A 56,364-nucleotide genomic window follows, 5' to 3' on the forward strand; every position below is an offset into this window, starting at 1 on the left:
ATGCCGATGGCGGCAAGCGCGAACCCTGAATGCGCCTGGCACCGGCGGGACGGTGCCGCACGAACCTACCCACACGGAGCACCACCATGCGTGACCTCGACCCGCGCACCGTCAACCTGCGCACCCTGCCGCTTCAAACCGGCAGGCGAGGCTTCGTCCTGAATGCGCTGTTCGTCCAGAACAACTTCCGCCACGCGATCAAGGACAAGGGTGTCTCCCACGACACCATGGAAGACCGACGGCAGTACATCTACCGCGCCTTCCACTACCTGGAGCACAACGACATCAAGAGCTTCAAGCCCGACCCGCGCTCGCTTGGCGACCGGCATGTGCGATTCCTGTTCGCAGACATCGAACGGCGCGCCAAGGCCGGCCAGCTCGGACCTTCCGCCATCCAGAAGGCGCACAGCTACCTGCGCACCTTCGCAGGCTGGATCGGCAAGCCCGGTCTGGTGCTGCCGATCAGCGCCTACATCAGCGATGAGACCCTGTACCGCCGCAGCTATGTGACGAAGCACAGCAAGGCCTGGGACAACAACGGCGTAGCGCCGGAGGACGTGATCGCGGCCGTTGCCGAGTTCGACGAGCGCGTGGCCGTGCAGATCAAGCTGATGAAAGAGTTCGGCCTGCGTTGCAAGGAAGCGGTGATGCTCCGCCCCCACCAGGACATCGTGACCGCGGCCCAGGCCGGCAAGGCGGCTGCCGGCTTGGCGGAATACCTGCAGCTGCGGCGCGGCACCAAGGGCGGCCGGCTGCGCTACGTGCCCGTGGTCACGCCGACACAGCTTGCCGCGATCGAGCACGCCCGCCGCGTGGCGCCCGGCGAGAACGACAGCCTCAGCGACCCACGCTACCAGCTCGTCCGGGCCATCCGGCACCAGCGCTACGTGATGGAGTTGTTCGGCCTGACCAAGGCCATGCTTGGCGTGACGGCGCATGGCCTGCGGCATGGCTATGCGGCCGAGCGCTACGAGGCCGAGACGGGCGTGGCGCCGCCGGTGGCGACTGGCGAGCGCGCGGATGCTGCCGTCGACTTGGCGGCGCGGCGCCAAGTCTCGGAGGCCCTCGGGCATTCCAGAACCCAGATCACATCGGTCTACCTGGGTTCGAGCCGCGCTCGTCGCTGAGTTACGCTTGACCGCCCATGTCGACGCCTGCTGCCACCGACTGCCCGTTCTGCACCTTGCCACTCGCCAGGATCGTGCATGCCAACCAATTCGTTGTGGTCATCCGGGATGCCTACCCTGTGTCGCGCGGCCATACGCTGGTGCTGCCGCGCCGGCACGTAGGGAGCTTCTTCGAGCTTGAGCCACCCGAGCGCGACGCCGTCTTCGAGTTGCTCGACGTGGCACGACGCGACCTGGACCAGTCGCTGCACCCCGATGGCTACAACATTGGCATCAACGATGGCCCGGCTGCCGGGCAGACCGTGCCACACCTGCATGTGCACCTGATCCCGCGCTACAACGGCGACCAGGTCGATCCGCGCGGTGGTGTGCGGTGGATCTTTCCGGAGCGTGCCGACTACTGGTCTGCTCGTGGCGGTGAGCCAGTTTGAGATGAAGACGGCCGCGCAGGTCCTGGAGACCTTCGACAACATCCGGCGCGCCCAGCGGGCCGGTGTGTATGCCCCGCACAAGCCGCTGCTGATCCTGCTGGCGCTGGCCCGCGTGCAGCACGATGAGCCGCGGCTCGTGGAGTTCGCCGCCATCGACGGTTCGCTGCAAGCGCTGCTGGCCGAGTTCGGCCCCAGCGGTGCCGCAAAGTCGCGCCACTACCCGTTCTGGCACCTCGCCACGGATGGCCAGGGTGCGCTGTGGGATCTGAACGGGCCCCGTGAGATGCTGTCCCGTCCGGCCGGTGCCACGCCCAACCTGGGTGAACTGCGGACGCATCACGTGCAGGGCGGCTTTCCGCCGCAGGTGGACGAGGCCCTTCGCAAGGTTCCCGGCCTGCTGGAAGCCGTGGCGGCACGCGTCCTGGAAGCCTACTTCCCCGCAACGCTTCATGCCGACATCGCCGCCGCTGTCGGGCTGGACCTGGACCGCCCGGTGGCGCACTTGGCCAGCGAACCGGACGTGCCGGCCTATGGCACAGCTGAACGCCGCAGGCGCGACCCCGGCTTCCGCGAACGGGTGCTGCGCGCCTACGAGTACCGCTGCTGCGTCTGCGGCTTCGACCTGCGCATCGGCCATGTGAGCGCGGGCCTAGAAGCCGCCCACATTCAGTGGCACCACGTCGGCGGTCCCGACATCGAACCCAACGGCCTGGCCTTGTGCGCGCTGCACCACAAGCTGTTCGACCTGGGCGCGTTCACGGTCGAGCCCGCTGAGCACCGGGTCATCTTCAGCCAACACGCGATGGCCGGAGACCGCAGCCAGCAAGGTGAGTTGCGGCACCACGGGCAGCGCCTGCTGGCGCCGCAGCAGGTTGACATGCGGCCGGCGCCGCCTTTCTTGGAGTGGAACCAGAAGAACGTGTTCAAAGCACCGGCACGGAAGGTCGCCGATGCCGGTCGTCACTCGCATTCGACCTGATCGAATTTTCGGCAGTAGGCGGAGCGCTTCGGCCCGTTCACCTGCCGAAGGACACCCCGACACTGAGGCGGTTGAGGATGTCCAGCCACAACCCCGGGGTCGAACTGATTGATGGCTTAACTGGACAAGGTATCTGTCTTTGACTACTATTCTGGACAAATGAACGGACCTGACAGTACCGTGCTCCTCGAGCGTCAGTTGCTGCTGCAGCTCGGCGATCGGCTCAAGCGCCTGCGCAAGGCCCAGGGCCTGGGCACGGTAGAGATGGCCAAGCGTGCCGGCATCTCCCGCACCACGCTGAGCTCGGTCGAATCGGGCGATCCGGGCCCGGCCATCGGAACCTACCTGCGCGTCATGTCGGTACTCGGCATCAGCGGTGAACTGGCCTTGTTGGCCGGCGACGCATTGCAGCCTGGGCCGCCGGGGACGGCAGCGGCCAGGTCCAAGCGCGCCCGCCCGGTTGTGCAGGTGACCGTCTCCACCGACGACACCCGCCATCAAGTCCAGGATCTTCAAAGCCTGGCGCTGCACGAGGAAGCCATTCGACTGGCCCGCTCGGAGCCCGAGTTCCTGCACCAGGCCCAGGGCACGCTGGATCGCTGGCTGGCATCCGGCAACTCACGTTCGATGGGCTTGTGGCAGGAGTGGCGAGAGATTCTTCGCGGCGCGAAGTGGCGCAAGGTGCTGGGGCGAACGCGGCGGGCGCAGGAGCTTCGCCAGGCATCGCCACTGACGGCCGTGCTCCCGGCACAGGTGCGTCAGGGCGTGCTGGACCAGGTCGGCAAGCTGCGAAAGGGCGTCGTGCTGGGTGATTCCGAACCAAACGCATAGGCATGACCCGCGACGAACTCGAACACATCATCCGCGCCAGCGCGGACGTGACGGATCAGTACGAGTTCATCATCGTCGGCAGCCAATCGATACTGGGTCCGGTCCCGAATCCGCCCGAGGTCTTCACGATGTCGGCCGAAGCGGACATCTATCCGCTGCAGGCCCCCGAACTCGCCGACAGGATCGATGGCGCCATCGGTGAAGGCTCGCAGTTTCACCAGACCTACGGCTACTACGCGCAAGGCGTTGGTCCCGAAACCGCCATATTGCCGCGAGGCTGGATTGACCGCGTCCACAGGGTGCAGAGCGCCGCGACCAACCAGCGCGTGGGCTACTGCCTCGATTTGACCGACCTGTTTATTTCGAAGGCCGCAGCAGGGCGCGACAAGGACCGCGAGTTCTGCATGGCGATGCTTTCGCATCGCTACGTCAGGCCTGAAGTGGTGCTGGATCTCGTGTCGGCGATGCCGCTGGACGATGCTGCGCAGCGCCGTCTGAAGGCGGCCATCCGTCGGTGGGCAAAGGCCGTGGAGACGCTCGGCGACGACGTACCTCGAGCGTGAAATCGAGGTGGCTTGGAGACCGTCCGAGAGGGCTCCGATCCGCCACGAATCGCTGTGACGGATTTGTGCCGCAACTTCGAAAAAACAGCCTCAAATCGGCCGGTTTGCGGCACAAAGCGTGCGGCGCCAGGGCCTCAATTTTCTCAACGGTGACAATGACTTGAGTCGACATTGCCGGGGTGGCAGGTTGGACTCTTAATCCGTTGGTCGTAGGTTCGAATCCTACAGGGCCCACCAACACACGAGGGCCGGCATGCGAAGGCGTGCCGGCCCTCGCCCTTTTGCGCGCCGCAGGCCGCGTGGCCGACAATGCGCCGCCATGCCCGCCGCTGCAGCCCCATCGAAGTTCGTGCTGGTGGTCGGCACCGGCTGGACCGGCTCGACCAAGCGCCAGATCGCGCAGCAGATCGGCAGCACGCTGGTCGAATGCGGCTATGGCCTCGTGTGCGGCAACTCCACCGGCGTGGACCGCTGGGTGGCCGACAGCTTCTGCGCCGCGCTCGCCGCCCGCGGCCTGCCGGCCGAGGGCCGCTTCGTGCAGGTCACGCTGGGCGGCTGGCGCTTCTTCCGCCGCGGCGGCGCGCCGCTGCCGGGCTATGCCGCGCCACCGGCGTGCCGCGTGCCGGTGCCCGACGTCGAGGCCTGGAAGCGCGAGGCCGTCGATCGCTGTGACGCCGCGGTGATGGTGGGCGGCGGCCGGCATGCACGCGACATCGCGATGCGCACCATCGCGCATGGCAAGCCGGTCTTCCCGCTGCCCTTCATGGGCGGACTGACCGGCAACGCCGACGACCTGTTCCGCGAGGTGCTGCGCACCTGGGAGGGGTATCCCGTGCCTGGGGTCAGCCGTACGCAGTTCCTGCGCCTGGCCGAACCCTGGGTGGTGGGCACCGGGCCGCTGGCCAACCTGCTGCGCGGCACGCTGGCGCAGACGCCCGACGTGTTCGTCTCCTACCGCCGCAGCGATGCACCGGCGGCGGCCGGCCGCGTGGCGCGTGACCTGGCCGAACACTTCGGCTCGCGCCGCGTGTTCCTCGACGTGGCCGGCATCGCGCCCAGCCATGCCTGGGACCAGACCATCCGCGATGCCCTGTCGGCCGTCCGGGCCGGCATCGTCGTGATCGGGCGAGACTGGCTCCGGCCCGGGGCCGACGGCAGGACGCCGCGCCTGCACCAGGCCGAGGACGTGGTGCGCGCCGAGATTGCCGCGCTGCTGAAGGGCGGCCAGGCGGTGTTTCCGCTGCTGGTGGAAGGGGCCCGGCTGCCCGACCCCGACGAGCTGCCCGAGGACCTGGCGCCGCTGCTGCGCCGCCAGGCGATCGCGATCGGCAACGCCGACTGGGAGGCGACGCTGGCGCTGCTGGTGCGCGAGATCGAGGCGGTGCTGCAACGGGCCGCTCAGGCCGGGCAACGGAAGGCCTGAATGCACGACCACGAGCCCGACTTCTGGCGCAACCTGAAGGACGAACTGTCCGGCGGTGCGCGCTGGATCGACCGCGCCGTGGTGCTGCTTTTCGCCGCGCTGACCGGCGCGGTGGTGGTTGGCTTCACGCTGCTGGCCGACGCCGCGAGCCGTGCCTTCGACTGGGTGGCTGGCGCGACGCCGCTGGGCTCCTGGATCGCGCTTGCCTGGACACCGGCGCTGGCGGTCGCGGTGCTGTGGTTCACGCGCCGCTTCGCACCCGGCGCACTGGGCTCGGGCGTGCCGCAGGTGGTGCTGGCGCTGGACGACGACACGCCCGAGTCGGCGCGTGGCGCGCTGGTCTCGCTGCGCCTGTCGATGCACAAGATCGGCCTGGTCTGCGCCGGGCTGATGGCTGGCCTGTCGATCGGCCGCGAGGGCCCGACGGTCCAGGTCGGCGCCGGCGTGATGCTGCATGCGAAGCGCTGGCTGTCCGAGCGCGCCGGCGTCGACGGGCACGACCTGATCGTGGCCGGCGCGGCCGCTGGCATCGCCGCCGCGTTCAATACGCCGCTGGGCGGCATCGTGTTCGCGATCGAGCAGCTGTCGCGCCGGCGCAGCATGACGCACAGCGGGCTGGTGATCGCCTGCATCGTGCTGTCGGGCCTGGTGGCGGTGTCGGTGTTCGGCAACCTGAGCTACTTCGGCGAACTGCGTGTGCAGCAGCTCGACTGGCAGCTGCTGCTGCCCGGGCTCGGCGTGGCGCTGGCCTCCGGGCTGGCCGGCGGGCTGTTCGCGCGCCTGCTGGTGGCCTCTGCGCGCGGCCTGCCCGACCGCGTCAGCCGCTGGCGCCGCGCCGCGCCGCTGCGCTTCGCGGCGGCCTGCGCGTTCGGCGTGGCGCTGATCGGCCTGGCCTCGGACGGCAGCACCGCCGGCGCCGGCTACGCCGCCACCCGCGCTTTGCTCGAGGGTACGGCCGAGGTGCCGCCGCTCTACACGCTGATGAAGTTCTGCGCCACCTGGCTGTCGGCCTGGTCGGGCGTGCCGGCTGGCGTGTTCGCGCCGTCGCTGGCCATCGGCGCCGGGCTCGGCCACGACGTGGCGGCGCTGGCCGGCCTCGCCGGCGAGGCGGCGATCCCGCTGATCGCGCTCGGCATGGTCGGCTTCCTGGCCGCGACCACGCAGGGCCCGATCACCGCGTTCATCATCGTGATGGAGATGGTCTCGGGCCACGCGATGGTGCTCAGCCTGATGGCCACTGCGCTGCTGGCCAGCGGCGTGGCGCGGCTGCTGACGCGGCCGATGTACGTGGAGCTGGCCGGCGTCGTGGCCGAGACGCTGGCCAAGCCCGCGCCGCGCTGATCAGCCGGCGCGCCAGGCCAGCCAGGCGGCACTGGCGGCCAGGCTCGCCAGCGTCACCGGGATGCCGATGCGCGCATGGGTGCGCCAGTCGATCGTGATGCCGCGCCGCGCGGCGGCGTCGACCACGATGATGTTGGCGATGCTGCCGACGATGAACAGATTGCCCGCCAGCGTGCTCACCAGCGCCAGCGTCGGCCCGGCCAGCGGGTGCGTCGCGCTGGGCAGCAGCAGCATCACTGCCGGCACGTTGGAGACCAGGTTCGAGAGCACGAAGCTCACACCGGCCAGCGGCGCCAGCTCGGTGAGCGGCACGCCGGCGGCCGCCAGGTCGGCCACCACGGTGGCTGGCAGGCCGGTCTTCTGCAGCGCGTGGTTGACGATGAACAGGCCCATGAACAGCACCAGCAGCTCCCAGTCGATCAGGCCGAGCATGTCGCGCGAGTGCAGCTTGCGGCTCATCAGCAGCAGCCCGGCGCCGGTCAGCGCCACCACCTCGCGCGGCCACGGCGTGAAGACGAAGCAGCCGACGATGCCGAAGGCGACCGCCAGGCCCTTGGTGGTCTGCCAGAGGTCGCTCGGCACGTCGCCGCGCGTCGCCTCGGGAGCGGGCGCATCCGGCGCGCCGGCGAAGTGGCCGCGGCTGGCGAAGGCGATCAGCGCCCAGGTCAGCGCGAGGCCCACCAGCACCGGCACGATCGCCTCCAGGAAGTAGCCCGCGAACGAGAGCTTCAGCGTCTCGCCGATCAGCATGTTCTGCGGGTTGCCGATCAGCGTCGCGGCCGAGCCGATGTTGGCCGCGCAGGCCAGCGCCAGCAGGTAGGGCAGCGGCGCGATGCGGCGCTGCCGGCAGGCGTCGATCAGCACCGGCGCGACGGCCAGGCAGACGATGTCGTTGCTGAACACCGCCGACAGCGCCGCCACCACCGCGATCAGCGCGCCGAGCAGCGCCGCCGGGCCGAGCGGCAGGGCGGCCAGGCGCCGCGTCACCAGGTCGTAGAAGCCGCCCAGGCGCATCTGCGCCGAGACCACCATGAACGAGAACAGCAGGATCAGCGTCGGCAGGTGGATCGAGCGCGCGGCCTCCTCGAGCGTGAGCGCCTCCATGCCGATCAGCGCGATCGCGCCGAGCAGCGCGATGCCGGTGCGGTCGAGCTGCAGGAAGGGCAGGCCGCCCAGGATCATGCCGAGGTAGACGACGAGGAATACCGCGACGATGGCTTCGGTCATGGGGCGGGGGCCGTTAGGCTCGCGGGATGGGAGCGCCGATTCTCGCCGCCGCCGAGTGCGCCGATGACCGCGTGCAGCGGCTCTACCTGCGCCTGCCGGAGGACCCGCTGGCCGGACCCGAGTCCGACACGCCGGCACACACGATGAGCGGCTTCGCCGTCGCGCCGGCGCTGCGCGACACGCTGGCCCACCTGCTGCTCTACCGCGAGACGCTCGCGCCGGGGCAGTCGCTGGTCGAGCGCGTGCTGCCCGACGGCGCGGTGCGGCTGACCGTGCACCTGGGCGAACGGCCGCATGCCGAGGTGATCGGCCCCTGGCCGGCCCCGGCGCTGGTGACCCTGCAGGGCGCGATGCACGGTCTCACCGCCACGCTGCAGCCCGGCGCCGCCGCCGCGCTGTTGGGGGTGCCGGCGCACCACCTGACCGGCCGCGTGCTGGCACTGGACGATCTGTGGGGCACCGCGGGCCGCGACCTGGCCGAGCGGGTGGCGCTGGCGCGCGGCGACGCGGCCCGCGCCGCGCTGCTGCAGGCGCTGTTGCGGGCACGCCGTGGCGCGCGCGCGGCGCCGCCGGCGGTGGCGGCCGCGGCACGGGCGATCGCGGCCGGCGCCGGCGCTCGGCCGCTGCGGGCGCTCGCCGACGAACTGGGGCTGGGCGAGCGCCGCCTGCAGCAGCTGTTCCGCGAGCATGTCGGCCTGTCGCCGCGAACCGCCGCGCGCTTGGCGCGGCTGCAGGCGCTGCTGCGCGCGCTGCGCCGGCCGCAGCCGCTGCCCTGGGCCGAGCTGGCGCCGGCGCATGGCTACTACGACCAGGCGCACCTGGCCAACGAGTTCCGCGCGCTGTGCGGGCTGTCGCCGGGCGCGTTCGCCGGGCGCTCGGTTTCGCGTTCTTCCAAGACAGCCGGCTGAGCGAGGGCTAGCGTGGCACCCCTGTCGACTCCACGAGCCCCGCGATGAATGCCTCCCCCTCGTCCGAACGTCCCCTGGCCGGCCGCGTGGCCGTCGTCACCGGCGCCAGCCGCGGTGCCGGCCGCGGCATCGCGGTCGAACTCGGCGCCGCCGGCGCCACCGTCTACGTCAGCGCCCGCAGCACCCGGGCCGAGCCGGCGCGCGGCTACGAGCAGCTGCTCGCGCTGCAGCAGGGCGCGCGCCTGCCCGGCTCGATCGAGCAGACCGCCGAGGAGGTGAGCGCGGCCGGCGGGCAGGGCATCGCGGTGCGTTGCGACCATGGCGACGAGGCCCAGGTGGGCACGCTGTTCGAGCGGGTGCAGCGCGAGCAGGGCCGGCTCGACCTGCTGGTCAACAACGCCTGGGGCGGGCACGAGAGCTTCGACGGCGTGTTCGAGCGGCCGTTCTGGGAGCACCCGCTGGCACATTGGGACTCGATGATCGACCGCGGCGTGCGCTACCACCTGCTGGCCGCGCGCGCGGCGGCGGCGCTGTTCGTGGCGCAGCGCCACGGGCTCATCGTCGGCACCACCTTCTGGGACAGTGGCCGCTACCTGCGCGGCAACCTGTACTACGACCTGGCCAAGGCGGCGCTGGTGCGCCTGGCCTACGCCTTCGCCGAGGAACTCAGGCCCTACGGCGTGGCCTCGCTGGCGCTCTCGCCGGGCTGGATGCGCACGGAATTCGTGCTCGCGGCCTACCAGACCGACGAAGCGCACTGGCACGAGGTGCCGGCGCTCGCGCGCACCGAGTCACCGCGCTACCTGGGGCGCGCGGTCGCGGCGCTCGCCGCCGACGCGCAGGTGCTCGGTCGCAGCGGCACCGTGCCGAGCGTCGCCGAGCTGGCCCGGCACTACGGTTTCACCGACATCGACGGCCGCCAGCCGCCGGCCTTCGAGCTCGGCGACGGGGCCTGAACCGAGCCGCTGGCTGCGCTCGGCCTGCGCGGCCACGGCCACCCAGGCCGCCACCAGCGCCAGGCCCACCAGCAGCTCGACCAGCGACTTGCGCATCGTCGTCGCCTCGCCGATCAGGCCACGTTGCCCTGCACCAGGCAGGCGCAGCGCACGCTCTCGGCCACACGCAGCTCGGTGCGCTCGTCGCCGGCCCAGGCCACCGAGGCGGCAAAGCCGATCAGGGCGGTCAGCGCCGCCAGACCCGTCAGGTGGATCGCCTTCATCGCAGGCTCCTTCAACATCTTCTTGTCCATGCGACGAATCTAGTGGCCCAAGCTCGACAGAAAAATGTCCCGCCAGCCAATGCTTCGTTTCATTTGTAGGAACGGTCAGGCCCCGGCCCGGCCCTCACCCCAGCCGCCGCCCAGCGCCCGGATCAGCCCGACGGTGCTCTGGTACTGCGCCGCGCGCACCGCCAGCGCCTGGCGGCGGTTGCGCAGCTCGCTGCGGCGCGCGTCGAGCAGCTCGAGCTGGCTGACCAGGCCGTTGCGCCAGCGCGTCTCCGAGAGCCCCGTCGCGCGCAGCGCCGACTCGACGGCACGCGCCTGCGCCCGGCCCTGCTCGTCGAGCAGGCGCAGCGCGGCGAGTTCGTCCTCGACGTCGCGGAAGGCCACCAGCACCTGCTCGCGGTAGCCGGCCAGCGCGGCGTCCAGCTCGGCGCGGGCGCTGGCGACACCGGCCTCGCGCCGGCCGCCGTCCAGGATCGGCAGCGACAGCAGCGCGCCGACGCTCCAGGCGCGCGCCGACCAGCGGAACAGGTCCGACAACTCCGGCGAGGCGAAGCCCCCCGCCGCGGTGAGCGACAGGTTCGGGAACCAGGCCGCCTGCGCGACGCCCACCCGTGCCTGCGCCGCCAGCAGGCTGCTCTGCGCCGCCGAGACGTCGGGCCGGCGCGCCAGCACCGTGCTCGGCACGCCGGCCGGCACCTGCGGCAGGGCCGTCTGCCAGGCGGCCGGCGCGAGGCGGAAGCCACTCGCCGGCTCGCCCAGCAGCAGCGCCAGGCCATGCTCGAGCCGGGCGCGCTGGCGGTCCAGCGCCAGCGCCTCCGCCTCGGTGGCGGCGACCTCGCTGCGCACGCGCGCCAGGTCGAGCTCGGCGATGTCGCCGGCGGCCACGCGCCGCTCGGTCAGGCGCAGCGTGTCGCGGTAGGCCTCGACGGTGTCGCGCACCAGGGTGCGTTCGTCGTCCAGCGCACGCAGCGCGAAGTAGGCCTGCGCCACCTCGGCCTGCACCAGCAGCCGCGTGCTCTGCAGCAGCGCCTCGCGTGCCTGGGCGTCGAGTGCCGCGGCGTCGCTCGCCTTGGCGAGGCGGCCGAACAGGTCGAGCTCGTAGGCGAGCGATGCACCGGCCGACAGCACGGTGCCGGGCGGCACCCCCAGGCCCGGCTGGGCGCTGCGGTCAGCGCTCGCGCCCACCCCCAGCTGCAGCGCACGCTGCGCATCGGTGGCGCGCAGCAGGGCGCGGGCCTGGGCGAGGCGCGCCGCGGCTGTCTGCAGGCTGGTGTTGCCGGCCTCGGCGCGGGTGACCAGGTCGTCGAGCGTCGGGTCGCCGAAGGCTTTCCACCAGCTGCCGCGCGGCTGCGCCTCGGCGGGGGCCGTGGTGGTCCAGGCGCCCTGCGCCTCGGCGAAGGCCGCGGGCAGCTCGGGCAGCGTGGGCAGCGGCGCCGGGGTCGTCGCACAGCCGGCCAGCACCAGCAGCGCGAGCAGCGGGGCGAGGGTGAAGCGGGTCGTTCGGTTCTTCATGGCACGGGTCTCATTCATGACGGGCGAGCGGCGCGGCCGGTTGCGGCTGCACCGACGAGCCGGCGAAGCCTTCCAGGTGCGGCACTTCGCCGTGCTGCTTCAGCGGCCGGTTGCCGGCCAGCCGGCGCATCAGCACGTAGAACACGGGGGTCAGGAACAGGCCGAAGGCGGTCACGCCGATCATCCCGGCGAACACCGCGATGCCCATGGCCTGGCGCATCTCGGCGCCGGCGCCGGTGGAGAAGGCGAGCGGAATCACGCCCATCACAAAGGCCAGCGAGGTCATCAGGATCGGCCGCAGCCGCAGCTGCGCCGCCTCGATGGCCGCCTGCACCGGCGATCTGCCGGCGAACTCGAGCTCGCGGGCGAACTCGACGATCAGGATCGCGTTCTTCGCCGACAGGCCCACCAGCACCACCAGCCCGATCTGGGTGAAGATGTTGTTGTCGCCGCCGGCGAGCCACACGCCGGTGAGCGCGGCCAGCAGCCCCATCGGCACGATCAGGATGATCGCCGCGGGCAGCGTCAGGCTCTCGTACAGCGCGGCCAGCACCAGGAACACGAGCAGGATCGCGATCGGGAACACCCACACCGCGGAGTTGCCGGCCAGGATCTCCTGGTACGTGAGCTCGGTCCACTCGAAGCCGATGCCCGGAGGCAGTGTCTCGGCCGCGATGCGCTCGATGGCCTCCTGCGCCTGGCCGGAGCTGAAGCCCGGCGCCGGGCCGCCGTTGATGTCGGCTGAGAGGAAGCCGTTGTAGCGCATCGCGCGCTCGGGCCCGAAGCTCGGCTGCACCTTCAGCAGCGCCGCGAGCGGCACCATCTCGCCCGAGGCCGAGCGCACCTTCAGCGCGCCGACGTCCTCGGCCCGCGCCCGGTACGGCGCGTCGGCCTGCACACGCACGGTGTAGGTCTTGCCGAACTGGTTGAAGTCGTTCACGTACAGGCTGCCGAGGTAGATCTGCAGCGTGTCGAACACGTCCGTCACCGCCACGCCGAGCTGGCGCGCCTTGGTGCGGTCGATGTCGGCATACAGCTGCGGCACGTTGACCTGCCAGCTCGAGAACAGGCCGGCCAGCTCGGGCGTCTGGTAGGCCTTGGCCATGAAGGCCTTGACGGCCGCGTCCATCGCCTCGTAGCCGAGCGAGCCGCGGTCCTGCAGCTGCAGCTTGAAGCCGCCGGTCGTGCCCAGGCCCTGCACCGGCGGGGGCGGGAACATCACGACGAAGGCTTCCTCGATCGCGGCGCCGTACTGCTGGTTCAGCGCCTGGGCGATCGCCCCGGCCGACAGCGACGGATCGCGCCGCTGCTCGAAGGGGTCGAGCGTGGCGAACACGATGCCCGCGTTCGAGCTGTTGGTGAAGCCGTTGATCGACAGCCCCGGGAAGGCCACCGCATGCTGCACGCCCGGCTGCTTGAGCGTGATCTCGCCCATGCGGCGGATCACGTCCTCGGTGCGGTCGAGCGTCGCGCCGTCAGGCAACTGGGCGAAGCCGATCAGGTACTGCTTGTCCTGCCCGGGCACGAAGCCGCCGGGAAGGGTGCGGAACAGCCCCGCCGTCAGCGCCGCCAGGCCGAGGTAGAGCGCGAACATGACGGCCTTTCGGCCGATCGCCCGGCTGACGCCGCCGCGGTACGCCGTGGCACCGCGCACGAAGCCCCGGTTGAAGAGCCGGAAGAAGCCGCCGAACACGCGGTCCATGCCGCGCGTCAGCGCGTCCTTGGGCGCGCCGTGCGCCTTCAGCAGCAGCGCGGCGAGCGCCGGCGAGAGCGTCAGCGAGTTGATCGCCGAGATCACCGTCGAAATCGCGATGGTCAGCGCGAACTGACGGTAGAACTGGCCCGTCAGCCCGGTGATGAAGGCCAGCGGCACGAACACCGCCACCAGCACCAGCGCGATCGCGATGATCGGTCCGGAGACCTCGCGCATCGCGCGGTAGGTCGCCTCGCGCGGCGACAGCCCGGCCTCGATGTTGCGCTCGACGTTCTCGACCACCACGATCGCGTCGTCGACCACGATGCCGATCGCCAGCACCAGCCCGAACAGGCTCAGCGCGTTGATCGAGAAGCCCGCCAGGTGCATCACCGCGAAGGTGCCGACCACCGACACCGGCACCGCCAGCAGCGGGATGATCGAGGCGCGCCAGGTCTGCAGGAACAGGATCACGACCAGCACCACCAGCGCGACGGCCTCCAGCAGCGTCTGCACCACCGAGGCGATCGAGGCGCGCACGAACTGCGTGGTGTCGTAGACGATCTCGTAGTCCACGCCCTCGGGCATGGTCTTCTTCAGCTCCTGCATCGTCGCGCGCACCGCGTCGGCGATCTCGATCGCGTTCGAGCCCGGCGCGGCGAACACGCCGGTGGCCACCGCCGGCTTGTTGTCCAGCAGCGAGCGCAGCGAGTAGTCGCTCGCGCCGAGTTCCAGGCGGGCGACGTCGCGCAGGCGCGTCACCGCACCGTCGGAGCCGGTCTTGACGATGATGTCGCCGAACTCCTCCTCCGACTTCAGCCGGCCCTGGGCGTTGATCGAGAGCTGCAGGTCCACGCCGGGCAGGCCCGGCGAGGCGCCCACCACGCCGGCGGCGGCCTGCACGTTCTGCTCGCGGATCGCACGCACCACGTCGCCGGCCGCCAGGCCGCGCTCGGCCATCTTGTGCGGGTCGAGCCAGGCGCGCATCGCGTAGTCGCCGCCGCCCCACATCTGCACCTGGCCCACGCCCTTCAGGCGCGCCAGGCGGTCCTTCAGGTGCAGCGCGGCGTAGTTGCGCAGGTAGGTGATGTCGTAGCGCTCGTTGGGCGAGACCAGGTGCACGACCATGATGAAGTCGGGCGAGGACTTCACCGTGGTGACGCCCGTGCGGCGCACCTCCTCGGGCAGGCGCGGCTCGGCCTGCGCCACGCGGTTCTGCACCAGCTGCTGCGCCTTGTCGGGATCGGTGCCGAGCGCGAAGGTGACGTTCAGCGTCATCACGCCGTCGGTCGTGGCCTGGCTGGCCATGTACAGCATGCCCTCGACGCCGTTGATCGCTTCCTCCAGCGGCGTGGCCACCGTCTCGGCGATCACCTTCGGGTTGGCGCCCGGGTACACCGCGCGCACCACCACCGTCGGCGGCACCACCTCGGGGTACTCCGAGACCGGCAGGCCGCGCAGCGCGATCAGGCCGGCCAGGAACATCAGCAGCGACAGCACGCCGGCGAAGATCGGCCGGTCGATGAAGAACTTGGACAGGTTCATCGCGACCTCACGACTGCTTGGGCGCGGCACTCTTGGCCGTCACCTCGGGTTTGGCATCCATCGCCACCTCCTTCGGCGCGAGCAGCGCCCCGGGCCGCACGCGCTGCAGCCCGTTGACGACCACCCGCTCGCCGGGCTGCAGGCCCTCGGTGACGACACGCAGGCCGTTGAACGCGCCGCCGAGCTTCACCTCGCGCCACGCGGCCTTGTTGTCGGCGCCCACCACCATCACGAAGCGCTTGTTCTGGTCGGTGCCGACGGCGCGCTCGTTGACCAGCAGCGCCGTGGCGGCCTGCGGCTGGCCCATGCGCAGCTTCGCGAACTGGCCCGGGATCAGCCGGCCGTCCGGGTTGTCGAACACGGCGCGCACGCGGATCGTGCCGCTCCGGGTGTCGACCTGGTTGTCGATCAGCTGCAGCCGTCCCTCGACCTGGCGTGGACCGATCTCCATCTGCACCGGGATGCGCTCGATCGCCGTGCGCGCGCCGGCGCTGCGCAGCTCGCCGAGCGCGCGCAGCACCGACTGCTCGTCGGCGTCGAAGCTGGCATAGATCGGGCTCACCGAGACCAGCGTGGTCAGCACCGGCGCACCCGGGCCGGCCGCGACCAGGTTGCCCACCGTCACCTCGACGCGCCCGATGCGCCCGGCGATCGGCGCGCGCACCTGGGTGTAGCCCAGGTCCAGTCGGGCCGACTGCTCGGCCGCCTGCGCCGAGCGCAGCTGCGCGTCGGCCTCGCGCCAGGCGTTGTGGCGCTCGTCGAACTCGCGCTGCGCGATGGCGCGCTCTTCCCACAGGCGCTTGGCGCGCTCGAGCTCGTTCTTCGTGTGGTCGAGCCGGGCCTGGGCCGCGGCCACTTGCGCCTGCACGCGCTCCAGTGCGGCGGCGTAGGGCGCCGGGTCGATGGTGAACAGCAGCTCGCCCTGGCGCACCAGCGCGCCTTCGCGGAAGTGCACCGCCTGCACCGTGCCGGCGGCGCGCGAGCGCAGCTCGACATGCTCGACGGCTTCGAGCCGGCCGGAGAACTCGTCCCAGGCAGCGACCGGGCTGGCCTGCACGGTGGCCACCGAGACCGGCACGCCGGCCGGCGCCGCGGCCGCCGGGGTGGCCTCGGCCTTGCCACCGGACAGCCCGAGCAGCACGGCCGGCACGGCGGCCACGGTGGTCAGCAAGAGGGCCGCGACCAGCGGGCCGGGCTTGAACAGCGAGAAGTTCTTGGTCGTCGTCATGCGGTGCTCCCTCGTGAGGAATCGGAGTGAAGAAACGAATGCAGTGGTGCGTGCAGTGCCGACGCCCAGGCGGGCGAGGCGTCGCGGTAGCTGCCGGGCCAGCCGGTCGGGCCGGGCAGCAGCTGCGCCTCGGCGGCGATGCCGGCGCCGCGCAGGCGCTGGGCGAAGGCCAGGGTCTCGTCGCGCAGCGGGTCGTCCGCGGCGCTGATCAGCAGGGTGCGCGGCAGGCCGGCCAGGCGCAGCGCGCGCGCCGGCACGGCATAGGGATGCACCGCGTCGTCGGCGCGCGACAGGTAGGCGCGCCAGCCGTCGGCCCAGCGGCAGCCGACCGGGCCGTTGTGGGCATCGCGCTGCGAGGCGGTGGCGACGCACATGTCGAGCATCGGCGAGAGCAGGATCGCGCCGGCCAGCTCGGGCCCGCCGCGGTCGCGCGCCACCATCGCCAGCGCGGCGGCCAGGTTGCCGCCGGCCTCCTCGCCGGCGACGTAGAGCGGCGCCCGCAGGCCGGCCAGGCCCTTGCGCTGGGCGTGCAGCCATTGCAGTGCGGCGTGGCCCGCCTCGAGCGCCTGCGGGAAGGGCTGGGCCGGCGCGACCGGGTAGTCCAGCGAGGCGACCACGCTGCCGGCCGCGGCGAGCGCCTGCGCCACCGTGGCGCCCTCGGCCAGCGTGCCGCCGGTGAAGGCGCCGGCGTGGAAATGCAGCACCAGCGGCGTGCCGGGGGTGCAGCGGCCGAGGCCGTACAGGCGCAGCGTCAGCGGCGCGGTGCCGGGCCGCTCGATGCGGCGGTCGGTCCAGGCGGGTTCGGAATGGGGCAGGGCGGACATGAATTGGCGCGTTGATCGCGATGCGGCGGAAGATAGGTGCCGCCCGCGCGCCGATAAATGGCCGTGGCGCTCATGGCCTGTTTCCGCCATCGCAACAATCGGGCGGCGTTTCTGCGGTTCAATCCGGCTTCGAGACGGAGGAACGACGATGGACCGATTCGCCGCGATGCAGGCCTACGTGCGCGTGGTGGAGGCCGGCACCTTCACCAAGGCGGCCGACCTGCTGAACCTGCCCAAGCCGACCGTGACGCGCCTGATCCAGACGCTCGAGGCGCACCTGCAGACCAAGCTGCTGAACCGCACCACGCGGCGCGTCACCGTCACCGCCGACGGCGCGGCCTACTACGACCGCGCGCTGCGCATCCTGGGCGAGATGGACGAGCTCGAGTCGAGCATGTCGCACGCCAAGGCCAACCCGCGCGGGCGGCTGCGCATCGACGTGGCCGCGTCGGTGGGGCAGCTGCTGCTGATCCCGGCGCTGCCCGACTTCCACGTGCGCTACCCCGACATCCAGATCGACCTGGGCGTCAGCGACCGCCCGGTCGACCTGATCGGCGAGAACGTCGACTGCGTGCTGCGCGGCGGCGAGATCCTCGACCAGTCGCTGGTGGCGCGCCGCATCGGCGAGTTCCACCTCGTGCTCGCCGCGACGCCGGCCTACCTGAAGCGCCACGGCACGCCGCGCCACCCGCGCGAGATCGAGGAGGGCAACCACAAGGTGGTCAACTACTTCTCGCACCGCACCGGGCAGCCGTTCCCGTTCACCTTCACGCGCGGCGAGGAGGTGATCGAGTTCACCGGGCGCCACGTGCTCTCGGTCAACGACTCGGGCGCGAACCTCGCCGCCGGCCTGGCCGGGCTCGGCATCGTGCGCACCACCACCTACCAGGCGCGGCCCTATTTCGATGCCGGGCTGCTGGTGCCGTTGTTGTTGGACTGGTGTGCCGACACCATCCCGATCCACGTGGTGTATGCGCCCAACCGGCACCTCAGCACCAAGCTGCGCGTGTTCGTCGACTGGGTGGCCGACCTGTTCGCCCGCAGCGACCTGATCCAGAGCCGCTGCTGCATGCCCGAGGCCTGCGCGGGCTCAGGCGCCGAACAGCAGGCCGAGGGCCTCGTGCAGCACGATGTGCACGCTGGCAAAGCCCTCGCGTGAGGGCAGCCACATCGCGGCGTTGGCGAACGAGCCGTGGGCCACGCCCACCGGCGCCGGCTCGATGCTCAGCGCGCCGCCGGCCACCTGCTGCATCGCGCGCAGCGCCCGCGGCATGTGCGCCTGGTGCGTGACCAGCACGACCTGCCGGATGCCCTGGTCCTTGAGCATCGGCACGGCGTAGGCCGCGTTCTCGCGCGTGTCGCGCGAGCGGTCCTCGGTCCACTTCAGCGGCCGGCCGAACTCCTGCTCGGCGATGCGGGCGGCCAGCTGCGCCTCGGGCGCGGCCTCGCCGTCGCGCATGCCGTGGCCGACGCCGCCGCTGAAGGCCAGCGGCGCGCCGGTCTGGCGCGCCAGCCAGATGCCGTAGCGCAGCCGCTCCAGCGAGATCGCGCTCAGGTCGCCGACGCCGTACTCGGGCGCCAGGCGCCTGGAGCCGCCGCCCAGCACCAGGATGGCCACCGGCTGCTTCGCACGCACCGCCTCGCGCAGCGCCTCGATGCGCTCGGGCCCCAGCGCCGCGGGCGGATGTAGCAGCCAGGGCGCGAGCAGCCGCGCGCTGCCGGTGCAGCAGGAGAGCCAGAGCAGGCTCACGCCGGTCAGCACCACCAGCCAGCCCAGCCCGCGGCGCGGCAGCACCAGGCGCACACCCAGCAGCACCAGCAGGAGCAGCGGTACCGGCGGCAGCAGCAGCATGCCGAGCACCGGCTTCCAGGAGGTGAGGCCGAGCAGGGCGACGAGGTCGTTCACGGGGATGGGGCGGTGCGGGAGAGCCGCGCATTGTGCGGGAGACCGCCGGCCCGGCATGAGGCAGACTTCACACGTGACCGACACCGCTCCCACCCCCCCTGCAACCCGGTGGCGCCTGCAGGGCTGGCCGCGCCGCGCCGCGTTCGCGCTGGCCGCGCTGCTGCTGCTGTGGGCGCTGCTTTGGCTGGCCGGGCCGCCGCTGCTCAAGTCGCAGGCGCAGAGCCGGCTCTCGGCGCTGCTCGGGCGCAGCGTGACGATCGGCGCGGTCGACCTGCGGCCCTGGAGCCTGGAGCTGACCGTCACCGACCTGGCCATCGGCCCGGCGCCCGGCCCCGCATCCGATACCCGCCAGCCGCTGCTGCAGGTGGCGCGCCTGTACGTCAATGCCGACGCCGCCTCGCTGTGGCGCCGCGCGCCGGTGCTGTCGGCGCTGGAGGTGGATGCGCCGGTGCTGCAGGTGGCGCGCCTGGCCGACGGCCGCTACGACCTCGACGACCTGCTGGCGAAGTTCGCCGCCGACCCGGCCGCGCCGCCCGCACCGGCCGAGCCGCTGCGCCTGGCGCTCTACAACGTGCAGCTGCGCGACGGCCGCCTGAGCTTCGACGACCGGCCGGTCGGGCGGGTGCACCAGGTCGACGGGCTGCAGCTGACGCTGCCCTTCGTCTCGACCATCCCCGCCCACGTGGAAGTGACGGTCGAGCCGCGCCTGGCCTTCAGGCTCAACGGCACGGCCTTCGACAGCGGTGCGCAGGCCACGCCGTTCGCGCAGCAGCGCAGCGGCGAGCTGAAGCTCGCCTTCGCCGACCTGGACCTCGTGCCCTACCTCGGCTACCTGCCGCGGGGGCTGCCGGTGGCGCTGCAGCGCGGCGCGGTCTCGGCCGACCTGACGCTGCGTTTCGAGCTGCCACGCGGCGGCGAGCCGGCCATGCTGCTGCGGGGCTCGGCGCAGGCGGCGGACATCGCGCTCACCGAGCCCGGCGGCGCAGCGCTGCTGGGCTGGCAGAAGCTGCAGCTCGGCCTGCGCGACGTGCAGCCGCTGGCGCGCCGGCTGGTGTTCGGCCAGCTCCGCGTGGACGGCCTGCAGCTCGACCTGCGCCGCGATGAACAGGGCCGGGTGAACCTGGCCACGCTGGCCGCCCCGCCGGCCCAGGCCGGTGCGGCTTCTGCCCCGGCCTCGGCCCCGGCCGCGGCCGCATCGGCGCCGGTGGAGGACGCGGGCAGGCCCTGGCAGGTCGAGCTCGAGCGGTTCGAGCTGGCCGATGCGCGCCTGCGCTGGAACGACGCGCTCACGCGGCCTGTGGCGGCCCTGCAGCTCGAGTCCGTCTCGCTGCAGGCCGGCGAGCTGCGCTGGCCGCTGCAGGGCAGCCTGCCGGTCACGCTGGCGGCCACGCTGCGGCCGCAGGCCGAGGGTGCGGCCGTGGCCGGCACGCTGCGTGTGGAGGGCCGCGTCGGCCCGCGCGAGGCGCAGGCCGAGCTGGTGCTGGAGGGGCTCGCGCTCGACGCCTTCGCGCCCTACGTGGCGCAGGCGCTGGTGCCGGCGCTGTCGGGCCGCTTCGCGCTGCAGGCGCAGGCGCAGTGGAAGGCCGACGAGCCGGTGCTGACCGTCAAGGTGGCCCAGGCCACGCTCGATGGCCTGGCGCTGACCGAAGGCAGCGGCCGCGCCGCGCGCGAGCTGTTCGCGCTGCCGCAGCTGCAGTGGCGCGACGCGCTGATCGACCTGCAGGGCCGCAGCGCTGCGCTCGGCACCCTGGTGCTGAGCCAGCCGCGCGTGGCGGTGCAGCGTGCGTCCGACGGGCGCTGGAACGTGCAGCGCTGGGCCGTCCAGGCGCCGGCCGAGGCGCCTGCCGCCCCGGATGCCGCCGCGAGCGCCGCGCCGCCCTGGCGGGTGCGGCTCGACGAACTGGCGATCGATGGCGGTCGGCTGCGTTTCGACGACGCGCTGGCCAGCGGCCGCCCCGACGGCGATCCGGTGCAGGTCGAGCTGAGCGCGCTGAAGCTGCGCCTGCAGTCGCTGGCCTGGCCGGGCGGTCGCGGCGTCGCCCCGGCCCGGGTGCAGCTGGCCGCACGCCTCGGCGTGCCGGCGCAGCCCCGGGCCGCCGCGCAGCCCTTCGGCAGCCTGGAGTGGAGCGGCCGCGTCGCACCTGACCCGCTGCTGGCCGCCGGCAGCCTGAAGCTCGAGCGCTTCCCGGTGCAGTTGTTCGAGCCCTACTTCGGCGAGGCCGCGCGTGTCAGCCTGCTGCATGCCGACGCCGGAGCCAGGCTCGAGTTCTCGGTGCAGGCCCAACCGGCCGGCCTGGCGCTGAAGGCCGGCGGCGACCTGCGCCTGGCCGACGTGCGCGTGCACACCCGCGCCGAGGCCGGCGCGCGTGCCGGCGATGCCTCCACCAGCGAGCTGCTGAGCTGGCAGATGCTGGCGCTGGACGGCCTGCGCTTCGAGCAGCCGCCGGGCGGCCGGCCGGCGCTCGAGCTGCGCGAGGCGACGCTGTCGGACTTCTTCGCCAAGCTCGTCATCACCGAGCAGGGGCGCTTCAACCTGAGCGGCCTGGCGGCGCCGGCCGGCGCTGCCTCGGCCCCGGCCGCTGTCGCCTCGGCCCCGGCCCCGGCCCCGGCTGCTGCGGCCTCCGCCCCGGCCGCTGCCGACGAGCTGCCGATCGACATCGCGGTCGGCGGCATCAACCTCGTCAACGGACGGGTCGACTTCAGCGACCGCTTCGTGCGTCCGAACTACAGCGCCGACCTGAGCCAGCTCAACGGCCGGCTCGGCGCGTTCCGCTCCGGCACGCGCGAGATGGCCACGCTGGAGCTGCGCGGCCGGGCCGCCGGCACGGCGCTGCTGGACATCCGCGGCGCGCTCAACCCGACCGCGCAGCCGCTTGCGCTCGACATCCAGGCCAAGGCCACCGACCTGGAGCTCGCGCCGCTGTCGCCCTACGCCGGCAAGTACGCCGGCTACGCGATCGAACGCGGCAAGCTCAGCATGGACGTGGCCTACAAGATCACGCCCGAGGGCCGGCTCGAGGCGCGCAACCAGGTGGTGCTGAACCAGCTGACCTTCGGCGAGAAGGTCGACTCGCCCGATGCGACCAAGCTGCCGGTGCTGCTGGCCGTGGCGCTGCTGAAGGACCGCCACGGCGTGATCGACATCAACCTGCCCATCAGCGGCTCGATCAACGACCCGCAGTTCAGCGTGTTCGGCATCGTGCTGAAGGTGATCGGCAACCTGCTGGTCAAGGCGATCACGGCGCCGTTTTCGCTGCTGTTCGGCGGCGGCGGCGAGGAGCTGAACCACGTCGAGTTCCTGCCCGGCACCGCGCGGCCCACCGAGGCCGGGCAGGCCGCCCTGGCCAAGGTGGCCAAGGCGCTGGTCGAACGCGAGGCGCTGAAGATGACCGTCACCGGCGCCGCCGACCCGGTGAGCGAACGCGAGGACTTCCAGCGCGCGGCACTGGAAGCGAGCCTGCTGGCGCAGCGCCGCCGCGAGCTGCTGCGCGCGGGCAGCGCGCCGGCCGAGGCCGATGCCGTGAGCACGCTCGACGCGCCGACCCGCTCGCGCATGCTGCGCGAGGTCTACAAGGCGGCGGACCTGCCGAACAAGCCGCGCAACGCGCTCGGCTTCGCCAAGGACATTCCCGAGCCGGAGATGGAGGCACTGCTGCGCGCACGCACCGTGGTCACGAGCGAGGCGATGCGCGAGCTGGCGCTGCAGCGCGGCCTGGCGGTGCGCGACGCGCTGGTGGCGCAGGGCCTGCCGAGCGAACGCCTGTTCCTCGCCGCGCCGAAGCTGCGCGCCTCGGGCGAGGACGACGCGGCCTGGACGCCGCGCGTGCAGCTCTCGCTCGCGACAAACTGACGCGCGCCAGGTGCCGCGCCCTAGGACTTCCCCGCGTATGTAGCCATTTATCACCCGGGGCCTTGTCGGCGCTGCACACTGCGTTTCCAGACGGCGGGCCACCGCCGCAGTGCAGTCGAAGGAGACAACCCATGCGCGTGATCCCGATCGCGGGCGTCGCCGAGGCTTCGTGCGACGAAGGCACCGGCGAGGTGCCCAAGCTCGACCTGCCGCTGGCGCGGCGCGAATTCCTCAAGGGCTCGGGCGTGCTGATGGGCACGCTGGCCACCGGCAGCGTGCTGGCGGCGTTGGCGCCGTCCACCGTCTGGGCCGTCGAGCTCAAGACCCTCAGCCAGGCCGAGGGCGAGGCGTTGATGAAGATGGGCCGCGTGCTCTACCCGCACAAGAAGCTGCCCGACGCCGTCTACGCGCTGCTCGCGAAGGACCTGGACGGCAAGGCCGCCGACGCCGCCACCGCGAAGCTGCTGCGCGACGGCATCGCCGCGCTGGATGCCGCGGCCGGCGGCAGCTTCGTCAAGGCGAGCGAGAAGAAGCGCAAGGAGGTGGTCAAGGCGATGGAAGGCCAGCCCTTCTTCGCCACGGTGCGCGGCCAGTGCGTCACGTCCCTCTACGACAACGACATGGCCTACAAGGTGTTCGGCTACCCGGGTTCGGCCTGGGAGAAGGGCGGCTACATCACGCGCGGCTTCCAGGACCTGAAGTGGCTCCCGGCGCCCTCGCGCGAAGCCAGCCCGCCCCCCTACCTCTGAAGCCGGAGTCCACCATGGCGAAGTTCGAACAGACCGACGACTCGGTCGTCGTGATCATCGGGTCGGGGGCCGGCGGCGGCACCCTGTCCAACGAGTTGTGCCAGAAGGGCGTCAAGGTCGTCTGCCTGGAGGCGGGCGCGCGCCAGTCGCCCGCCTCGTTCATCAACGACGAATGGAAGAGCTTCGTGCAGCTCGCCTGGCTCGATCCGCGCACCACCTCGGGCAGCTGGCGCGTCGCGAAGGATTTCGCCGGCCTGCCGGCATGGATCTGCAAGACGGTGGGCGGCACCACCACGCACTGGGCCGGCGCCTCGCTGCGCTTCCAGGAGCACGAGTTCAGGATCAAGACGCACTACGGCGACATCGCCGGCGCCAACCTGCAGGACTGGCCGCTGACGCTGCAGGAACTCGAGCCCTGGTACGACAAGGCCGAGGACAAGATGGGCGTCACGCGCACCCACGGCATCCCGGGCCTGCCGGGCAACAACAACTACAAGGTGTTCCACGCCGGGGCGAAGCGCCTGGGCTACAAGGAGGTGCACACCGGCAACATGGCGATCAACAGCCAGCCGCGCCACGACCGCGGCCGCTGCATGCAGCTGGGCTTCTGCTTCCAGGGCTGCAAGAGCGGCGCCAAGTGGAGCACGCTGTACACCGAGATCCCCAAGGCCGAGGCGACCGGCAACTTCGAGCTGCGCACCGAGTGCCACGTCACCCGCATCGAGCACGACGACAAGGGCAAGGTGACCGGCGTCGTCTACTTCGACAAGGACGGCAAGGAGCAGCGCCAGAAGGCCCGCATCGTCTGCGTGGCCGGCAACTCGATCGAGACGCCGCGCCTGCTGCTGCTGTCGGCCTCCAGCCTGTTCAAGGACGGGCTGGCCAACTCCTCCGGCCAGGTCGGGCGCAACTACATGCGCCACATGACGGGCTCGGTCTATGCCGCCTTCAGGAACCCGGTGCACATGTACCGCGGCACGACCATGGCCGGCATCATCCGCGACGAGTCGGGCCACGACCCGAAGCGCGGCTTCGCCGGCGGCTACGAGATGGAGACGCTGGCGCTGGGCATCCCGTTCATGGCGGCCTTCCTGAACCCGGGCGGCTGGGGCGAGGACTTCACCTGGTGGATGGACCGCTACACCCATCTCGCCGGCATGTGGCTGGTGGGCGAGGACATGCCGCGCGAGAGTAACCGCATCACGCTCAACCCGAACGTCAAGGACAAGTACGGCAACCCGGCGCCGAACGTGCACTTCGATGACCACCCGAACGACATCGCGATGCGCGAGCATGCGTTCCGCCAGGGCGAGCGGGTCTACCAGGCCGCGGGCGCGATCAAGACCTTCCGCACGCCGCCCTACCCGAGCACCCACAACCTCGGCACCTGCCGCATGGGCGCCTCGAAGGACAGCAGCGTGTGCGACAAGTTCGGCCGCACGCACGACGTGCCGAACCTGTTCATCTCCGACGGCAGCCAGTTCACCACCGGCGGGGCGGAGAACCCGACGCTGACGATCGTGACGCTGGCGATCCGCCAGGCCGACCACATCGCGAAGCTGATGTCCGAGCGCACGATCTAGGAGGTTCGAACCATGTGCGAGTACTTCGTGAAGGCCGACCCGATCCAGTACGAGCAGCGCTCGCGCACGATCCGCATCCACGGCGTGCTGACGAGCATCCGGCTCGAGAACATGGTATGGGATACCCTCGCCGAGATGGCCGAGGCCGAGGGCTGCACGACCAACCACCTGATCGTGCAGTTCCACGACGAGATCCTCGCCCATCGCGGCGAGGTGCCCAACTTCGCGTCCTTCCTGCGCGTGACCTGCATGCGCTTCCTGCGCCGCAAGCTGACCGAGGCCGAGCGCGGGAGCGCCCCAAAGGAAGACGTCGCGCCCAGGCCGCGCATCGTGGCGCTGGGCGCGCGCTCCTGATCCTGACCGGAGTTCCCATGGCCAAGGTGATCCACACGATGATCCGGGTGCTCGACCTGGACAAGTCGCTCAAGTTCTACGGCGACGTGCTCGGCGTCAGCGAGTCGTACCGGCTCGATTTCCCCGACTTCGCGCTCGTGTACCTGCGCAATGCCGAGAACGACGTCGAGATCGAGCTCACGCTGAACAAGGGCCGCACCGAGCCCTACACACACGGCACCGGGTATGGCCACATCGGCGTCGTGGTCGATGACGCGCCCGCCGCGCACGCGGCGCTGGTGGCCAAGGGCTACGAACCGGCGCCGGTGAAGGAGTTCAAGCGCGGCGACGAGCTGCTCGCGCGCTTCTTCTTCATCCAGGACCCCGACGGCTACAAGATTGAACTACTGGAAAGGCACGGCCATTACCAGTAGATTGCGTCGCAGCGATGCCCAGGAGGCGGGGATCGCGGCATCACCCACAACACGCCCCAGGAGACAACCTTGAAGACGACGTCCGTACCGTTCGCGTTGGCCGCAATGGCCTGCGCCGCCATGCTGGCGCTGCCCGCCGTGGCCCAGCAGAACCTCGAGAAGCTCAAGCAGATGAAGGTCGCCACCACCGACCTGAACATTCCGGTGGTGCCGCAGGAGGGCAAGAACGCCGCGGCGATCCGCGAGAACCTCAAGCGCGTCAAGCTGCCGCCGGGCTTCAAGATCGACCTGTTCGCGATCGTGCCCGACGCGCGCCACATGGCCATCGCGCCCTCCACCAACATGCTGTTCGTCGGCACGCGCAAGACCACCGTCTGGGCCGTGACCGACCGCAACAGCGACGGCGTGGCCGACGAGGTGAAGTCCTTCGCGCCCTCGCTGAAGTTCACCAACCCGAACGGCGTGTGCTGGACCAAGGACGGCTTCCTGATCGTGGCCGAGCACAACCGGGTGCTGAACTTCCCGGCCGCCGAGTTCTTCTACGAGGGCCCGGACGTCGCGGTGATCGAGGTGGTGTCGCAGGGCAAGCTGATCCCGCCCGAGGAGGAGTCGTACAACCACGGCGCGCGCACCTGCCGCGTCAGCGACGACGGCAAGCTCTACATCACGCTGGGCCAGCCGTACAACGTGCAGCCCAGGGAAAAGGTGGCGATGTACGAGCAGATCGGCATCGGCGGCATGGTGCGCCTGAATCCGTTCGACGGCTCGGGCCGCGAGGTGGTCGCCAAGGGCGTGCGCAACTCGGTCGGCATGGACATCAACCCGAAGGACAAGACGGTCTGGTTCACCGACAACCAGACCGACGGCATGGGCGACGACACGCCCCCGGGCGAGCTCAACCGCATCACCAAGCCCGGTGGCGGCGGCGAGCACTTCGGCTACCCGTTCATCCACGGCAACAGCGTGCAGATCGCCGGCACCTCGGCCGCGCCCGACCTGAAGGACATGAAGCCGCCGGCCCAGTGGACCAAGCCGCAGATCGAGTTCCCGGCGCACCAGGCGCAGCTCGGCATGACCTTCTACAACGGCAAGATGTTCCCGGCGCAGTACCAGGGCGGCATCTTCGTGGCGGCGCACGGCTCGTGGAACCGCACCAAGGCGAGCGGCGGGCTGGTCAACTTCGTCTCGATGAAGGCGGACGGCACGGCCGACAAGAGCTCCGTCTTCGCCGAGGGCTGGCTCGACAGCGAGACCGGCACCTATCGCGGCCGCCCGGTCGACGTGGCGGTGATGAAGGACGGGTCGCTGCTGGTGTCGGACGACTACGCCGGCGCGATCTACCGCATCACCTACAGCGCTCCGTGACCGTTCGCTCCCTGCTGTGCCTGCTGGCCGTCGCGCTGCCCGGCGCGGCGGCCGCGGCGGGCGACCCGGCGACGGGTCGCCTGCGCGCCAACACCTGCAACGTCTGCCATGGCGCCAACGGCATGGGTGCGACGCCGGACGCCCCGCACCTGGCGGGGCAGCCGGCGATCTACCTGGCCGCGCAGCTGCGTGCCTTCCGCAGCGGCGCGCGCAAGCACGAGGTGATGAACGTGATGGCCAAGCCGCTGTCGGACGAGGACATCGAGCACCTGGCCGCCTGGTACGCCTCGCTCCAGATCGAGGTCAAGGCGCCCTGAGCTGCCGCGACGGGCCGCGCTTGACGCGCGACAGGGCGGGCTCCAGAAAATCTCTAACGGCAAACCCCGTCGCTGCGCGCGGCGGGTTCGCATAGGCTCGCTGCGCGCCGCCAGGCGCCCATGACAACGAACCCCGAGCCTCATGATCCGCCGTTCCCTGCTGAGCGCCGCCCTCGCTGCGGCCTTCCCCGCCGTCGCCCAGGTCACCCTCGACCCGGTCGTGATCTCCGCCGAGCGCACGCGCCAGACCACCTTCGAGGCGCCGGCCGCCATCAGCGCGGTGACGCGCGAGGTGATCGACGGCGGCATGCAGGTCAACCTCTCCGAGGTGTTGAACCGCGTGCCCGGCATCAGCATCCTGAACCGGCAGAACTACGCGCAGGACCTGCAGCTGTCGATCCGCGGCTTCGGCGCGCGCTCGACCTTCGGCATCCGCGGCGTGCGGCTGATCGTCGACGGCATCCCCGCGACCATGCCCGACGGCCAGGGCCAGGCCTCCAGCATCGCGCTCTCGTCGGCGCAGCGCATCGAGGTGCTGCGCGGCCCGCTGGCGCAGCTCTACGGCAACGCGGCCGGCGGCGTGGTGCAGGTGTTCACCGGGCCGGACGGCGAGGGCGCCTCGGCCACCGGCAGCCTGGCCACCGGCTCGTTCGGCCAGCAGCGCCTGGGCGCGCGCTTCTCCTACGGCGGCAGCGAGAACGACGTGGTGCTCGACGCCTCGCGCTTCACCACCGACGGCTGGCGCCAGCATGCCGCGGCCGAGCGCAACCAGATCAACGCGAAATGGGAGCGCCGCTTCGACGCGCAGTCGCGCTTCTCGCTGGTGGCCAACGTGCTCGACCAGCCGTTCTCGCAGGATCCGATCGGCCTGCGCCGCGAGCAATGGCAGGCCGACCCGCGCCAGGCCGACTCCGCCGCGCTCGACCAGGACGCCGGCAAGGTGGTCGCGCAGCGCCAGATCGGCGCCGTCTACGAGCGTGCGCTGTCGGACGCGACGCTGCTGAGCACGCGGCTGTACTTCGGCTCGCGCGAGCTCGACAACCGGCTCTCCACCCCGCTGGGCCCGCAGTTCTCCAACACCTCCAGCGGCGGCATCGTGCAGTTCGAGCGCGGCTACGCCGGCCTGGGGGTGCAAGTCGAGCACCGCATCCGGCTCGGCGAGCAGCGCCAGCTGCGCCTGACCGGCGGCGTCGAGTTCGACCGCATGAACGAGGACCGCCAGGGCTACATCAACGACGCCGGCACCCAGGGCGCGCTCAAGCGCGACGAGCACAACAGCGTGCGCAACAGCGACCTGTACGGCCAGGCCGCGTTCGACCTGACGAACACGCTGACGCTGAGCGCCGGCGCGCGCGCCAGCCGGGTGCGCTTCCACACCGACGACCTGTTCGTCCGCCCGGCACCCAGCCCCGACCAGCGTGACAACGGCGACGACAGCGGCAGCCTGAAGTTCTCCGCCACCAACCCGGTGGCCGGGCTGAGCTGGCGTCCGGTGCCGAGCCTGAACCTGTACGCCAACGTCGGCCGCGGCTTCGAGACGCCGACCTTCACCGAGCTGTCGTACCGGCCGGCCTGCGGCACGCCGGCCCCCGTGGGCTGCGTCGAGACCGGGCTGAACACCGACCTGAAGGCCTCGCGCAGCCGGCATGCGGAGATCGGCGCGAAGTGGAAGATCGCCGACGGCCAGCGCCTGGATGCCGCGCTGTTCGACATCGCGACACGCGACGAGATCATCGTCGACACCAACAGCGGCGGCCGCACCACCTTCAAGAACGCCGGCCGCACCTCGCGCCGCGGCGCCGAGCTGAGCTACCTGGGGCGCTACGGCCCGGCCTGGCGCGCGACGCTCGCGCTGACCGCCTTGCGCGCACGCTTCGACGAGACCTTCGTCAGCGGCAGCGGCCCGAGCGCGACGACCATCCCCGCCGGCAATCGGTTGCCGGGCACGCCCGAGCGCAGCGCGTTCGCCGAGCTGGCCTGGACGCCGCCCGGCGCCTGGGGCGGCTTCAACGCCGGCGTCGAGCTGGTGCACACCGGCAAGCTGTACGTGAACGACGCCAACAGCGACGCGGCCCCGGCGGCCACGGTGCTGAACCTGCGAGCCGGATTCGCGCAGCAGGTCGAGGGCTGGACGTTCAGCCAGCTGCTGCGCGTGGACAACGCGACCGACCGCAACTACGCCGGCTCGGTGATCGTCAACGAGGGCCAGTCGCGCTTCTTCGAGCCGGCCCTGCCGCGCAACTGGCTGCTCGCCTTCACCGCACGCCACACCTTCAAATAGGTTCTTCCGTAAGCTCGGCCGGTGCCGGCCGACCGAGCCGCAGGAGAACCCGATGAAAGAGCAACTTCAGACCATCACGCTGGGCGGCGGCTGCTTCTGGTGCGTCGAGGCCGTGTACGAACGCGTGCGCGGCGTCGTTGCGGTCGAGTCCGGCTACGCCAACGGCGAGACGCCGAACCCGAGCTACGAGCAGGTCTGCAGCGGCCGCACCGGCCATGTCGAGGTCGTGCGCGTGAGCTTCGACCCGGCGCAGATCGGCCTGCGCGAGATCCTCGAGATCTTCTTCGTGGTGCACGACCCGACCACGCTGAACCGCCAGGGCAACGACGTCGGCACGCAGTACCGCTCCGGCATCTACGTACACGACGCCGAGCAGGAACGCGTGGCGCGCGAGGTGCTGGCCGAGGTGAACGCGCACCACGGCGGACGTGTCGTCACCGAGCTGATGCCCGAGCGCAGCTACACCCGCGCCGAGGACTACCACCAGCACTACTTCGCGAACCACCCGAACCAGGGCTACTGCGCGTTCGTGGTGGCGCCCAAGGTGGCCAAGTTCCAGAAGACCTTCGCGGACCGGGTGAAGCCTTAGGAGTCTGCGCGGCAGAAACCCAGGCCCGCGCCGGGCGGCCAAGGCCGCTGGCGAAGGCGCGGCGCGCGGCGCGGGCTGGCCGCCCGCGCAAGCGGCGCAACGCGCACCAGCGGCCTTGGGTGCCCGGCCCGGAGGGTTGAGCCCGCCAAGGGGCGCATGCGTCGTTGCACCCCTGGCCCGGGCGGCCAGCCCGGGCGGCGGGCTGCGCCTAGCCTGCGCCCCTTGGCGGGCTCAACGCGGGCCTGGGTTTCTGCCGCGCAAACTCCTAAACTCTCGCCCTCCATGGGCCGAGCCGCAACCTTCCTGCGCCGCCAGCTGCACCTGCTGCTGGCGCTGGTGCTGTTCGCGCAGACGCTCGGCCTGGTGCACCGCGTGCTGCATGCGCCGTCGGTGCATCCGACGGCGGCGCAGGCGGAGCACGACTTCGGCCACGACGCTGGCGACATCGACTGCCGGCTGTTCGACCAGCTGGCCCACGCCGACATCGCCTTCGGCACGCCGGCCCCGGCCGTCGCCGAGGCGCGGCCGCTGCCGCCGGCGGCACAGCTTCCGGCCGGCCGCCTGGCCCCGCAGGCGAGCGGTTTCCTCGCCCGCGGTCCGCCGCCTTCCGTTCGCGCCTGAGCCTCGCGCCGCCCTGCCGGGCGGCTGTCGTGCGCGCCTGCCGCCTTCGGGCGGGTGCGCAGCATTTCTGCGAACGGAACCCTTCCCATGTCTTCTCCTGCCTTTGCCGGCCGGCGCCTCGCGCCGGTCGTCGCGGGCCTGCTCGCGGCCGCCGCCCAGGCGCAGACGAGCACGCTCGCGCCGGTGCAGATCACCGGCAACCCCTTGCGCTCCGAGACCACCGCCACGCCGGCCACCGTGCTCGCCGGCGACGAGCTGGTGCTGCGCCGCGGCGCCTCGCTCGGCGAGACCCTGGCCGGCCAGCCCGGCGTCGCCTCCACCTGGTTCGGGCCGAACGCCAACCGGCCGGTGATCCGCGGCCTGGACGGCGACCGCATCCGCATCCTCGAGAACGCCGGCGCCTCGTTCGACGCCTCCAGCCTGAGCTTCGACCATGCCGTGCCGATCGACCCGCTGGTGGTCGAGCGCGTCGAGGTGCTGCGCGGCCCGGCCGCGCTGCTGTACGGCGGCAACGCGGTCGGCGGGGTGGTCAACACGATCGACAACCGCATCCCGCGCCAGCCGGTGCGTTCGCTGGGCGGGGCCGTCGAGGCGCGTGTCGGCGGCGCGGACGCCGAACGTGGCGGCGCGGCGCTGGTGGAGTCGGGCAACGGCGAGCTCGCGGTGCATGTCGACGCCTTCGGCCGCGAGACCTCCGACCTGCACGTGCCGCGCTTCACGCCGGTCGACGCCGGCGTGCCGCTCGACCCGGCGACACGCGTGCGCAACTCGGCCGCACGCGCCAGCGGCGGCGCGCTCGGCTTGTCGCGCACCAGCGCCGACGGCTACATCGGCATCGCCGGCGACCTGCTGGACAGCCGCTACGGCGTGGTCGCCGAGCCGGACGTGACGATCCGCCTGGAGCGCGAGCGCCTCGCGCTGGCCGGCGAGCGACGCGGGCTGGACGGCGCGCTGCGCAGCCTGCGCGCCCAGTTCAGCCGCACCGTCTACCGGCACCAGGAGATCGAGGGCGGCGGCGAGGTCGGCACGACCTTCGACCACCGCGGCAGCGCCGGCCGCATCGAGCTCGAACACGCGCCGCTGGGCGCCTGGCGCGGGGTGGTCGGCCTGCAAGGGGAGGAGGCGGTGTTCTCCGCACTCGGCGAGGAGGCCTTCGTGCCGGGCACGCGCACCCGCTCGCTCGGGTTGTTCGCCCTCGAGGAGGCCGATTGGAGCGGCGGCCGCTTCGGCGCCGGCGTGCGCGTGGAGCGGGTGCGCGTCGCGTCGGACGGCGACGCGGCCGGTGCCGAACCGCGCTTCGGCGCGCCGGCCGAGCGTCGCTTCACGCCCGGCAGCGCGTCGCTGTCGAACCTGTGGACCTTCCGGCCCGGCTGGGGCCTGGCGACGACGCTGAGCCTGACGCAGCGGGCCCCGACCTCGTTCGAACTGTTCGCCAACGGTGTGCACGCCGCCACCGGCGCCTACGAGCGCGGCGACGCCTCGCTGGCCGCCGAGCGCAGCCGCCACGCGGAGCTGGCGCTGCAATGGCAGCGCGGCGAGGACCGGCTGCGCGCCGGGGTCTACGTGGCGCGCTTCGCCAACTACATCGCGCTGGAGGTGACCGGCAACACCGTCGAGGACGTGCCCGAGTACGTCTTCCGCGCGGTGCGGGCGCGGTTTGCCGGGCTCGAGGTCGAGGGCCGGCACCGGCTGCTGGAGGCGCCCTGGACGCTCACGCTGGAAGGCAACGCCAGCCTCACGCGTGCCAGCAACGCCGACACCGGCGCGCCGCTGCCGCGCATCGCGCCTCTGCGCGCGCTGCTCGCGCTCGAGGCGGCGCAGGGGCCCTGGCGGCTGCGGGCGGAGGTCGACCATGCGGCACGCCAGGACCGCTTCGGTGCCGGCGACCAGGCCACGCCGGGCTGGACCCTGCTGAACCTCGCGTTGGCGCGGCGCGTCGCGCTGGCTGGCAGCGAGGCGCTGTGGTTCCTCAAGCTGAACAACGCGGGCGACCGGCTCGCCACCAGCGCCTCGGCCCTCCAGACCGTGCGTGACCTGGCGCCGCTGCCGGGCCGCGCGCTGAAGGCCGGCCTGCGCGTGGTGTTCTGAGGCTCGCCGCGTTCGTCAAGGCGCCAGGCGCTCGCGCACCCAGCCCTCGCCCTCGCGCCGGTAGCGCAGCCGGTCGTGCAGGCGCGAGGGCCGACCCTGCCAGAACTCGAAGCGGTCGGGCACCAGCCGGTAGCCGCCCCAGTGCGGCGGGCGCGGCGGGTGCAGCAGGTACTGCGCGCCGAACTTCGCCGCGTTGGCCACCAGCACGGCGCGCGAGGAGATCACCTGGCTTTGCGGCGAGGCCCAGGCGCCGATGCGCGAGTCGAGCGGACGCGACGCGTAGTAGGCATCGGATTCGGCCGCGTCGACCTTGTCGACGCGGCCCTCGATGCGCACCACGCGCTCGAGCTCGACCCAGTGGAACTGCAGCGCCGCGAACGGGTTGCCCGCCAGCTCGCGGCCCTTGCGGCTCTCGTAGTTGGTGTACCAGACGATGCCGCGGGCGTCGAAGCCCTTGATCAGCACCACGCGCGTCGACGGCCGGCCGTCGGCGCCGACGGTGGCCAGGGTCATCGCATTGGGCTCGGGCAGCTCGGCCTCGATGGCCTGCTGCAGCCATTGTTCGAACTGCTGCAGCGGGTCGGCCGCGCTGGCCGATTCGTCGAGCGCGGCGCGTTCGTAGCTCTTGCGCAGGTCGGCCAGGCGCGCCTTGTCGTGCGTATCCATCGCGCCGCAGTATAGGGAGCGCGGAATACAACCCGCAGAAACCCACCTGAAACTTCTTACTAGGCAAATCTGCGTACGGGGAAGGCCTTAAGTGAAGCTCCCACTACCTCGCGCGGGGTGCGGCTCCCATCCTCGTCCACAGGGAACAACAACAAGGAATTGGAGTGGCGCTGATGAAGGCGCAGCCGGCGGTCATCGTGTTGGCGGCAGGGCGTGGCAGTCGCTTCCTGGGCACCGACCACAAGCTCGCCCAGCGGCTGGGCAGCGCGACCGTGCTGGCCACCACCTTGCGGCATGCGGTGTCGAGCCACCTGCCGGTGGTGGTGGTGACCACCGAGGCCTTCGCCGACGTGGCCCGGCGCAGCGTCGCGGCGCGTGACGTGGTGGTGCTGCCCGAGGTCGGCAGCGCGGGCCATGGCGAGCTCGGCATGGGTCATTCGATCGCCATGGGCGTGGCGGCACGTTCGGACGCCGCCGGCTGGCTGATCCTGCCCGGCGACATGCCGATGGTGCGCAGCGCCACCTTGCGCGAGGTGGCGCGCGAACTGCCCGAGCATGCGGTCGTCTACGCGCAGCACAAGGGCGTGCGCGGCCACCCGGTGGGCTTCTCGTCGGAGCTGTACTCCGAACTGGTGGAACTGCGCGGCGACGAGGGAGCGCGCCGCCTGGTGGCGCGCTATCCGGCCTACGGCATCGAGGTGGACGATCCGGGCATCCTGATCGACGTCGACACCGAGGACGACCTCGACGACCTGCGCCGCCGCCATGCGCAGCGCGGCGGGGATCCGGCCCAGGGCGGGCTCGATCGTTCCTAGAGGTCGCGCGCGAGTTTCTCGAGGCGTTCGATCTCGCGATCGCGGATGCCGCAGCGGCGCAGCGACGCGGCGGTCTCGAGCAGGTACTCCAGCGTGCTGCCGTAGCGGCCCTGCGCGTGGCGCAGGATGTGGCGCAGCTCGTCGTCCGCCAGCGGGGCGAGCAGGCTCGGGCTGCGGCGGCTGAGCGTGAAGCCCAGCGCCCGCACCGGACCATGCGGCGTGCGGCAGGGCAGCCAGCGCGGGTCGTAGGTGGCGGTGGGCATCTCGCGTTCCCACAGCAGCGGCAGCTCGTGCGCGACGCGCTCGCGCGCGATGCGGTAGGCCACGCCGCGGCACGAACCGCCGGAGATCAGCGCGAACACCAGGCCGGGCTGCTGCGGCGTGCCGCGGTTGATGCGCGAGCGCATGCGCAGCGCCCGGTGCCAGCCGTGCACCAGGGCCGGGCGCTGCTCGGCGTACTCGAAGGACGGGCGCCACACCAGCGAGCCGTAGCCGAACACCCAGAGGTCGTGCCGACCGCCCCAGTCGCGCTGCACCGCCGCCAGCAGGGGGGCGGGATCGCGGCTGGCGAGGGCGGCCCATTCGTCCATGCCATCGACTCTAGATTGTTGTGCCGATGTAACCCGGTTACGTGATAATCTGCCCATCAGTTACATGGAGGCGCCGCGATGAAACCAGCCGTCGTCGAAGTCACCCAGCGGATCCGCGAACGCAGCGCCGCGACCCGCAACGCCTACCTGGCGCGCGTGCAGGCCGCGATCGACCGCCCGCGCGGCGCCGATCGCATGGGCTGTGCCAACGTGGCACATGCCTTCGCCGCGCTGCCCAGCAGCGACAAGTTCAAGGTGGTGGCCGAGAAGGCGCCCAACATCGGCGTGGTCACCGCCTACAACGACATGCTGTCGGCGCACCAGCCCTACGAGGGTTTCCCGGCGGTGATCCGCGACGAGGCGCGTCGCCACGGCGCCACCGTGCAGGTGGCCGGCGGCGTGCCGGCGATGTGCGACGGCGTCACGCAGGGCCTGCCCGGCATGGAGCTGAGCCTGTTCTCGCGCGACACCATCGCGATGGGCACCGCCGTGGCGCTGACGCACGACGTGTTCGACGCCGCGCTGCTGCTGGGCGTGTGCGACAAGATCGTGCCGGGCCTGCTGATCGGCGCACTGCACTTCGGTCACCTGCCGTGCGTGTTCGTGCCGGCCGGGCCGATGAGCACCGGGCTGGACAACACCGCCAAGTCCAAGGTGCGCGAGCAGTTCGCGCAGGGCCAGGTCGGGCGCGACAAGCTGCTCGAGGCCGAGTCGGCCGCCTACCACGGCGCCGGCACCTGCACCTTCTACGGCACCGCCAACAGCAACCAGATGCTGCTCGAGGCGATGGGCCTGCACGTGCCGGGCAGCGCCTTCGTGCACCCGCATGCCGAGCTGCGCGAGGCGCTGACACGCGAGGCGGTGCGCATGGTGCTCGCGATCCGCAAGGGCGGGCCGCGTTTCACGCCGATCGGCCAGCTGGTCGACGAGCGCGTGATCGTCAACGCGATGCAGGCGCTGCTGGCCACCGGCGGCTCGACCAACCACCTGATCCACTGGGTCGCGGTGGCGCGCTCGGCCGGCATCCTGATCGACTGGACCGACTTCGCCGATCTCTCCAAGGCCACGCCGCTGCTGGCGCGGGTCTACCCGAACGGCAAGGCCGACGTGAACCAGTTCCAGGCCGCCGGCGGCCCGGGCTTCGTGATCCGCGAGCTGATCGACGCCGGCTACATGCACGCCGACGTGGCGAGCGTGGCTGCGGGCGGCCTGCGCGAGTACGGCAAGCTGCCGGAGAAGCAGGGCGAGGGCCTGCGCTGGAGCGCGTTGCCGGCCGCGAGCGGCGACGACACGATCGTTCGCACCGCCGCCGAGCCGTTCAGCCCCGAAGGCGGCCTGAAGCTGCTGACCGGCAACCTGGGACGCTCGGTGATCAAGGTCTCCGCGGTGCCGGAGGACCGCCACGTGGTGCAGGCCCCGGCGGTCGTGTTCGACGGCCAGGAGGAGCTGCTCGCCGCCTTCAAGGCCGGCACGCTGGAGCGCGACTTCGTCGCCGTGGTGCGCTTCCAGGGCCCGCGCGCGAACGGCATGCCCGAGCTGCACAAGCTCACGCCGCCGCTCGCGGTGCTGCAGGGCAAGGGCTTCAAGGTGGCCCTCGTGACCGACGGCCGCATGAGCGGTGCCTCGGGCAAGGTGCCCGCGGCCATCCACGTCAGCCCCGAGGTGCTGGCCGGCGGACCGCTGGGCAAGGTGCGCGACGGCGACGTGATCCGGCTCGACGCGCGCGCGGGCACGCTCAATGCATTGGTCGACCCGGGCGAATGGGCGCTGCGCGAGGTCGCGCCTCAGACCGCGGCGCATGCGCAGGCCCATGCCTTCGGCCTCGGCCGCGAACTGTTCGGCGGCATGCGCCGCAACGTGCTCAGCGCCGAAGAGGGCGCCTGCACCTGGCTGTGAAGGACAAGACGATGAACACGCTCGAACTCGCGACCCACGGCCCGGTGATCCCGGTCATCGTGATCCAGAAGCTCGAAGACGCGGTGCCGATGGCGCAGGCGCTGGTCGACGGCGGCGTCAAGGTGCTGGAGATCACGCTGCGCACGCCGGTGGCGCTGCAGTGCATGGAGGCGATCGCGGCCAAGGTGCCGGGTGCCATCGTCGGCGCCGGCACGATCCGCAGCGTCGCGGACGCGAAGGCGGCGAAGAACGCCGGCTGCGAGTTCGGTGTCAGCCCGGGCTACACGAGCGAGGTCGGGCTGGCCTGCCAGGACATCGGCCTGCCGCTGCTGCCCGGTGTCTCCACCGCCAGCGAGGTGATGATGGCCAATGCCGACGGCTACCACTTCCTGAAGCTGTTCCCGGCCACCGCGGTGGGCGGCATCAACCTGCTGAAGGCGCTGCACGGCCCGTTCCCGGACGTGGCCTTCTGCCCGACCGGCGGCATCACGGTGGAGACGGCACCGCAGTTCCTCGCGTTGCCCAACGTCAAGGTCTGCGGCGGCTCCTGGCTGACGCCGGCCGATGCGGTGGCCGCCAGAGACTGGGCGCGCATCACGACGCTCGCCAGGCAAGCCGGCGCGCTGCGCTGATCAGCCTTCGCGCTGGATCAGCTCGATCTTGTAGCCGTCCGGATCGGTCACGAAGGCGATCACCGTCGAGCCGCCCTTGACCGGGCCGGCCTCGCGCGTGACCTTGCCGCCCGCGGCCTTGATCGTCTCGCAGGCGGCGTAGGCGTCGGGCACCGCGATGGCGATGTGCCCGTAGGCGCCGCCCATCTCGTAGCTCGACACGCCGTGGTTGTAGGTGAGCTCGATCTCGGCCTCGCCCTCGGCATTGCCGCGCCCGAAGCCGACGAAGGCCAGCGAGTACTTCTGCTCCGGCCGCTCGGTGGTGCGGATCAGGTTCATGCCGAGCACCGTCGTGTAGAAGTCGATCGAGCGCTGCAGGTCGCCGACGCGCAGCATGGTGTGGAGGATCTTCATCGGGGTGGCCGGGCGTCGAAGACCAGGCAAGTCGTGGACGCGTGAGCGTACAGCCTGCCGTCGGGCCCGACCAGGCGGCCCTCGGCCGTGGCGACCTGGTTGCCGGCGTGCACCACGCGGCCCTCGGCGCGCACCAGCGGCACGCGGTCGGTGAGGGCGCGCACGATGTTCGTCTTCAGCTCCAGCGTGGTGTAGGCCTTGCCGGCGGGCAGGGTGGAGTGCACCGCGCAGCCGACCGCGGAGTCCAGCAAGGTGGCGAACCAGCCGCCGTGCACCGTGCCCAGTGGGTTGTAGTGCGCATGGCCCGGCCGGCCCTGGAACACCGCCAGGCCGTGCTCGACGTGCACCGCGAGGAAGTCCAGGGTCTCGCCGATCGGCGGCGCGGGCAGGCGGCCGTCGAACATGGCCTGGAACAGCTCGAGCCCGCTCAGCCCGGCCAGCTCGTGCGGCGGGATCGGGCCGACGCGCTGGCGCCGTGCGCGCACGCGCTGCTCGTCGGCCCGCCAGCGGGCCAGGGTGTCCTCGGCAGAAATGGTTGCCTCGCTCATGAGTGACTAAACTTGTATATACAAAGGTTGTGGCTACAATAGTCGCCATGGCCGAAGCCGTCAAGCCGCAGGGCTGCACCAACCTCAAGCTGCGCCAGCTCAGCCGGGCGGTGACGCGCCACTACGACGCCTACGTCGCGCCGACCGGGCTGAAGAACACGCAGTACTCGCTGCTGTCGCACGTGGTCGCGCTCGGCCCGCTGCGGCCGGGCGAACTGGCCGCGCGCATGAAGCTCGACCCGTCGACGCTGACCCGCAACCTGCACCCGCTGGTCGCGGCCGGCTGGGTCGAGCTCGGTCCCGGCGAGGACGCACGCAGCCGCCTGGTCAGCGCCACCGAGGCCGGGCGTGCCAAGCGCGCCGAGGCGCAGAAGGCCTGGAAGCAGGCCCAGCTGGCACTCAATGCGCGCCTGGGCGAGGCGCGCGTGGTGGCGCTGCACGCCTTGATCGACGACTGCCTGCTGGCGCTCGACCCCCTGGAGACCGAGGATGAATGACCCGATCAGGCGCGCGGCCCCGGCCGTGGCGCTGGTGCTGCTGGCCGCGGCCGGCACCTTTGCGCTGACCATGGGGGCGCGCCAGTCGATGGGCCTGTTCCTCGGCCCGATCAACAGTGCCACCGGACTGGGCATCGCCAGCATCAGCCTGGCCTTCGCCTTCGGCCAGCTCTGGTGGGGCCTGACGCAGCCGTTCGCCGGCATGGTGGCCGACCGCATCGGCGCCGGCCGCGTGCTGCTGGCCGGCGTGCTGCTGGTGGCGCTGGGCACCGCGCTGATCCCGTTCATGACCAGCACCGCCGGCCTGGTGCTCGCCATCGGCGTGCTCGCGGCCGGCGGCGCCGGCATGGCCGGGCCCTCGGTGCTGATGTCGGCGACGATGCGACTGGTGCCGCTCGAGAAGCGCGGCCTGGCCACCGGCATCGTCAACGCCGGCGGTTCGTTCGGCCAGTTCGTGTTCGCGCCGATCGCGCAGGGCATCACCGCGGTGGCCGGCTGGGCCGCCTCGCTGCAGAGCCTGGCGCTGATCACGCTGCTGGCGCTGCCGGCGGCCTGGGTGCTGCGCGGCAGCCACGCCGCTGCGGCCGGGGCGACGGCGAAGCCGCTGTCCACCGGCGAGGCCATCCGCCAGGCCTTCGCCGACCGCAGCTACCGGCTGCTTGCCGCCGGCTTCTTCGTCTGCGGCTTCCACGTCGCCTTCCTCGCGACGCACCTGCCGGGCGTGGTGGCCTCGTGCCAGCTGCCCCCGGCAGTGGGCGCCTGGGCGCTGGCGGTGATCGGCCTGTTCAACATCGTCGGCAGCTTCGCGATGGGCTGGGCCGTCGGGCGCTGGCGCATGAAGTCGCTGCTCTCGCTGGTCTACGCCACGCGCGCGCTGGCGGTGCTGGCCTTCCTGCTCGCGCCCAAGACCGAAGCCGTCGTGCTGCTGTTCGCCGCGGTGATGGGCCTGACCTTCCTGTCCACCGTGCCGCCCACCGCGGGCCTGGTGGCCAAGTTCTTCGGTCCGGCCAACATGGCCACGCTGTTCGGCTTCGTGATGCTGGCGCACCAGGTCGGCGGCTTCCTCGGCGCCTGGCTCGGCGGCAAGGCCTTCGAGGCGAGCGGCAACTACGACTGGATGTGGATCGCCGACATCCTGCTGGCCGCCGGCGCGGCGCTGGTGCACCTGCCGATCCGCGAGAACGCGCTGCCGCCGCGCGCGGCGGTGGCGGCTTGAAGCGCCTGCGTCAGCCGCCGGCGCGCGCGGCCTCGACGCCCGGCACCACGTCGGCGCCGTAGTGGTCCTTCCAGCGCTTGGCCAGCCGTTCGCTGGCATCGAGCCGCTCGCCGGGCAGGCCGTCCTCGGCGTGCCAGCGCGGCACGATCGATTCGATCCCGAAGTGCGAGACGGGCCGCAGCGCGTTGGGGTCGTCCAGGCTGCCCACCGCGAGGTCCATGCGTTCCGAGTCGACGTAGGCGAAAGACAGCGGCGTGCCGCAGTTGCCGCAGAAGCCACGCCGCGCGAAGGTCGACGAGGCGTACTGGCGCGGCTCGCCCTGCCACACGACCTTGCGCTGGAACACGTTGAACCAGGGTACGCGGGTGTTGCCGAAGGCGAGCTGGCACATGCGGCAGTGGCAGTAGTAGCCCTCGTCGGACTCGGTGGTGACGGTGTAGCGCAGCGCGCCGCACAGGCAGCCGCCGGTCAGCGTCAGGGGCGTGGGCACGGGCGTCGGTGCCTGGCTCATCGTGCTCTCCTTCAGACGGTGTAGTTCAGCGCCCGGCGGCCGCCGTCGGCATAGACGATCTCGCCGGTGAGGTAGCTCGACTCCTTGCTCAGCAGGAAGGCCACCACCGCGGCGATCTCGGCCGGCTCGCCGAGCCGGCGCAGCGGCGTGCGGCTCATGATGCGCGCCTTGGCCTCGGCGCTGCCGAGCACCGCGTTTTGCGCCAGCTCGGTGGCGATGGTGCCGGGCGCGACCGCGTTGACGCGGATGCCGCGGTCGGCCAGGGCCAGCGCCATCACGCGCGTGAGCTGGTCGATGCCGCCCTTGCTGGCGTTGTAGCTGGCGATGCTCGGGATCGCCATCACGCCGTTGACCGAGCTCATGTTGACGATCGCGCCGCCGCCGTGCGCCGCCATCGAACGCGCGACCGCCTGGCCGACCAGGAAGGCGCCCTTCAGGTTCACGGCGATCACCGCGTCCCAGTCGGCCTCGGTGATGTCGAGGAAGTCGGCGGCGCGGAAGATGCCGGCGTTGTTGACCAGCGCGTCCACCGGCCCGAGGGCGGCCTCGGTGCCGGCCAGCGCGGCCTCGACGGCGGACTTGTCCGACACGTCGCAGCGGCAGAACAGCGTGCGCGGGCCGAGCTCGGCGGCGAGCGCTTCGCCGCGCGTGGCATCGACGTCCCACAGCGCGACGGCGGCACCGTCGGCGTGCAGCCGACGCACGCAGGCAGCGCCGATGCCCTGCGCCGCGCCGGTGACGACGGCCACGCGGGTCATGACGCGGCCGCGGCGCGCTCGCGGTCGAGCCAGATGCCCATGCCCTGGGCGTTCAGCTCGAGGTCGATCGCCAGCAGTTCGGCGATGCGCCCGGGCGTGAAGTCGCAGCCGTGGCGCGCCACGCGCTCGACGTACTGGGCGAGCAGGCCGTGCTTGAGCGCCTCGTGCCGCCGCGGCGCGTCCTGCAGTGCACGGCCGAGCGCGACCATCGCGTCGATCTGCTCGAGCAGCTCGGCACCGAGCCGCGCCACCTCGCCGACGCGGCCGAAGTGCGTCAGGTACATGCAGGCCGGCTCGAAGGACAGCAGCCGCTGCACCGAGGCCTTCAGCGCCTCGGGCTCGAACTGCACCGGCGTGGTGGTCGGCAGCAGCCAGGGGCCGCGCGCGCTGTCGAACTCGCGGTAGCTCAGGCCGAAGGTGTCGCCGGTGAAGAAGCCGCGTGTGCGCTCGTCCCAGACGCAGTGGTGGTGGCGCGCATGGCCGGGCGTGTCGAGGAACTGCAGGCGCCGGCCGGCGAGTTCGACCGTCATGCCGTCGGCCGTCTCGCGCACGCGCCCGGCCGGCACGCCGACGATGCGGCCGTAGGAGCGTGCCATCTCTTCCTCGCCGTACACCGCGGTGGCCCCGGCAACCAGCGCGCGCGGGTCGATCAGGTGGCGCGCGCCGCGCGGGTGCACCCAGGCGGTGGCGTTGGGCAGGTGCGTCATCAGCAGGCCCACGCCGCCGGCATGATCGAGGTGCACGTGCGTCGGGATCACCAGGTCGACGTCCGCGGGCGCGAGCCCGAGCGCCTCGAGCGCCGCCAGCAGGCGCGGCACGCCGAAGTTGGTGCCGGTGTCGACGAAGGCCACGCGGCCGCATTCGACGATCAGGTAGGCGGCGTCGAAATGCTCGCGGTGGAAGCCGGTGTCGATCGCATGGATGCCTTGGTCCAGGGCCTGGACGAAGGGCGGCAGCAGGGGCATGGGGCGCGGGCGTGGCTCGGGGTCGGTGCATTCTAGGAGCGCGAACTCCGCTGCCGGGCGCGGGTCACAATCGACCTCACCCCGAGGAGTGCGCGATGACGCCCCGCCCGCTGTTCTCCGTCCTGGCCGCGGCGCTGCTGCTGGCCGGGTGCGCCGCCAATCCCGCCAGGCTCGCGCCCGGCACGCCGGCCGCGACGGTGCTCGCCGCGCTCGGCCCGCCGACCGGCGAGTACACGCTGCCCGGCGGCGGCCGGCGCCTCGAGTACGCCACTGGACCGTTCGGCAAGCGCACCTGGATGCTCGATCTCGACGCCGGCGGCGCGCTCGTCTCGGCCACGCAGGTGCTGACCGAGCAGCGCTTCAACCAGGTCCGCGCCGGCATGACGCGCGACGAGTTGCGTCGCGAGCTGGGCCGACCCTCGGCCACCAGCATGGCCGGCTGGCACCAGCTGCAGATCGTCTGGTCGTACCGCTACGAGACGATGTTCTGCCAGTGGTTCCAGGTCGGCATCGATCCGCAGAAGGGCACGGTGATCGACAGCGGCTACTATCCCGACCCGATCTGCGACGACCCGCAGTTCGACAACGCCCTGTTCCGCCACCGCCGATGAGCGCACCCACCCTGTACGGCATCCCGAACTGCGACACGGTCAAGAAGGCGCGTGCCTGGCTGGCCGCACGCGGCGTCGAGCATGCGTTCCACGACTACAAGAAGCAGGGCGTGCCCGCGGCCCTGCTGGACGGCTGGATCGCGCAGCTGGGCTGGGAGGCGCTCGTCAACCGCAAGGGCACGACCTGGCGCAAGCTCGACCCGGCGCGCCAGGCCGCGGTGAACGACGCGGCCAGCGCCCGCGCGCTGATGCTGGAGCAGCCGAGCGTGATCCGCCGGCCGGTGCTGGTGCTCGGCAGCGCGCTGCGCGCCGGCTTCGACGCCGACGACTGGGCCGGCCTCTTCTAGACCTTCAGGTCGAAGAAGGCCTCGGCGCACACGGCGCCGTTGATGCGAACGTCCACCGCATGCCGGCCGGCGTGGTAGCGCCGCGTGGTGATCGGCTTGACGGCATGGCGCTTCGTGAGGGTCAGCGCCTCGCCCGGCGCGAGGCTCAGGTTCCAGCCCTTGAACACCTTGGGCGCGGTGGCGCCGCTGGCCTTGACGTGGTGCACCGCGTAGTCGATCACCAGCGTCTGCGTGCGCCGGGCGCTCGAGCGCAGTTCGAGCGCCAGCGTCAGCGAGCCGCCGAGCACGAGGCGCCGCGGCGTGATCCTCAGCTCCGCCTCGCCGGCGAAGGGCTTGCCCAGGCCCCAGGCCTTCAGCACCCGCGCATCACCGCGCTTGATCAGCGTGCGGCTCGCGTGCCGCAGCAGCGCCCGGCGCGCCGGAGGGGCCCCGGGCAGGTGGCGCTCCAGCCAGTCGGCGACCAGCCCGGGGTGGTCCTTGGCGATGTCGTTCAGGTGGTTCGCGACGCTTCTGCGCACGTACTCGCTCGGGTCGTCCTGCAGCGCCTCGAGCAGCGGCAGCGTCGGCGACGGGTCGGCGATCAGGCCCCGGAGCTGCAGGCCCCAGGGCAGGCGCGGCCGGCTGCCTTCGCTGACCAGGCGCCGGACATGCGCGCTCGGGTCGCGGCTCCAGCGCGCCAGGGTCTCGAAGGCCAGCGCCGGATGGCGTTCGATGAACGGCCGGATCGCCCACTCGGCGCTGAAGCGTTGCGTCAGCGCATGCAGCGCGGCGAGGGCCCGCTCGGGCTCGCCGAGTCCGCGCCGCGCGACGAACTCGGTCAGCGGCCACACCACCCAGCCGGCCAGGCCGTCGTCGCGGGCGTGCAGGTCGGCGAGTTCCTCGTCGCCGCGCACCGGGGCGAGCGCGGCCTCGATCATGTCGCAGGCGGCGGCGAAGTCGGCCGGCAGCGTGGCCTCGAGCGCCGTGGCCAGGTGCTGCGCGCGCGCCTTGAACTCCAGCGCCTCCAGGCCCTGCGACGCGAGGCGGCGGAAGCGCGCGGCGTCGAAGGCCGCGCCGTGGCGCTGCAGGTGCCGCGCCGCGGCGTCGACGGTGCCGACGTGGATCAGGTTCTTGAACGGTTCGGCCATGGTCGGCGCAGCATAGCGGGGAACCCGGCCGCACAACTCGGGTGCGCAAATGCACCATGCGAGAACGAGATCGACGCCGGATGACGCCGAATCGGTGCATCCAGGGCGCACCAATCAAGGCATGTCTCTTGCGATCGTGGTGCGTCCGGCACGCAAACGAGGCGAGGGGGAACACGATGGAGACACTGGCCCAGGGCGCCGACGCCCTGTTCGTCCTGCTGGGCGCGATCATGGTGCTGGCGATGCACGCCGGCTTCGCGTTCCTGGAGCTGGGCACGGTGCGCAAGAAGAACCAGGTCAATGCGCTGGTCAAGATCCTGGTCGATTTCGCGGTCTCGACCATCGCCTACTTCTTCGTCGGCTACCTGGTCGCCTACGGCACCGGCTTCCTGATCGGCGCCGAGACCCTGGCGCAGAAGAACGGCTACGAGCTGGTCAAGTTCTTCTTCCTGCTCACCTTCGCCGCGGCCATCCCGGCCATCGTCTCGGGCGGCATCGCCGAGCGGGCCCGCTTCGGCCCGCAGATGATCGCCACCGCGGTGATCGTCGGCCTGGTCTATCCGCTCTTCGAAGGCGTGGTCTGGGGCGGCCGCTTCGGGCTGCAGGCCATGCTCAAGGATCTGGCCGGCGCCGAGTTCCACGATTTCGCCGGCAGCGTGGTGGTGCACGCCGTGGGCGGCTGGATCGGCCTGGTCGCGGTGCTGCTGCTCGGGGCCCGCAGCAACCGCTACCGCAAGGACGGCGCGATGAGTGCCCACCCGCCCTCGAGCATTCCGTTCCTCGCGCTGGGCGCCTGGATCCTGGCGGTGGGCTGGTTCGGCTTCAACGTGATGAGCGCGCAGAGCGTGGCCAAGATCTCCGGCCTCGTCGCCGTGAACTCGCTGATGGCGATGGTCGGCGGCACGCTGGTGGCCGTTGTGATGGGCCGCAACGACCCGGGCTTCGCCTACAACGGCCCGCTCGCCGGCCTGGTGGCGGTGTGTGCCGGCTCCGACGTGATGCATCCGGCCGGCGCGCTGGTCGTGGGCGGCGTGGCCGGCGCGATCTTCGTGCTGCTGTTCACCTGGACGCAGAACAAGTGGAAGGTCGACGACGTGCTCGGCGTGTGGCCGCTGCACGGCCTGTGCGGCGCCTGGGGCGGTATCGCCTGCGGCGTGTTCGGCCAGCCGGCGCTCGGCGGGCTGGGCGGCGTGTCGTTCACGGCGCAGCTGCTGGGCACCTTGGCCGGTGTGGCTTGGGCGCTGGCGGGCGGCTTTGGCGTCTACGGTGCGATTCGCGCCTTCACGCCGCTGCGCCTGACTCCCGAGGAGGAGTACGAGGGCGCCGACCTCTCCATCCACAGGATCGGCGCCACCCCCGAACGCGAGGCGAGCTGGTAGCTCAGGCGGCGATCAGCTGCCTGAGCACGTAGGGCAGGATGCCGCCGTGCCGGTAGTACTCGATCTCGATCGGCGTGTCGATGCGCAGCTTCACCGCGAGCTCCTGGCGTGAGCCGTCGGCGCGGGTGATCGCCAGCGTCACGTCGCGCTGCGGCTGCAGCTCGCCGTCGACCACGATGTCGATCAGCTCGTCGCCCTTCAGGCCCAGGGTCTCCCACGAGTCCGTGCCCTTGAACTGCAGGGGCAGCACGCCCATGCCGACCAGGTTGCTGCGGTGGATGCGCTCGAAGCTGCGCGCGATCACCGCCTTGATGCCCAGCAGCTGCGTGCCCTTGGCGGCCCAGTCGCGGCTCGAGCCGGTGCCGTACTCCTCGCCGCCGAAGATCACCGTCGGCACGCCGGCCGCGACGTACTTCATCGCCGCGTCGTAGATGGCCATCTTCTCGCCGCCGGGCTGGTGGATCGTCAGCCCGCCTTCCTCGCGCGTGCCGTCCTCGCGCGCGGGGATCATCAGGTTCTTGATGCGCACGTTGGCGAAGGTGCCGCGCATCATCACCTCGTGGTTGCCGCGCCGCGAGCCGTAGCTGTTGAAGTCGGCCTTGGCCACGCCGTTGTCGAGCAGCCAGCGCCCGGCCGGCGAGCTCTCCTTGATGGAGCCGGCCGGCGAGATGTGGTCGGTGGTGATCGAGTCGCCGAAGAGGGCCATGATGCGCGCGCCCCGCACGCCCGGCGCGCTGGCCTGCGGCTGCGGCGTGAAGGCGTCGAAGAACGGCGGCCTGGCGATGTAGGTCGAGGCCGGCCAGTCGTACACCTGGCCCGCGGCGCCGCGGATGCCGTTCCACAGCCGGCCGGGCTCGGACTTCACCTTGTCGTAGTTGGCCTTGAACGCGGAGGCGTTCATCGCGTGCCGCATCAGCGCATGCACCTCGTCGCTGGTCGGCCAGATGTCGCCCAGGTACACCGGCTTGCCGCCCTTGCCCCAGCCCACCGGCTCGCTCATCAGGTCACGGTTCATCGTGCCGGCGATCGCGTAGGCCACCACCAGCGGCGGGCTGGCCAGGAAGTTGGCCTTCAGGTTCGGGTGGATGCGTGCCTCGAAGTTGCGGTTGCCCGAGAGCACCGCGGCGCACACCAGGTCGTTCGTCGTGATCGCCTCGTTGATCTCCGGTGCCAGGTCGCCGGCGTTGCCGATGCAGGTGGTGCAGCCGTAGGCGGCGACGTTGAAGCCGAGCTTCTCGAGGTCGCCGAGCAGGCCGGCCTTCTCGAGGTACTCGGTGACGATGCGCGAACCCGGCGCGAGCGAGGTCTTGATGTGCGGCTTGACCTTCAGCCCCGCCTGCACGGCCTTCTTGGCCAGCAGGCCGGCGGCCAGCAGCACGCCCGGGTTGCTGGTGTTGGTGCAGGAGGTGATGGCGGCGATCAGCACGTCGCCGTGGTGCAGCTCGAGGCCGCTGCCCGTCGGGTAGGCCCGGTCGAGCACCGCGGCGTCCTGGTTGAAGCCGTTCGCGGCGGCCGGGGCGGCGAACAGCTCGGCGAAGCGGCCCTTGACGCTGCCGATCTCGATGCGGTCCTGCGGCCGCTTCGGCCCGGCCAGGCTGGGCGCCACCGTGCCGAGGTCCAGCGAGATCACCTGGCTGTAGTCGATCTCGCCGGGCATCGCCACGCCGAACAGGCCCTGGGCGCGGAAGTAGGCCTCGAAGGCCTCGATCTCGGCCTTGCGCCGGCCGGTGCCCCGGAAGTAGTCGATGGTGCGCTCGTCGACCGGGAAGAAGCCCATGGTCGCGCCGTACTCGGGTGCCATGTTGGCGATGGTGGCTCGGTCCGGCACCGCGAGGCTCCGCGTGCCCGCGCCGAAGAACTCGACGAACTTGCCCACCACCTTGTGCCGGCGCAGGATCTCGGTGACGGTCAGCACCAGGTCGGTGGCGGTGACGCCCTCGCGCAGCCGGCCGGTCAGCTCGAAGCCGACCACGTCGGGCGTCAGGAAGTAGACCGGCTGGCCGAGCATGCCGGCCTCGGCCTCGATGCCGCCCACGCCCCAGCCGACCACGCCGATGCCGTTGATCATGGTCGTGTGGCTGTCCGTGCCCACCAGCGTGTCGGGGTAGCAGACGCCGTCGGCGCGCCGGTGCACGCCGCGCGCCAGGTACTCGAGGTTGACCTGGTGCACGATGCCGAAGCCCGGCGGCACCACGCCGAAGGTGTCGAAGGCCTGCATGCCCCACTTCATGAACTGGTAGCGCTCGCGGTTGCGCTCGAACTCCAGCTTCATGTTCAGGTCGAGCGCGCGCTTGTTGCCGAAGTGGTCGATCATCACCGAGTGGTCGACCACCAGGTCCACCGGCACCAGCGGCTCGATGGTCTTGGGGTTGCGGCCCAGGTCGGCGGCCACGTTGCGCATCGCCGCCAGGTCGGCCAGCAGCGGCACGCCGGTGAAGTCCTGCAGCACCACGCGCGCCACCACGAACGGGATCTCGTCGACGCGTTCGGCATTCGGCGCCCAGTTCGCCAGCTGCGCCACATGCTCGGGCGTCACCTTCTGGCCGTCGCAGTTGCGCAGCACCGACTCGAGCACCAGGCGGATCGAGACCGGCAGGCGCCGCACGGAGGGGTGGGTCTTGGCCAGCTCGGGCAGGGAGTAGAACCTGGCCTCCTTGCCGGAGGCGGTGCGGAAGGTCTTCAGCGTCTTCGCGAATGCGTGTGCGGCCATGGCGGGTCCCTCTCGGCGTCGGTTGCAGCAATGCTGCTGCCGATCATGCCAGCAGGGTGTCGATGTCGCGCAAGACCCGGCGAAGTTCGTGGCAGAGCGTCTCCAGCGCGGCGCCGGCCTGCGGCCCGTCGAGCTGCTGTTCGAGCGCCAGGGCCGCTGCCCGCAGGGCCCGGGCGCCGATGGTGCCGGCCAGGCCCTTCAGGTCGTGCGTGCGGCGGCGCAGGTGCGCCAGCCGCCCGTCGGCCAGCGCGGCGCGCGCGTCGGCCTCGAAATCGTGCTTCTTGGCGCGGAACCCGTCCAGCACGCGCCGGTACAGCGCGCGCCGGCCGGCGCAGTAGAGCAGGCCCTGGGCGGTGTCGATCGCGCCCACGGCCGGCGGCCAGGGGTCGAGCAGTTCGCCGGGCATGCTCTGCAGCGGCTGCGGTGCGGGCGTGTCACGGCGCACCCGGATCCACTGCGCCATCGTCGCCAGCATCTGCGGCACGTCCAGCGGCTTGGTGATGTGCGCGTTCATGCCGGCGGCGAGCGAGCGCTCGCGGTCCTCGGCCAGCGCACTGGCCGTCATCGCGATCACCGGCAGGTCGCGCAGCGCCGGATCGGCACGGATCGCGCGGGTCGCGGTGTAGCCGTCCATCACCGGCATCTGGCAGTCCATCAGCACGCCGTCGAACGGGCCGGCGTCGAGCAGCTTGTCGAGCGCGTCGGCACCGTGGACCGCCACCACCACCTGCATGCCGGCGCGGCGCAGCAGCTCGCAGGCGAGCTCCTGGTTCAGCGGGTGGTCCTCGACGAGCAGGATGCGCGCCCCGGCCAGCGCGGCGGCATGGTCGCTGCCGGGCGCGGCGGACGGTGACTCGGGCGGCAGGTGCGGCCGGCGGCCGGTGCGCGCCGTCTGCAGCGCGTCGTGCAGCGTCGAGGGGGTCACGGGCTTCTGCAGCACCGCGGCCAGCGGCAGGTCACCGGCGGCCCGCAGCGCCTCCTCGCGGCCGAAGGCCGTCACCAGCAGGATCGGCGGCGGCGGGCGGTCGGGCCCGGCCGTGGCGAGCATGCGGCGGGCGCATTCGACGCCGTCCAGGCCCGGCATCTGCCAGTCCAGCAGGATCCAGTCGTAGGCCGGGTGCTGCGCCACCAGCGCCAGGGCCTGCCTGCCGTCGGCGGCCCGGTCCACCTGCAGGCGGAACTGCTCGAGCATCGTGCCCAGCACCTCGCGCGCGCTGGCGTTGTCGTCCGCCAGCAGGGCGCGCCCGGCGGGCAGCGGCGCCGGCGGGGGCACCTCGGGCTCGCCGTCGACGCGACCGAAGCGGGCGCTGAAGTGGAAGCTCGAGCCCACGCCGGGCCGGCTGTCCACCCACAGCCGGCCACCCATGCGCTCCACCAGCTGGCGGCTGATCACCAGGCCCAGCCCGGTGCCGCCGTAGCGCCGGGTGGTCGAGCTGTCGGCCTGAACGAAGGGCTGGAACAGCCGCTCCAGCTGGTCCTGGCTCAGGCCGACGCCGCTGTCGCGCACCCACCCGTGCAGCTCGATGCTGCGCTCGTCCTGCGAGCGCAGGCCCAGGCCCATCACCACCTCGCCGCGCTCGGTGAACTTGATCGCGTTGCTGCCCAGGTTGGTGAGCACCTGGCGCAAGCGGGTCGGGTCGCCGCGCAGCCGCGCGGGCAGGTCCGGCGCGGCCGCCAGCAGCAGCTCCAGGCCCTTCTCGTCGGCGCGCAGCGCGAGCAGGTCGGCGGTGTCGCGCAGCACCGCCTCGGGCGCGAACTCGATCTCCTCCAGCTGCAGCTTGCCGGACTCGATCTTCGAGACGTCCAGGATGTCGTTCAGGATCTGCAGCAGGCTGCGCGCCGCGCCGTGCGCCTTCTCGATGTAGCTGCGCTGGCGCGGCGGCAGGCCGTCGTCGAGCGCCAGGTGCGTCATCCCGATGATGGCGTTCATCGGCGTGCGCAGCTCGTGCGACATGTTGGCCAGGAAGCTCGACTTGGTCTGGCTGGCGGCTTCGGCCGCGGCGCGTGCCTCCTGCATGGCCTGCTCGGCCTGCTTGCGCGCGGTGATGTCCTGGATCACGGCGCAGAACTCGGGCCGCTCGCCCCAGTTCAGCGCGATCACGGCGGTGTCGGTGTCCACCGGCGTGCCGTCGGCCCGCAGGAAGCGCCATTCGCAGGTCTGCACCCGGTCGCCGCTGCGGGTGTGCTGCTTCATCAGCTCGACGGCGCGCTGCCGGCTCGGCTGGCCGTCGGCCTGCAGCTCGGGCGACAGCGGCGGAAACCAGGGGATGCGACCGATCAGCGCCTCGCGCGAATCGACCCCGAACAGCTGCAGCGTGGCCGGGTTGCAGTGCGTCACGCCGTCGGGCCGGAAGAACAGGTAGCCGGTCGCCGCGTGCTGGAAGACCGCCTCGAATCGCGCCTCGGTCCGCTGGCGCGCCTGGCCCACGGCATCGGCCTCGCGGCGCGCCGCCAGTGCCGTCTGCGCCAGCTGCAGGCGCCGCCAGCCGAGCCAGATCAGGAGCATGCCGAACAGCCACAGCAGGCCGAAGCCGGCCGCGATGCCCGAGCGCAGCGCGCGCTCCTCGTTCATCGGGGCGAGCACCCAGGCGGTCAGCGGGGTACCCGGCAGCGCGGCCGAGTGCACCAGGTGGCGCGTGGCGCCGAGCCAGGTGAACCGTGCCGAGCTGGCGCCCAGCGGCATCGACGCCAGCGACCAGGGCTGCGCGGGCGGCACCTGCTGGTACAGGTCCTGCCAGTCGACCGGCTCGCCCGGGCCGCCGTCGGCCAGGCGCCGCATCAGCAGTTCGCGCCGGTTGCCCAGCACGGTGACATGGTGGGGGTCGGTCAGCAGCACCACCGGCCCGTCGGGGTCGCCGAGCAGGCGGTTCAGCACCTCCGCGTCCTGCTTGACGAAGATCACCCCGGCCGCGCGCCCATCGATCTCGATGCGGCGCGCCACGTACAGCCCGGGCATGCCGCTGACGCGCCCGAACAGGAACTGCATCGCGGTGCCGTCGCGCATCGCCTCGGAGAAATAGGCGCGCCCGGCCAGGTTCAGCGGCGGGGCACCCGGCAGGCGCGGGATGCTGTTGGCCAGCGCGTCGCCGGAGGCCGACAGCAGGCCCACGATGGGCAGGCCGAAATCCTGCGCGGCGCGGCGCAGCTCGGCCTCCACGCGCCGGTGCACCGGGTCGTCGGGCGGCGGCACGGGCTCGCGCGACAGCAGGTCGCGCAGGGCCGGGCTGTGTGCCAGGTGCGCCGGCAGCGCGGCCAGCTGGCCCAGCGCGATGGCGAGCGTGTCGCGCGTGGCGCGCAGGCGCGCCTGCGCACCCTGCCAGGTCTGTTCGCGGTAGGTCCGCAGGGCGGTCTGGCTGACCCAGGCGGCCAGCAGCAGCACCATCAGCGTCCACAGCGCCACCGCCAGCCAGGCCGTCCGGCCGCGCGTCGCCTGGGGCGTGTCGGCGCGGTCGGTGCGCTGCAACAGCCGCTCTCCTAGGCCCTGCGTTCGGGCAGCGAGCGCACCGACAGCACGCCGCCGATCGCCCCCAGTTCGGCCAGCAGCGGCGCGCCGACCGGGCTGTCGACGTCGACCAGCGTGTAGGCCATCTCGCCGCGCGACTTGTTGACCATGTTGTGGATGTTCAGGCCGTGGCGCGCCATGGTGCTGGAGATCTGGCCGAGCATGTTGGGCACGTTGGCGTTGGCGATGGCCACGCGCTGGGCCGACTCGCGCGCCATCGACACGGCCGGGAAGTTGACGGCATTGACGATGTTGCCGTGCTCGAGGAAATCGCGCAGCTGATCGGCCACCATCAGCGCGCAGTTCTCCTCGGCCTCGCGGGTGGAGGCGCCGAGGTGGGGCAGCGCGATCACCTTCGGGTGGCCGTGGATGACCGGACTCGGGAAGTCGCACACGTAGCGGCCGAGCGCGCCGGCGGACAGCGACGCCACGGCCGCGGCATCGTCCACCACGCCTTCGCGCGAGAAGTTCAGCAGCACGGCGCCCGGGCGCATCAGGCGCAGGTTGTCGGCATTGACCAGGTGGCGCGTGGCCGCCACCAGCGGCACGTGCAGCGTCACGAAGGACGAGCCGCGCAGCACCTCGGCCACGCTGTGTGCCTTGCGCACCTGCGAGGGCAGGCTCCAGGCGGCGTCGACGGTGATCTCCGGGTCGTGGCCGAGCACGTCCATGCCGAGCTTGATCGCCGCGTCCGCCACCAGGCAGCCGATCTTGCCCAGGCCGATCACGCCCAGCGTCTGGCCGGCCAGCTCGCCGCCGGCGAAGGCCTTCTTGCCGTCCTCGACGCGCTTGTCCAGGTCCGCGGCCGAGGCGTCCAGGCCGCGTACGAAGTCGAGCGCCGCCGGCAGGTGGCGCGCGGCCATCAGCAGGCCGGCCAGCACCAGCTCCTTGACCGCGTTGGCATTGGCGCCGGGCGTATTGAACACCGGCACGCCGCGTGCGCTGAGCGCCGGCACGGGGATGTTGTTGGTGCCCGCGCCGGCCCGGCCCACCGCCAGCACGCTGCGCGGGATCTCGACCGCATGCAGGTCGGCCGAGCGCAGCAGGATGGCGTCGGGTTCGGCGATGTCCTTGCCGCAGGTGTAGCGGTCGGCGGGCAGGCGCGCCAGCCCGGCGGCCGAGACCTGGTTCAGCACCAGGACCCGGAACCGCTCATCCATGCTGGGCCTCGAATTCCTTCATGTAGCTCACCAGCGCCTGCACGCCCTCGACCGGCATCGCGTTGTAGATCGAGGCACGCATGCCGCCGACCGAGCGGTGGCCCTTGAGCTGCAGCATGCCGCGCGCCTGCGCGCCCTTCAGGAAGGCCTCGTCGAGCGACTCGTCCTTGAGCTTGAACGGCACGTTCATCAGCGAGCGGCAGTCCGGCGCCACCGGGCTGCGGTAGAAGCTGCTGGCGGCCAGGTAGTCGTACAGCACCCGGGCCTTGCGCTCGTTGTGCTCGGCCATCGCGGCCAGGCCACCGCGCTGCTTGATCCAGCGGAACACCAGCCCGGCGATGTAGATCGCGTAGGTGGGCGGGGTGTTGAGCATCGAGTCGGCCTCGGCCTGCTCCTGGTAGTTGAAGGCCGAGGGCGTGATCGGCAGCGCGCGGCCGAGCAGGTCGTCGCGCACGATCACGATCGTCAGGCCGGCGGGCCCCAGGTTCTTCTGCGCACCGGCGTAGATCAGGCCGAACTTCGACACGTCCACCGGGCGCGACATGATGTCGCTGGACATGTCGGCCACCAGCGGCACGGCGCCGGTGTCGGGCACGAAGTGGTACTGCACGCCGCCGATGGTCTCGTTCGAGCAGATGTGCACGTAGGCGGCCTCGGGGTCGAGCTTCCAGCTCTCGCGCTTCGGGATCGTCGTGTAGCCGCTGTCCTTGGCGCTCGCGACCACGTTGACCTTGCAGTACTTGCCGGCCTCCTTGATGGTCTTCTTCGACCACTCGCCGGTGTCGACGACGTCGATGCCCTTCTTCGTGCCCAGCAGGTTCATCGGCACGATGGCGTTCTCGCCGATCGCGCCGCCCTGCAGGAACAGCACCTTGTAGTTCGACGGGATGCCCATCAGCTCGCGCGCCAGCGCCTCCGCCTCGGCATGGATGCCGATGAACTCCTTGCCGCGGTGGCTCATCTCCATCACCGACATGCCCGAGCCGTGCCAGTCGAGCATCTCGTCGGCGGCCTGGCGCAGCACGGGCTCCGGCAGGGCGGCCGGGCCGGCACTGAAGTTGAAGACGCGGGTCATGAGGGGGTCTCCGGCATCGGGTGCAGTCAAGGGGGCTTGAGCATAACCAAAGCCGGCGCTGGCGCCGCCCGCGCAACGGTGCGAGGATCGCGCCTGCCCAACCACCCCACCGACGAGGAGATCCCCCATGAGCAAGACCGGCATCGACCAGGACGCCCTGATCGAGATGTTCGCCACCGCCAGCGCCAAGGGCACCGAGCAGGTCCGCAAGGCCGTTGGCGACGCCACGCTCGCCGCGCTGCAGGGCCGCGAGCTGAGCCTGAAGAACATCCGAGCGGTTCTCAAGACGGTGGCGCAGGCCGCCTCGACCGGCGCGGCGCAGAACGCGGTGGCCGGCGTCGACCCGGAGGACCTGCTCGACAAGGCCGTCGCCGGCATGGACGACGCGCTGGTCAAGGCGGTCGAGGCCAACCGGGTGGCCCTGCAGCAGTTCGTCAACCAGGGGGCGGACCTGCGCGAGAAGCACCTGAAGAAGGCGCTGGCCGACCTGGAGGCGATGGAGGACACCTTCATCGGCGCGCTCCGCAAGGCCACCGAGGCGGCCGGCGCGCAGGCCAACGCCCAGTGGGCGCCGGTGCTCGAGAAGCTGCAGGCCGGCGGCACCTTGTCGGGCCAGAAGGCCGCCACCACGGCCGAGCAGTTCGTCAACCAGATGCAGACGGCGATGCGCGACAGCCGCGCTGCCGGCATGAAGGCCGCGCAGACCCTGGCGGAAAGCTACGCCGCGCTGGTCAGCGGCGTGCTGATCGGCATGAGCGACGCCATGGCCCAGGCCGGCTCGGGCGCTGCGGCGGCGAAGAAGTCGCGCGCGAAGTAGGCTCGGTTATCGTGCCGGGATGGCCGATCCGGACTTCAGCTTCTTCTGGCACGACTACGAGACCTTCGGCCGCGTCCCGCGGCGGGACCGGCCGGCCCAGTTCGCCGGCGTGCGCACCGACGCCGAGCTGAACGAGATCGACGCGCCGGTGATGCACTTCTGCGCGCCGGCGGACGACTACCTGCCCGAGCCCGAGGCCTGCCTGCTGACCGGCCTCACGCCGCAGCAGTGCCTGGCCCAGGGCCTGCCCGAGCACGCCTTCGCCGCCGCCGTGGAGGCGCAACTGGCGCGGCCCGGCACCGTGGGCGTGGGCTACAACTCGATCCGCTTCGACGACGAGGTGACGCGCTTCCTGTTCTGGCGCAACCTGATCGACCCGTACGCGCGCGAGTGGCGCCAGGGCTGCGGCCGCTGGGACCTGCTGGACGTGGTTCGCTGCATGCGCGCGCTGCGCCCCGAGGGCATCGAGTGGCCGAACCACCCGGACGGCAGGCCCTCGCTGAAGCTGGAGGACCTGAGCCGCGCCAACGGCCTGGCGCACGAGGCGGCGCACGACGCGCTGTCGGACGTGCGCGCCACCATCGCGCTGGCGCGTCTGGTGAAGACGCGCCAGCCGCGCCTGTGGGCGTTCTGCCTCAAGCTGCGCCGCAAGGAGGCAGTGCTCGACGAGATCGGCAGCGGCCGGCCGTTCCTGCACGTCTCGGGCATGTACCCGCCCGAGCGCGGCTGCCTGGCGGTGGTGTGGCCGCTGGCGCCGCACCCGACCAACCGCAACGAGATCATCGTCTGGGACCTGGCGGCCGATCCGGCGCAGCTCGACGGCTTGGATGCCGGCCAGCTGCGCGAGCGCATCTTCACCCGCGCCGACGAGTTGCCCGAGGGCGTGCAGCGCCTGCCCGTGAAGACCATCCACGTCAACAAGTCGCCGATCGTGGTCGGCCAGCTCGGCACGCTGTCGGCGCCGGTGGCCGAGCGCTGGGGTCTGGATCTCGGCGCGGTGCAGCGCCATGCGCTGCAGGCGGCACGGCATGCCGAGGCGGTGGCCGGGCTGTGGCCGGCGGTGTTCGAACGGGCCGCGCCCGCCACGCCGCCGGACGTCGACGAAGACCTGTACGGCGGCTTCGTCGGCAACACCGACCGCACCCGGCTGGAGCGCCTGCGTGCGCTGCCGCCCGA

Annotated in this window: 50 protein-coding genes (1 of these 50 only partly in view); 31 read left to right on the forward strand and 19 right to left on the reverse strand. The window is 71.8% G+C overall.

Annotated elements, in window-relative coordinates; translation table 11 throughout:
* Positions 1-86: 86 nt before the first annotated feature.
* The 7 genes from D9C15_RS26510 (at position 87) to D9C15_RS26540 (ending at position 6,695) form a co-directional block, all read left to right on the forward strand.
* Positions 87-1,127, forward strand: a complete 1,041-nt coding sequence (locus D9C15_RS26510; RefSeq protein ID WP_164886863.1) for an integrase domain-containing protein — start codon at positions 87-89, stop codon at positions 1,125-1,127.
* A gap of 17 nt (positions 1,128-1,144) precedes the next feature.
* A complete protein-coding gene (locus D9C15_RS26515; protein WP_128001806.1) occupies positions 1,145-1,558 on the forward strand; it encodes an HIT family protein in 414 nt (137 codons plus the stop codon).
* 1 nt (position 1,559) lies between these two features.
* Entirely contained in the window at positions 1,560-2,537 is a 978-nt protein-coding gene (locus D9C15_RS26520; RefSeq protein WP_128001808.1) for a phosphorothioated DNA-binding restriction endonuclease, read from the forward strand.
* A 159-nt stretch (positions 2,538-2,696) separates the two neighbouring features.
* Positions 2,697-3,368, forward strand: coding sequence for a helix-turn-helix transcriptional regulator (locus D9C15_RS26525; RefSeq protein ID WP_128001810.1), 672 nt, complete (start codon positions 2,697-2,699; stop codon positions 3,366-3,368).
* A gap of 2 nt (positions 3,369-3,370) precedes the next feature.
* Positions 3,371-3,931 carry a DUF6036 family nucleotidyltransferase gene (locus D9C15_RS26530; protein ID WP_128001812.1) on the forward strand — a complete coding sequence of 187 codons (561 nt, stop codon included), beginning with the start codon at positions 3,371-3,373 and terminating at the stop codon, positions 3,929-3,931.
* 319 nt (positions 3,932-4,250) lie between these two features.
* Positions 4,251-5,354, forward strand: coding sequence for a toll/interleukin-1 receptor domain-containing protein (locus tag D9C15_RS26535; protein ID WP_164886865.1), 1,104 nt, complete (start codon positions 4,251-4,253; stop codon positions 5,352-5,354).
* On the forward strand, positions 5,355-6,695 hold the full coding sequence (locus D9C15_RS26540; protein WP_128001816.1) for a chloride channel protein: 1,341 nt from the start codon (positions 5,355-5,357) through the stop codon (positions 6,693-6,695).
* Here the strand turns inward: D9C15_RS26540 and D9C15_RS26545 are convergent, their stop codons facing one another.
* Positions 6,696-7,922, reverse strand: a complete 1,227-nt coding sequence (locus D9C15_RS26545; protein ID WP_128001818.1) for an anion transporter — start codon at positions 7,920-7,922, stop codon at positions 6,696-6,698.
* 26 nt (positions 7,923-7,948) lie between these two features.
* On the opposite strand from D9C15_RS26545, the gene D9C15_RS26550 reads away from it, so the two are divergent.
* Both D9C15_RS26550 and D9C15_RS26555 read left to right on the forward strand, forming a co-directional pair.
* On the forward strand, positions 7,949-8,830 hold the full coding sequence (locus D9C15_RS26550; protein ID WP_128001820.1) for an AraC family transcriptional regulator: 882 nt from the start codon (positions 7,949-7,951) through the stop codon (positions 8,828-8,830).
* A gap of 44 nt (positions 8,831-8,874) precedes the next feature.
* Positions 8,875-9,786 carry an SDR family oxidoreductase gene (locus D9C15_RS26555; RefSeq protein WP_128001821.1) on the forward strand — a complete coding sequence of 304 codons (912 nt, stop codon included), beginning with the start codon at positions 8,875-8,877 and terminating at the stop codon, positions 9,784-9,786.
* A gap of 113 nt (positions 9,787-9,899) precedes the next feature.
* Here the strand turns inward: D9C15_RS26555 and D9C15_RS26560 are convergent, their stop codons facing one another.
* The 5 genes from D9C15_RS26560 to D9C15_RS26580 form a co-directional block, all read right to left on the reverse strand.
* A complete protein-coding gene (locus tag D9C15_RS26560) occupies positions 9,900-10,079 on the reverse strand; it encodes a hypothetical protein (protein ID WP_128001823.1) in 180 nt (59 codons plus the stop codon).
* A gap of 75 nt (positions 10,080-10,154) precedes the next feature.
* Positions 10,155-11,567 (reverse strand): efflux transporter outer membrane subunit, encoded by a 1,413-nt coding sequence (locus tag D9C15_RS26565; protein WP_128001825.1) that lies wholly within the window; start codon positions 11,565-11,567, stop codon positions 10,155-10,157.
* A 10-nt stretch (positions 11,568-11,577) separates the two neighbouring features.
* Positions 11,578-14,805, reverse strand: coding sequence for an efflux RND transporter permease subunit (locus D9C15_RS26570; RefSeq protein WP_128001827.1), 3,228 nt, complete (start codon positions 14,803-14,805; stop codon positions 11,578-11,580).
* 7 nt (positions 14,806-14,812) lie between these two features.
* Entirely contained in the window at positions 14,813-16,033 is a 1,221-nt protein-coding gene (locus tag D9C15_RS26575; protein ID WP_128001829.1) for an efflux RND transporter periplasmic adaptor subunit, read from the reverse strand.
* On the reverse strand, positions 16,030-16,857 hold the full coding sequence (locus D9C15_RS26580; RefSeq protein WP_128001831.1) for an alpha/beta hydrolase fold domain-containing protein: 828 nt from the start codon (positions 16,855-16,857) through the stop codon (positions 16,030-16,032). Before D9C15_RS26580 ends, D9C15_RS26575 begins: the two co-directional genes overlap by 4 nt.
* Positions 16,858-17,005: 148 nt before the next feature.
* Between D9C15_RS26580 and D9C15_RS26585 the strand changes: the two genes are divergently transcribed.
* Positions 17,006-18,016, forward strand: a complete 1,011-nt coding sequence (locus D9C15_RS26585; RefSeq protein ID WP_128001833.1) for a LysR family transcriptional regulator — start codon at positions 17,006-17,008, stop codon at positions 18,014-18,016.
* On the opposite strand, the gene D9C15_RS26590 is transcribed toward D9C15_RS26585, so the two are convergent.
* Positions 17,948-18,763, reverse strand: coding sequence for a YdcF family protein (locus D9C15_RS26590; protein WP_164886866.1), 816 nt, complete (start codon positions 18,761-18,763; stop codon positions 17,948-17,950). The two genes, D9C15_RS26585 and D9C15_RS26590, sit on opposite strands and share 69 nt — an antisense overlap.
* A 73-nt stretch (positions 18,764-18,836) precedes the next feature.
* Between D9C15_RS26590 and D9C15_RS26595 the strand changes: the two genes are divergently transcribed.
* The 11 genes from D9C15_RS26595 (at position 18,837) to D9C15_RS34395 (ending at position 32,973) form a co-directional block, all read left to right on the forward strand.
* The gene (locus D9C15_RS26595; RefSeq protein WP_164886867.1) at positions 18,837-22,613 is read left to right on the forward strand and encodes a DUF748 domain-containing protein; all 3,777 of its coding nucleotides are present in this window, start codon (positions 18,837-18,839) and stop codon (positions 22,611-22,613) included.
* A gap of 131 nt (positions 22,614-22,744) precedes the next feature.
* Positions 22,745-23,362, forward strand: a complete 618-nt coding sequence (locus tag D9C15_RS26600; protein WP_128001836.1) for a twin-arginine translocation signal domain-containing protein — start codon at positions 22,745-22,747, stop codon at positions 23,360-23,362.
* Between the two features lie 14 nt (positions 23,363-23,376).
* Positions 23,377-24,945 carry a GMC family oxidoreductase gene (locus D9C15_RS26605; protein WP_128001838.1) on the forward strand — a complete coding sequence of 523 codons (1,569 nt, stop codon included), beginning with the start codon at positions 23,377-23,379 and terminating at the stop codon, positions 24,943-24,945.
* 12 nt (positions 24,946-24,957) lie between these two features.
* On the forward strand, positions 24,958-25,299 hold the full coding sequence (locus D9C15_RS26610; RefSeq protein ID WP_128001840.1) for a ribbon-helix-helix domain-containing protein: 342 nt from the start codon (positions 24,958-24,960) through the stop codon (positions 25,297-25,299).
* A 17-nt stretch (positions 25,300-25,316) separates the two neighbouring features.
* Positions 25,317-25,712 carry a VOC family protein gene (locus tag D9C15_RS26615; protein WP_128001842.1) on the forward strand — a complete coding sequence of 132 codons (396 nt, stop codon included), beginning with the start codon at positions 25,317-25,319 and terminating at the stop codon, positions 25,710-25,712.
* 105 nt (positions 25,713-25,817) lie between these two features.
* On the forward strand, positions 25,818-27,077 hold the full coding sequence (locus tag D9C15_RS26620) for a PQQ-dependent sugar dehydrogenase (RefSeq protein WP_205854913.1): 1,260 nt from the start codon (positions 25,818-25,820) through the stop codon (positions 27,075-27,077).
* Positions 27,074-27,394 (forward strand): c-type cytochrome, encoded by a 321-nt coding sequence (locus D9C15_RS33765; protein WP_205854911.1) that lies wholly within the window; start codon positions 27,074-27,076, stop codon positions 27,392-27,394. Before D9C15_RS26620 ends, D9C15_RS33765 begins: the two co-directional genes overlap by 4 nt.
* Positions 27,395-27,536: 142 nt before the next feature.
* Positions 27,537-29,675: a TonB-dependent receptor family protein gene (locus D9C15_RS26625; protein WP_128001843.1), complete on the forward strand. Its 2,139-nt coding sequence runs from the start codon at positions 27,537-27,539 to the stop codon at positions 29,673-29,675.
* A 52-nt stretch (positions 29,676-29,727) separates the two neighbouring features.
* Positions 29,728-30,264 carry a peptide-methionine (S)-S-oxide reductase MsrA gene (gene msrA, locus D9C15_RS26630; RefSeq protein WP_128001845.1) on the forward strand — a complete coding sequence of 179 codons (537 nt, stop codon included), beginning with the start codon at positions 29,728-29,730 and terminating at the stop codon, positions 30,262-30,264.
* 282 nt (positions 30,265-30,546) lie between these two features.
* On the forward strand, positions 30,547-30,885 hold the full coding sequence (locus tag D9C15_RS26635) for a hypothetical protein (protein WP_128001847.1): 339 nt from the start codon (positions 30,547-30,549) through the stop codon (positions 30,883-30,885).
* Between the two features lie 87 nt (positions 30,886-30,972).
* The gene (locus D9C15_RS34395; protein ID WP_128001849.1) at positions 30,973-32,973 is read left to right on the forward strand and encodes a TonB-dependent receptor; all 2,001 of its coding nucleotides are present in this window, start codon (positions 30,973-30,975) and stop codon (positions 32,971-32,973) included.
* A 15-nt stretch (positions 32,974-32,988) separates the two neighbouring features.
* Here the strand turns inward: D9C15_RS34395 and pdxH are convergent, their stop codons facing one another.
* Positions 32,989-33,639 carry a pyridoxamine 5'-phosphate oxidase gene (gene pdxH, locus D9C15_RS26645; RefSeq protein ID WP_128001851.1) on the reverse strand — a complete coding sequence of 217 codons (651 nt, stop codon included), beginning with the start codon at positions 33,637-33,639 and terminating at the stop codon, positions 32,989-32,991.
* A gap of 173 nt (positions 33,640-33,812) precedes the next feature.
* Here pdxH and D9C15_RS26650 point away from each other — a divergent pair, with 173 nt between their 5' ends.
* Entirely contained in the window at positions 33,813-34,454 is a 642-nt protein-coding gene (locus tag D9C15_RS26650) for a nucleotidyltransferase family protein (RefSeq protein WP_128001853.1), read from the forward strand.
* Here the strand turns inward: D9C15_RS26650 and D9C15_RS26655 are convergent.
* On the reverse strand, positions 34,451-35,044 hold the full coding sequence (locus D9C15_RS26655; protein ID WP_128001855.1) for a gamma-glutamylcyclotransferase: 594 nt from the start codon (positions 35,042-35,044) through the stop codon (positions 34,451-34,453). The two genes, D9C15_RS26650 and D9C15_RS26655, sit on opposite strands and share 4 nt — an antisense overlap.
* Before the next feature lie 78 nt (positions 35,045-35,122).
* Between D9C15_RS26655 and edd the strand changes: the two genes are divergently transcribed.
* Both edd and eda read left to right on the forward strand, forming a co-directional pair.
* On the forward strand, positions 35,123-36,940 hold the full coding sequence (gene edd, locus D9C15_RS26660; RefSeq protein WP_128001857.1) for a phosphogluconate dehydratase: 1,818 nt from the start codon (positions 35,123-35,125) through the stop codon (positions 36,938-36,940).
* Between the two features lie 11 nt (positions 36,941-36,951).
* Entirely contained in the window at positions 36,952-37,572 is a 621-nt protein-coding gene (gene eda, locus D9C15_RS26665; RefSeq protein ID WP_128001859.1) for a bifunctional 4-hydroxy-2-oxoglutarate aldolase/2-dehydro-3-deoxy-phosphogluconate aldolase, read from the forward strand.
* Here the strand turns inward: eda and gloA are convergent, their stop codons facing one another.
* Complete coding sequence (gloA, locus tag D9C15_RS26670) at positions 37,573-37,965, reverse strand: lactoylglutathione lyase (protein WP_128001861.1); 393 nt, start codon at positions 37,963-37,965, stop codon at positions 37,573-37,575. It abuts the gene before it with no gap.
* A complete protein-coding gene (locus tag D9C15_RS26675) occupies positions 37,962-38,513 on the reverse strand; it encodes a PaaI family thioesterase (RefSeq protein WP_128001862.1) in 552 nt (183 codons plus the stop codon). The genes gloA and D9C15_RS26675 overlap by 4 nt, the downstream gene beginning before the upstream one ends.
* 47 nt (positions 38,514-38,560) lie before the next feature.
* Here D9C15_RS26675 and D9C15_RS26680 point away from each other — a divergent pair, with 47 nt between their 5' ends.
* Both D9C15_RS26680 and D9C15_RS26685 read left to right on the forward strand, forming a co-directional pair.
* Positions 38,561-39,010: a MarR family winged helix-turn-helix transcriptional regulator gene (locus D9C15_RS26680; protein ID WP_128001864.1), complete on the forward strand. Its 450-nt coding sequence runs from the start codon at positions 38,561-38,563 to the stop codon at positions 39,008-39,010.
* The gene (locus tag D9C15_RS26685) at positions 39,003-40,226 is read left to right on the forward strand and encodes an MFS transporter (protein WP_128001866.1); all 1,224 of its coding nucleotides are present in this window, start codon (positions 39,003-39,005) and stop codon (positions 40,224-40,226) included. Before D9C15_RS26680 ends, D9C15_RS26685 begins: the two co-directional genes overlap by 8 nt.
* Positions 40,227-40,236: 10 nt before the next feature.
* Here the strand turns inward: D9C15_RS26685 and D9C15_RS26690 are convergent, their stop codons facing one another.
* Genes D9C15_RS26690 through D9C15_RS26700 form a run of 3 tightly spaced genes read right to left on the reverse strand, consistent with a single transcriptional unit; the run spans position 40,237 to position 42,460 of the window.
* Positions 40,237-40,737, reverse strand: coding sequence for a GFA family protein (locus D9C15_RS26690; protein ID WP_128001868.1), 501 nt, complete (start codon positions 40,735-40,737; stop codon positions 40,237-40,239).
* A gap of 11 nt (positions 40,738-40,748) precedes the next feature.
* On the reverse strand, positions 40,749-41,495 hold the full coding sequence (locus D9C15_RS26695) for an SDR family NAD(P)-dependent oxidoreductase (protein WP_128001870.1): 747 nt from the start codon (positions 41,493-41,495) through the stop codon (positions 40,749-40,751).
* A complete protein-coding gene (locus D9C15_RS26700) occupies positions 41,492-42,460 on the reverse strand; it encodes an MBL fold metallo-hydrolase (protein ID WP_128001872.1) in 969 nt (322 codons plus the stop codon). Before D9C15_RS26700 ends, D9C15_RS26695 begins: the two co-directional genes overlap by 4 nt.
* A gap of 95 nt (positions 42,461-42,555) precedes the next feature.
* On the opposite strand from D9C15_RS26700, the gene D9C15_RS26705 reads away from it, so the two are divergent.
* Together D9C15_RS26705 and D9C15_RS26710 are read left to right on the forward strand one after the other, a co-directional pair.
* Positions 42,556-43,071 (forward strand): hypothetical protein, encoded by a 516-nt coding sequence (locus tag D9C15_RS26705; RefSeq protein WP_128001874.1) that lies wholly within the window; start codon positions 42,556-42,558, stop codon positions 43,069-43,071.
* Positions 43,068-43,418 carry an ArsC family reductase gene (locus D9C15_RS26710; protein WP_128001876.1) on the forward strand — a complete coding sequence of 117 codons (351 nt, stop codon included), beginning with the start codon at positions 43,068-43,070 and terminating at the stop codon, positions 43,416-43,418. The genes D9C15_RS26705 and D9C15_RS26710 overlap by 4 nt, the downstream gene beginning before the upstream one ends.
* Here the strand turns inward: D9C15_RS26710 and D9C15_RS26715 are convergent.
* A complete protein-coding gene (locus D9C15_RS26715) occupies positions 43,415-44,545 on the reverse strand; it encodes a DNA alkylation repair protein (RefSeq protein ID WP_128001878.1) in 1,131 nt (376 codons plus the stop codon). The genes D9C15_RS26710 and D9C15_RS26715 overlap by 4 nt on opposite strands.
* Positions 44,546-44,721: 176 nt before the next feature.
* On the opposite strand from D9C15_RS26715, the gene D9C15_RS26720 reads away from it, so the two are divergent.
* Positions 44,722-45,924 (forward strand): ammonium transporter, encoded by a 1,203-nt coding sequence (locus D9C15_RS26720; RefSeq protein ID WP_128001880.1) that lies wholly within the window; start codon positions 44,722-44,724, stop codon positions 45,922-45,924.
* 1 nt (position 45,925) lies between these two features.
* Here D9C15_RS26720 and acnA read toward each other — a convergent pair whose 3' ends face one another.
* From acnA to serC, 4 genes are read right to left on the reverse strand one after another with little or no spacing between them, the layout of a single operon-like run.
* Positions 45,926-48,634: an aconitate hydratase AcnA gene (gene acnA / locus D9C15_RS26725; RefSeq protein WP_128001882.1), complete on the reverse strand. Its 2,709-nt coding sequence runs from the start codon at positions 48,632-48,634 to the stop codon at positions 45,926-45,928.
* Positions 48,635-48,677: 43 nt separating this feature from the next.
* Entirely contained in the window at positions 48,678-52,097 is a 3,420-nt protein-coding gene (locus D9C15_RS26730) for a response regulator (RefSeq protein WP_128001884.1), read from the reverse strand.
* An 11-nt stretch (positions 52,098-52,108) separates the two neighbouring features.
* Positions 52,109-53,296 (reverse strand): phosphoglycerate dehydrogenase, encoded by a 1,188-nt coding sequence (locus D9C15_RS26735; protein ID WP_128001885.1) that lies wholly within the window; start codon positions 53,294-53,296, stop codon positions 52,109-52,111.
* Positions 53,289-54,371, reverse strand: a complete 1,083-nt coding sequence (gene serC, locus D9C15_RS26740) for a 3-phosphoserine/phosphohydroxythreonine transaminase (protein ID WP_128001886.1) — start codon at positions 54,369-54,371, stop codon at positions 53,289-53,291. Before serC ends, D9C15_RS26735 begins: the two co-directional genes overlap by 8 nt.
* 127 nt (positions 54,372-54,498) lie before the next feature.
* Between serC and D9C15_RS26745 the strand changes: the two genes are divergently transcribed.
* The gene (locus tag D9C15_RS26745) at positions 54,499-55,188 is read left to right on the forward strand and encodes a DUF6781 family protein (protein WP_128001887.1); all 690 of its coding nucleotides are present in this window, start codon (positions 54,499-54,501) and stop codon (positions 55,186-55,188) included.
* A 19-nt stretch (positions 55,189-55,207) separates the two neighbouring features.
* A protein-coding gene (sbcB, locus tag D9C15_RS26750; protein ID WP_128001888.1) for an exodeoxyribonuclease I crosses the window boundary here: on the forward strand, positions 55,208-56,364 show its 5' portion. 283 nt of this gene lie beyond the right edge of the window; the window shows 1,157 of its 1,440 coding nt (coding positions 1-1,157); the start codon lies at positions 55,208-55,210; its stop codon lies beyond the right edge, outside the window.

It is taken from the genome of Piscinibacter defluvii, from assembly GCF_004011805.1.
Lineage (GTDB): Bacteria > Pseudomonadota > Gammaproteobacteria > Burkholderiales > Burkholderiaceae_C > Piscinibacter > Piscinibacter defluvii.

Coding starts and splice junctions, on each gene's coding strand:
- D9C15_RS26535 (WP_164886865.1), top strand. CDS start 4,251: ATGCCCGCCGCTGCAGCCCCATCGAAGTTCGTGCTGGTGGTCGGCACC.
- D9C15_RS26570 (WP_128001827.1), bottom strand. CDS start 14,805: ATGAACCTGTCCAAGTTCTTCATCGACCGGCCGATCTTCGCCGGCGTG.
- D9C15_RS26610 (WP_128001840.1), top strand. CDS start 24,958: ATGTGCGAGTACTTCGTGAAGGCCGACCCGATCCAGTACGAGCAGCGC.
- acnA (WP_128001882.1), bottom strand. CDS start 48,634: ATGGCCGCACACGCATTCGCGAAGACGCTGAAGACCTTCCGCACCGCC.
- D9C15_RS26545 (WP_128001818.1), bottom strand. CDS start 7,922: ATGACCGAAGCCATCGTCGCGGTATTCCTCGTCGTCTACCTCGGCATG.
- D9C15_RS26635 (WP_128001847.1), top strand. CDS start 30,547: ATGGGCCGAGCCGCAACCTTCCTGCGCCGCCAGCTGCACCTGCTGCTG.
- D9C15_RS26605 (WP_128001838.1), top strand. CDS start 23,377: ATGGCGAAGTTCGAACAGACCGACGACTCGGTCGTCGTGATCATCGGG.
- D9C15_RS26510 (WP_164886863.1), top strand. CDS start 87: ATGCGTGACCTCGACCCGCGCACCGTCAACCTGCGCACCCTGCCGCTT.
- D9C15_RS26615 (WP_128001842.1), top strand. CDS start 25,317: ATGGCCAAGGTGATCCACACGATGATCCGGGTGCTCGACCTGGACAAG.
- gloA (WP_128001861.1), bottom strand. CDS start 37,965: ATGAAGATCCTCCACACCATGCTGCGCGTCGGCGACCTGCAGCGCTCG.
- D9C15_RS26735 (WP_128001885.1), bottom strand. CDS start 53,296: ATGGATGAGCGGTTCCGGGTCCTGGTGCTGAACCAGGTCTCGGCCGCC.
- edd (WP_128001857.1), top strand. CDS start 35,123: ATGAAACCAGCCGTCGTCGAAGTCACCCAGCGGATCCGCGAACGCAGC.
- D9C15_RS26675 (WP_128001862.1), bottom strand. CDS start 38,513: ATGAGCGAGGCAACCATTTCTGCCGAGGACACCCTGGCCCGCTGGCGG.
- D9C15_RS26600 (WP_128001836.1), top strand. CDS start 22,745: ATGCGCGTGATCCCGATCGCGGGCGTCGCCGAGGCTTCGTGCGACGAA.
- D9C15_RS26700 (WP_128001872.1), bottom strand. CDS start 42,460: ATGCCCCTGCTGCCGCCCTTCGTCCAGGCCCTGGACCAAGGCATCCAT.
- D9C15_RS26655 (WP_128001855.1), bottom strand. CDS start 35,044: ATGGACGAATGGGCCGCCCTCGCCAGCCGCGATCCCGCCCCCCTGCTG.
- msrA (WP_128001845.1), top strand. CDS start 29,728: ATGAAAGAGCAACTTCAGACCATCACGCTGGGCGGCGGCTGCTTCTGG.
- D9C15_RS26575 (WP_128001829.1), bottom strand. CDS start 16,033: ATGACGACGACCAAGAACTTCTCGCTGTTCAAGCCCGGCCCGCTGGTC.
- D9C15_RS26690 (WP_128001868.1), bottom strand. CDS start 40,737: ATGAGCCAGGCACCGACGCCCGTGCCCACGCCCCTGACGCTGACCGGC.
- D9C15_RS26745 (WP_128001887.1), top strand. CDS start 54,499: ATGAGCAAGACCGGCATCGACCAGGACGCCCTGATCGAGATGTTCGCC.
- D9C15_RS26530 (WP_128001812.1), top strand. CDS start 3,371: ATGACCCGCGACGAACTCGAACACATCATCCGCGCCAGCGCGGACGTG.
- D9C15_RS26515 (WP_128001806.1), top strand. CDS start 1,145: ATGTCGACGCCTGCTGCCACCGACTGCCCGTTCTGCACCTTGCCACTC.
- D9C15_RS26705 (WP_128001874.1), top strand. CDS start 42,556: ATGACGCCCCGCCCGCTGTTCTCCGTCCTGGCCGCGGCGCTGCTGCTG.
- D9C15_RS26525 (WP_128001810.1), top strand. CDS start 2,697: ATGAACGGACCTGACAGTACCGTGCTCCTCGAGCGTCAGTTGCTGCTG.
- D9C15_RS26550 (WP_128001820.1), top strand. CDS start 7,949: ATGGGAGCGCCGATTCTCGCCGCCGCCGAGTGCGCCGATGACCGCGTG.
- D9C15_RS34395 (WP_128001849.1), top strand. CDS start 30,973: ATGTCTTCTCCTGCCTTTGCCGGCCGGCGCCTCGCGCCGGTCGTCGCG.
- D9C15_RS26520 (WP_128001808.1), top strand. CDS start 1,560: ATGAAGACGGCCGCGCAGGTCCTGGAGACCTTCGACAACATCCGGCGC.
- D9C15_RS26680 (WP_128001864.1), top strand. CDS start 38,561: ATGGCCGAAGCCGTCAAGCCGCAGGGCTGCACCAACCTCAAGCTGCGC.
- D9C15_RS26625 (WP_128001843.1), top strand. CDS start 27,537: ATGATCCGCCGTTCCCTGCTGAGCGCCGCCCTCGCTGCGGCCTTCCCC.
- D9C15_RS26720 (WP_128001880.1), top strand. CDS start 44,722: ATGGAGACACTGGCCCAGGGCGCCGACGCCCTGTTCGTCCTGCTGGGC.
- serC (WP_128001886.1), bottom strand. CDS start 54,371: ATGACCCGCGTCTTCAACTTCAGTGCCGGCCCGGCCGCCCTGCCGGAG.
- D9C15_RS26650 (WP_128001853.1), top strand. CDS start 33,813: ATGAAGGCGCAGCCGGCGGTCATCGTGTTGGCGGCAGGGCGTGGCAGT.
- pdxH (WP_128001851.1), bottom strand. CDS start 33,639: ATGGATACGCACGACAAGGCGCGCCTGGCCGACCTGCGCAAGAGCTAC.
- D9C15_RS26585 (WP_128001833.1), top strand. CDS start 17,006: ATGGACCGATTCGCCGCGATGCAGGCCTACGTGCGCGTGGTGGAGGCC.
- D9C15_RS26580 (WP_128001831.1), bottom strand. CDS start 16,857: ATGTCCGCCCTGCCCCATTCCGAACCCGCCTGGACCGACCGCCGCATC.
- D9C15_RS26685 (WP_128001866.1), top strand. CDS start 39,003: ATGAATGACCCGATCAGGCGCGCGGCCCCGGCCGTGGCGCTGGTGCTG.
- D9C15_RS26540 (WP_128001816.1), top strand. CDS start 5,355: ATGCACGACCACGAGCCCGACTTCTGGCGCAACCTGAAGGACGAACTG.
- D9C15_RS26715 (WP_128001878.1), bottom strand. CDS start 44,545: ATGGCCGAACCGTTCAAGAACCTGATCCACGTCGGCACCGTCGACGCC.
- D9C15_RS26560 (WP_128001823.1), bottom strand. CDS start 10,079: ATGGACAAGAAGATGTTGAAGGAGCCTGCGATGAAGGCGATCCACCTG.
- D9C15_RS26565 (WP_128001825.1), bottom strand. CDS start 11,567: ATGAAGAACCGAACGACCCGCTTCACCCTCGCCCCGCTGCTCGCGCTG.
- D9C15_RS26710 (WP_128001876.1), top strand. CDS start 43,068: ATGAGCGCACCCACCCTGTACGGCATCCCGAACTGCGACACGGTCAAG.
- D9C15_RS26620 (WP_205854913.1), top strand. CDS start 25,818: ATGGCCTGCGCCGCCATGCTGGCGCTGCCCGCCGTGGCCCAGCAGAAC.
- D9C15_RS26695 (WP_128001870.1), bottom strand. CDS start 41,495: ATGACCCGCGTGGCCGTCGTCACCGGCGCGGCGCAGGGCATCGGCGCT.
- D9C15_RS26555 (WP_128001821.1), top strand. CDS start 8,875: ATGAATGCCTCCCCCTCGTCCGAACGTCCCCTGGCCGGCCGCGTGGCC.
- eda (WP_128001859.1), top strand. CDS start 36,952: ATGAACACGCTCGAACTCGCGACCCACGGCCCGGTGATCCCGGTCATC.